55 protein-coding genes, 19 tRNA genes, 2 rRNA genes, 1 pseudogene, 1 riboswitch and 2 other annotated features (1 of these 80 running past the window's edge) are annotated in these 57,671 nt (G+C 31.4%); of the genes and pseudogenes, 6 read left to right on the top strand and 71 right to left on the bottom strand.

The window, feature by feature from the left end:
• The 30 genes and pseudogenes from SOR60_RS06590 to srtB all read right to left on the bottom strand — a co-directional run.
• Nucleotides 1-555, bottom strand: partial view of an NAD(P)/FAD-dependent oxidoreductase gene (locus SOR60_RS06590; protein ID WP_154540926.1) — the start only. The gene continues 867 nt to the left of window position 1, outside the view; only the first 555 of its 1,422 coding nucleotides appear in the window; it begins with the start codon at nucleotides 553-555; its stop codon lies off the left edge, out of view.
• A gap of 117 nt (nucleotides 556-672) precedes the next feature.
• Nucleotides 673-2,178 (bottom strand): glycerol kinase GlpK, encoded by a 1,506-nt coding sequence (glpK, locus tag SOR60_RS06585; RefSeq protein ID WP_154540924.1) that lies wholly within the window; start codon nucleotides 2,176-2,178, stop codon nucleotides 673-675.
• Between the two features lie 11 nt (nucleotides 2,179-2,189).
• Nucleotides 2,190-2,762 (bottom strand): glycerol-3-phosphate responsive antiterminator, encoded by a 573-nt coding sequence (locus tag SOR60_RS06580; RefSeq protein ID WP_154540922.1) that lies wholly within the window; start codon nucleotides 2,760-2,762, stop codon nucleotides 2,190-2,192.
• A gap of 243 nt (nucleotides 2,763-3,005) precedes the next feature.
• The gene (locus SOR60_RS06575) at nucleotides 3,006-3,614 is read right to left on the bottom strand and encodes a sugar transferase (RefSeq protein WP_154540920.1); all 609 of its coding nucleotides are present in this window, start codon (nucleotides 3,612-3,614) and stop codon (nucleotides 3,006-3,008) included.
• A 94-nt stretch (nucleotides 3,615-3,708) separates the two neighbouring features.
• Nucleotides 3,709-4,410, bottom strand: coding sequence for a pseudouridine synthase (locus SOR60_RS06570; RefSeq protein ID WP_154540918.1), 702 nt, complete (start codon nucleotides 4,408-4,410; stop codon nucleotides 3,709-3,711).
• Between the two features lies 1 nt (nucleotide 4,411).
• Nucleotides 4,412-4,726 (bottom strand): PadR family transcriptional regulator, encoded by a 315-nt coding sequence (locus SOR60_RS06565; RefSeq protein ID WP_154540916.1) that lies wholly within the window; start codon nucleotides 4,724-4,726, stop codon nucleotides 4,412-4,414.
• A 40-nt stretch (nucleotides 4,727-4,766) separates the two neighbouring features.
• Complete coding sequence (locus SOR60_RS06560) at nucleotides 4,767-7,349, bottom strand: ATP-dependent DNA helicase (RefSeq protein WP_154540914.1); 2,583 nt, start codon at nucleotides 7,347-7,349, stop codon at nucleotides 4,767-4,769.
• On the bottom strand, nucleotides 7,346-7,849 hold the full coding sequence (locus SOR60_RS06555) for a GNAT family N-acetyltransferase (protein ID WP_154540912.1): 504 nt from the start codon (nucleotides 7,847-7,849) through the stop codon (nucleotides 7,346-7,348). The genes SOR60_RS06560 and SOR60_RS06555 overlap by 4 nt, the downstream gene beginning before the upstream one ends.
• 410 nt (nucleotides 7,850-8,259) lie before the next feature.
• Complete coding sequence (locus SOR60_RS10505; protein ID WP_407654225.1) at nucleotides 8,260-8,406, bottom strand: hypothetical protein; 147 nt, start codon at nucleotides 8,404-8,406, stop codon at nucleotides 8,260-8,262.
• A 14-nt stretch (nucleotides 8,407-8,420) separates the two neighbouring features.
• Complete coding sequence (locus SOR60_RS06550; RefSeq protein ID WP_154540910.1) at nucleotides 8,421-8,633, bottom strand: hypothetical protein; 213 nt, start codon at nucleotides 8,631-8,633, stop codon at nucleotides 8,421-8,423.
• A 615-nt stretch (nucleotides 8,634-9,248) separates the two neighbouring features.
• Complete coding sequence (locus SOR60_RS06545; RefSeq protein ID WP_154540908.1) at nucleotides 9,249-10,049, bottom strand: class I SAM-dependent methyltransferase; 801 nt, start codon at nucleotides 10,047-10,049, stop codon at nucleotides 9,249-9,251.
• A gap of 165 nt (nucleotides 10,050-10,214) precedes the next feature.
• Nucleotides 10,215-11,061: pseudogene (locus SOR60_RS06540) on the bottom strand (KilA-N domain-containing protein).
• Nucleotides 11,062-11,235: 174 nt separating this feature from the next.
• Nucleotides 11,236-12,090 (bottom strand): hypothetical protein, encoded by an 855-nt coding sequence (locus tag SOR60_RS06535; RefSeq protein ID WP_154540906.1) that lies wholly within the window; start codon nucleotides 12,088-12,090, stop codon nucleotides 11,236-11,238.
• Between the two features lie 127 nt (nucleotides 12,091-12,217).
• Complete coding sequence (locus SOR60_RS06530) at nucleotides 12,218-12,478, bottom strand: Fic family protein (RefSeq protein ID WP_229771222.1); 261 nt, start codon at nucleotides 12,476-12,478, stop codon at nucleotides 12,218-12,220.
• A 739-nt stretch (nucleotides 12,479-13,217) separates the two neighbouring features.
• On the bottom strand, nucleotides 13,218-13,694 hold the full coding sequence (locus tag SOR60_RS06525) for an NUDIX hydrolase (RefSeq protein WP_154540904.1): 477 nt from the start codon (nucleotides 13,692-13,694) through the stop codon (nucleotides 13,218-13,220).
• A gap of 290 nt (nucleotides 13,695-13,984) precedes the next feature.
• Complete coding sequence (locus SOR60_RS06520) at nucleotides 13,985-14,146, bottom strand: hypothetical protein (protein ID WP_154540902.1); 162 nt, start codon at nucleotides 14,144-14,146, stop codon at nucleotides 13,985-13,987.
• A 149-nt stretch (nucleotides 14,147-14,295) separates the two neighbouring features.
• A complete protein-coding gene (locus SOR60_RS06515; RefSeq protein WP_154540901.1) occupies nucleotides 14,296-15,162 on the bottom strand; it encodes a MetQ/NlpA family ABC transporter substrate-binding protein in 867 nt (288 codons plus the stop codon).
• A gap of 15 nt (nucleotides 15,163-15,177) precedes the next feature.
• Complete coding sequence (locus SOR60_RS06510) at nucleotides 15,178-16,050, bottom strand: MetQ/NlpA family ABC transporter substrate-binding protein (RefSeq protein WP_154540899.1); 873 nt, start codon at nucleotides 16,048-16,050, stop codon at nucleotides 15,178-15,180.
• An 18-nt stretch (nucleotides 16,051-16,068) separates the two neighbouring features.
• A complete protein-coding gene (locus SOR60_RS06505; protein WP_154540897.1) occupies nucleotides 16,069-16,734 on the bottom strand; it encodes a methionine ABC transporter permease in 666 nt (221 codons plus the stop codon).
• Nucleotides 16,721-17,749, bottom strand: coding sequence for a methionine ABC transporter ATP-binding protein (locus SOR60_RS06500; protein ID WP_154540895.1), 1,029 nt, complete (start codon nucleotides 17,747-17,749; stop codon nucleotides 16,721-16,723). The genes SOR60_RS06505 and SOR60_RS06500 overlap by 14 nt, the downstream gene beginning before the upstream one ends.
• Nucleotides 17,750-17,761: 12 nt before the next feature.
• Nucleotides 17,762-18,976, bottom strand: a complete 1,215-nt coding sequence (locus SOR60_RS06495) for an amidohydrolase (protein ID WP_229771221.1) — start codon at nucleotides 18,974-18,976, stop codon at nucleotides 17,762-17,764.
• Nucleotides 18,977-19,039: 63 nt separating this feature from the next.
• Nucleotides 19,040-19,263: a binding site (T-box leader), on the bottom strand.
• Between the two features lie 498 nt (nucleotides 19,264-19,761).
• A complete protein-coding gene (glmS, locus tag SOR60_RS06490) occupies nucleotides 19,762-21,582 on the bottom strand; it encodes a glutamine--fructose-6-phosphate transaminase (isomerizing) (protein ID WP_320595518.1) in 1,821 nt (606 codons plus the stop codon).
• Between the two features lie 356 nt (nucleotides 21,583-21,938).
• On the bottom strand, nucleotides 21,939-23,282 hold the full coding sequence (locus SOR60_RS06485) for an alanine/glycine:cation symporter family protein (protein ID WP_154540891.1): 1,344 nt from the start codon (nucleotides 23,280-23,282) through the stop codon (nucleotides 21,939-21,941).
• Nucleotides 23,283-23,292: 10 nt separating this feature from the next.
• The gene (locus SOR60_RS06480) at nucleotides 23,293-24,009 is read right to left on the bottom strand and encodes a glycerophosphodiester phosphodiesterase (RefSeq protein WP_154540889.1); all 717 of its coding nucleotides are present in this window, start codon (nucleotides 24,007-24,009) and stop codon (nucleotides 23,293-23,295) included.
• 335 nt (nucleotides 24,010-24,344) lie between these two features.
• Entirely contained in the window at nucleotides 24,345-27,875 is a 3,531-nt protein-coding gene (nifJ, locus tag SOR60_RS06475) for a pyruvate:ferredoxin (flavodoxin) oxidoreductase (protein WP_154540887.1), read from the bottom strand.
• Between the two features lie 77 nt (nucleotides 27,876-27,952).
• Entirely contained in the window at nucleotides 27,953-29,161 is a 1,209-nt protein-coding gene (locus SOR60_RS06470; RefSeq protein WP_154540885.1) for a dicarboxylate/amino acid:cation symporter, read from the bottom strand.
• Between the two features lie 580 nt (nucleotides 29,162-29,741).
• Complete coding sequence (gene groL, locus SOR60_RS06465; protein ID WP_154540883.1) at nucleotides 29,742-31,355, bottom strand: chaperonin GroEL; 1,614 nt, start codon at nucleotides 31,353-31,355, stop codon at nucleotides 29,742-29,744.
• 10 nt (nucleotides 31,356-31,365) lie between these two features.
• Nucleotides 31,366-31,647 (bottom strand): co-chaperone GroES, encoded by a 282-nt coding sequence (locus SOR60_RS06460; RefSeq protein ID WP_154540881.1) that lies wholly within the window; start codon nucleotides 31,645-31,647, stop codon nucleotides 31,366-31,368.
• An 84-nt stretch (nucleotides 31,648-31,731) separates the two neighbouring features.
• Nucleotides 31,732-32,637: a DNA-3-methyladenine glycosylase family protein gene (locus tag SOR60_RS06455; protein WP_154540879.1), complete on the bottom strand. Its 906-nt coding sequence runs from the start codon at nucleotides 32,635-32,637 to the stop codon at nucleotides 31,732-31,734.
• Nucleotides 32,638-32,647: 10 nt separating this feature from the next.
• Nucleotides 32,648-33,412, bottom strand: a complete 765-nt coding sequence (gene srtB / locus SOR60_RS06450; RefSeq protein ID WP_154540877.1) for a class B sortase — start codon at nucleotides 33,410-33,412, stop codon at nucleotides 32,648-32,650.
• An 82-nt stretch (nucleotides 33,413-33,494) separates the two neighbouring features.
• Here srtB and SOR60_RS06445 point away from each other — a divergent pair, with 82 nt between their 5' ends.
• Both SOR60_RS06445 and SOR60_RS06440 read left to right on the top strand, forming a co-directional pair.
• Entirely contained in the window at nucleotides 33,495-33,728 is a 234-nt protein-coding gene (locus SOR60_RS06445) for a glutaredoxin family protein (protein ID WP_320595517.1), read from the top strand.
• 139 nt (nucleotides 33,729-33,867) lie between these two features.
• Complete coding sequence (locus tag SOR60_RS06440) at nucleotides 33,868-34,695, top strand: Cof-type HAD-IIB family hydrolase (protein ID WP_320595516.1); 828 nt, start codon at nucleotides 33,868-33,870, stop codon at nucleotides 34,693-34,695.
• Nucleotides 34,696-34,731: 36 nt separating this feature from the next.
• Here the strand turns inward: SOR60_RS06440 and SOR60_RS06435 are convergent, their stop codons facing one another.
• The 13 genes from SOR60_RS06435 to thiD form a co-directional block, all read right to left on the bottom strand.
• Nucleotides 34,732-34,962: a hypothetical protein gene (locus tag SOR60_RS06435; protein ID WP_320595515.1), complete on the bottom strand. Its 231-nt coding sequence runs from the start codon at nucleotides 34,960-34,962 to the stop codon at nucleotides 34,732-34,734.
• Nucleotides 34,963-34,969: 7 nt separating this feature from the next.
• Nucleotides 34,970-35,143, bottom strand: coding sequence for a hypothetical protein (locus SOR60_RS06430; RefSeq protein WP_176270025.1), 174 nt, complete (start codon nucleotides 35,141-35,143; stop codon nucleotides 34,970-34,972).
• Between the two features lie 124 nt (nucleotides 35,144-35,267).
• Entirely contained in the window at nucleotides 35,268-35,966 is a 699-nt protein-coding gene (locus SOR60_RS06425) for an aldose epimerase family protein (protein WP_154540869.1), read from the bottom strand.
• Nucleotides 35,967-36,142: 176 nt separating this feature from the next.
• Nucleotides 36,143-36,628 (bottom strand): ferritin, encoded by a 486-nt coding sequence (locus tag SOR60_RS06420; protein WP_154540867.1) that lies wholly within the window; start codon nucleotides 36,626-36,628, stop codon nucleotides 36,143-36,145.
• Entirely contained in the window at nucleotides 36,621-36,923 is a 303-nt protein-coding gene (locus SOR60_RS06415) for a UDP-N-acetylmuramoyl-tripeptide--D-alanyl-D-alanine ligase (protein WP_154540865.1), read from the bottom strand. Before SOR60_RS06415 ends, SOR60_RS06420 begins: the two co-directional genes overlap by 8 nt.
• A 52-nt stretch (nucleotides 36,924-36,975) precedes the next feature.
• The gene (locus SOR60_RS06410; protein WP_320595514.1) at nucleotides 36,976-37,605 is read right to left on the bottom strand and encodes an epoxyqueuosine reductase QueH; all 630 of its coding nucleotides are present in this window, start codon (nucleotides 37,603-37,605) and stop codon (nucleotides 36,976-36,978) included.
• A gap of 8 nt (nucleotides 37,606-37,613) precedes the next feature.
• Entirely contained in the window at nucleotides 37,614-38,171 is a 558-nt protein-coding gene (locus tag SOR60_RS06405) for a chromate transporter (RefSeq protein ID WP_154540861.1), read from the bottom strand.
• A complete protein-coding gene (locus SOR60_RS06400; protein WP_154540859.1) occupies nucleotides 38,161-38,724 on the bottom strand; it encodes a chromate transporter in 564 nt (187 codons plus the stop codon). The genes SOR60_RS06405 and SOR60_RS06400 overlap by 11 nt, the downstream gene beginning before the upstream one ends.
• A 124-nt stretch (nucleotides 38,725-38,848) precedes the next feature.
• The gene (gene rpsI / locus SOR60_RS06395) at nucleotides 38,849-39,241 is read right to left on the bottom strand and encodes a 30S ribosomal protein S9 (RefSeq protein WP_154540857.1); all 393 of its coding nucleotides are present in this window, start codon (nucleotides 39,239-39,241) and stop codon (nucleotides 38,849-38,851) included.
• An 11-nt stretch (nucleotides 39,242-39,252) separates the two neighbouring features.
• Nucleotides 39,253-39,693, bottom strand: coding sequence for a 50S ribosomal protein L13 (gene rplM / locus SOR60_RS06390; RefSeq protein WP_154540855.1), 441 nt, complete (start codon nucleotides 39,691-39,693; stop codon nucleotides 39,253-39,255).
• Between the two features lie 174 nt (nucleotides 39,694-39,867).
• Nucleotides 39,868-40,611: a sirohydrochlorin cobaltochelatase gene (locus tag SOR60_RS06385; RefSeq protein WP_154540853.1), complete on the bottom strand. Its 744-nt coding sequence runs from the start codon at nucleotides 40,609-40,611 to the stop codon at nucleotides 39,868-39,870.
• A gap of 20 nt (nucleotides 40,612-40,631) precedes the next feature.
• Nucleotides 40,632-41,801 (bottom strand): putative hydroxymethylpyrimidine transporter CytX, encoded by a 1,170-nt coding sequence (gene cytX, locus SOR60_RS06380; protein WP_320595513.1) that lies wholly within the window; start codon nucleotides 41,799-41,801, stop codon nucleotides 40,632-40,634.
• Nucleotides 41,798-42,610 carry a bifunctional hydroxymethylpyrimidine kinase/phosphomethylpyrimidine kinase gene (gene thiD, locus SOR60_RS06375; RefSeq protein WP_154540849.1) on the bottom strand — a complete coding sequence of 271 codons (813 nt, stop codon included), beginning with the start codon at nucleotides 42,608-42,610 and terminating at the stop codon, nucleotides 41,798-41,800. The genes cytX and thiD overlap by 4 nt, the downstream gene beginning before the upstream one ends.
• 150 nt (nucleotides 42,611-42,760) lie before the next feature.
• Nucleotides 42,761-42,863: riboswitch (TPP riboswitch) on the bottom strand.
• A gap of 231 nt (nucleotides 42,864-43,094) precedes the next feature.
• Nucleotides 43,095-43,321, top strand: a binding site (T-box leader).
• Between the two features lie 85 nt (nucleotides 43,322-43,406).
• On the opposite strand from thiD, the gene ilvB reads away from it, so the two are divergent.
• The 4 genes from ilvB to ilvD are packed head-to-tail and all read left to right on the top strand — an operon-like array spanning nucleotide 43,407 to nucleotide 48,236.
• Nucleotides 43,407-45,068, top strand: coding sequence for a biosynthetic-type acetolactate synthase large subunit (gene ilvB / locus SOR60_RS06370; RefSeq protein WP_320595512.1), 1,662 nt, complete (start codon nucleotides 43,407-43,409; stop codon nucleotides 45,066-45,068).
• Between the two features lie 3 nt (nucleotides 45,069-45,071).
• The gene (gene ilvN / locus SOR60_RS06365) at nucleotides 45,072-45,551 is read left to right on the top strand and encodes an acetolactate synthase small subunit (RefSeq protein WP_176270030.1); all 480 of its coding nucleotides are present in this window, start codon (nucleotides 45,072-45,074) and stop codon (nucleotides 45,549-45,551) included.
• A gap of 16 nt (nucleotides 45,552-45,567) precedes the next feature.
• Nucleotides 45,568-46,572, top strand: a complete 1,005-nt coding sequence (gene ilvC / locus SOR60_RS06360) for a ketol-acid reductoisomerase (protein ID WP_320595511.1) — start codon at nucleotides 45,568-45,570, stop codon at nucleotides 46,570-46,572.
• A complete protein-coding gene (gene ilvD, locus SOR60_RS06355; RefSeq protein WP_320595510.1) occupies nucleotides 46,572-48,236 on the top strand; it encodes a dihydroxy-acid dehydratase in 1,665 nt (554 codons plus the stop codon). The genes ilvC and ilvD overlap by 1 nt, the downstream gene beginning before the upstream one ends.
• Before the next feature lie 165 nt (nucleotides 48,237-48,401).
• Here ilvD and SOR60_RS06350 read toward each other — a convergent pair whose 3' ends face one another.
• The 28 genes from SOR60_RS06350 to rrf (SOR60_RS06215) all read right to left on the bottom strand — a co-directional run bounded on the left by SOR60_RS06350 (nucleotide 48,402) and on the right by rrf (SOR60_RS06215) (nucleotide 57,627).
• A complete protein-coding gene (locus SOR60_RS06350; protein ID WP_320595509.1) occupies nucleotides 48,402-49,862 on the bottom strand; it encodes a TrkH family potassium uptake protein in 1,461 nt (486 codons plus the stop codon).
• 2 nt (nucleotides 49,863-49,864) lie between these two features.
• A complete protein-coding gene (trkA, locus tag SOR60_RS06345; protein ID WP_320595508.1) occupies nucleotides 49,865-51,232 on the bottom strand; it encodes a Trk system potassium transporter TrkA in 1,368 nt (455 codons plus the stop codon).
• 187 nt (nucleotides 51,233-51,419) lie between these two features.
• Complete coding sequence (locus SOR60_RS06340) at nucleotides 51,420-52,322, bottom strand: helix-turn-helix domain-containing protein (RefSeq protein ID WP_154540837.1); 903 nt, start codon at nucleotides 52,320-52,322, stop codon at nucleotides 51,420-51,422.
• Nucleotides 52,323-52,403: 81 nt separating this feature from the next.
• Complete coding sequence (locus tag SOR60_RS06335; protein WP_154540835.1) at nucleotides 52,404-53,027, bottom strand: hypothetical protein; 624 nt, start codon at nucleotides 53,025-53,027, stop codon at nucleotides 52,404-52,406.
• A 9-nt stretch (nucleotides 53,028-53,036) separates the two neighbouring features.
• Nucleotides 53,037-53,324 (bottom strand): hypothetical protein, encoded by a 288-nt coding sequence (locus SOR60_RS06330; RefSeq protein ID WP_176270033.1) that lies wholly within the window; start codon nucleotides 53,322-53,324, stop codon nucleotides 53,037-53,039.
• A gap of 212 nt (nucleotides 53,325-53,536) precedes the next feature.
• Nucleotides 53,537-54,547, bottom strand: a complete 1,011-nt coding sequence (locus SOR60_RS06325) for an alanine/glycine:cation symporter family protein (protein WP_320595507.1) — start codon at nucleotides 54,545-54,547, stop codon at nucleotides 53,537-53,539.
• Nucleotides 54,547-54,849: an alanine:cation symporter family protein gene (locus SOR60_RS06320; protein ID WP_320595506.1), complete on the bottom strand. Its 303-nt coding sequence runs from the start codon at nucleotides 54,847-54,849 to the stop codon at nucleotides 54,547-54,549. The genes SOR60_RS06325 and SOR60_RS06320 overlap by 1 nt, the downstream gene beginning before the upstream one ends.
• Nucleotides 54,850-55,279: 430 nt before the next feature.
• Nucleotides 55,280-55,356: transfer RNA gene (locus tag SOR60_RS06315), tRNA-Ile, on the bottom strand.
• Between the two features lie 24 nt (nucleotides 55,357-55,380).
• Nucleotides 55,381-55,457 (bottom strand) — tRNA-Ile (locus tag SOR60_RS06310).
• A 16-nt stretch (nucleotides 55,458-55,473) separates the two neighbouring features.
• Nucleotides 55,474-55,549, bottom strand: a tRNA-Trp gene (locus SOR60_RS06305).
• A gap of 63 nt (nucleotides 55,550-55,612) precedes the next feature.
• Nucleotides 55,613-55,688: transfer RNA gene (locus tag SOR60_RS06300), tRNA-Phe, on the bottom strand.
• Between the two features lie 3 nt (nucleotides 55,689-55,691).
• Nucleotides 55,692-55,785: transfer RNA gene (locus SOR60_RS06295), tRNA-Ser, on the bottom strand.
• A 25-nt stretch (nucleotides 55,786-55,810) separates the two neighbouring features.
• Nucleotides 55,811-55,901: transfer RNA gene (locus SOR60_RS06290), tRNA-Ser, on the bottom strand.
• Between the two features lie 6 nt (nucleotides 55,902-55,907).
• A tRNA-Lys gene (locus tag SOR60_RS06285) sits at nucleotides 55,908-55,983 on the bottom strand.
• Between the two features lie 95 nt (nucleotides 55,984-56,078).
• A tRNA-Lys gene (locus tag SOR60_RS06280) sits at nucleotides 56,079-56,154 on the bottom strand.
• Nucleotides 56,155-56,157: 3 nt separating this feature from the next.
• Nucleotides 56,158-56,233 (bottom strand) — tRNA-Gln (locus tag SOR60_RS06275).
• Nucleotides 56,234-56,329: 96 nt separating this feature from the next.
• Nucleotides 56,330-56,406, bottom strand: a tRNA-Arg gene (locus tag SOR60_RS06270).
• Between the two features lies 1 nt (nucleotide 56,407).
• Nucleotides 56,408-56,481: transfer RNA gene (locus SOR60_RS06265), tRNA-Gly, on the bottom strand.
• Nucleotides 56,482-56,496: 15 nt separating this feature from the next.
• Nucleotides 56,497-56,582 (bottom strand) — tRNA-Tyr (locus tag SOR60_RS06260).
• Nucleotides 56,583-56,608: 26 nt separating this feature from the next.
• Nucleotides 56,609-56,684, bottom strand: a tRNA-Thr gene (locus SOR60_RS06255).
• Nucleotides 56,685-56,710: 26 nt separating this feature from the next.
• A tRNA-Asp gene (locus tag SOR60_RS06250) sits at nucleotides 56,711-56,787 on the bottom strand.
• A gap of 60 nt (nucleotides 56,788-56,847) precedes the next feature.
• Nucleotides 56,848-56,923, bottom strand: a tRNA-Val gene (locus SOR60_RS06245).
• Nucleotides 56,924-56,926: 3 nt separating this feature from the next.
• Nucleotides 56,927-57,001: transfer RNA gene (locus SOR60_RS06240), tRNA-Glu, on the bottom strand.
• A gap of 43 nt (nucleotides 57,002-57,044) precedes the next feature.
• Nucleotides 57,045-57,121, bottom strand: a tRNA-Met gene (locus tag SOR60_RS06235).
• A gap of 22 nt (nucleotides 57,122-57,143) precedes the next feature.
• Nucleotides 57,144-57,232: transfer RNA gene (locus SOR60_RS06230), tRNA-Leu, on the bottom strand.
• 11 nt (nucleotides 57,233-57,243) lie between these two features.
• Nucleotides 57,244-57,318, bottom strand: a tRNA-Asn gene (locus SOR60_RS06225).
• Between the two features lie 73 nt (nucleotides 57,319-57,391).
• Nucleotides 57,392-57,508, bottom strand: a 5S ribosomal RNA gene (gene rrf / locus SOR60_RS06220).
• Between the two features lie 2 nt (nucleotides 57,509-57,510).
• Nucleotides 57,511-57,627 (bottom strand): 5S ribosomal RNA (gene rrf / locus SOR60_RS06215).
• Nucleotides 57,628-57,671: the final 44 nt, after the last annotated feature.

The raw sequence follows: 57,671 nt of genomic DNA, 5'->3' as shown, positions 1-57,671 counted from the left end.
TTTAACTATCCAATAATCATCTTCTCTTATTGTGTCTATAACTTTTTCATTGAAAACATAATCAACACCATTTATATTTGAAACTTCACCAAAAGCTATAGTCATCAAAAATGGATCTAAAATTCCTGCTTCCTCACAAAATAAGGCTGCTACTACATCATCTGTTACATTTGGCTCAAGCTCTAAAACTTCTTGCCTATTTAAAATCTTCATACCAGAAACACCATTTTCTATACCTTGGTCATAAAGTTTTTGAAGCTTATCCATATCAGCTTCACTGTGGCATAAAACTAGAGTTCCTATTTTTTTATAAGGAAAGGATAGTTTCTTACTAATCTCTTCCATCATATGATTTCCTAAAACATTCATTTTAGCTTTCATAGAACCAGGCTTCGCATCATATCCACCATGGCAGATACCAGAATTTGCCTTTGATGTTTCTGTACATAAGTCCTCATTTTTTTCTATTAATAGAAACTTTCCCTTTTTCTTTGATAAATTGTAGGCTATGGATGTACCTGTAACTCCACCACCAATAATTATTGCATCAAACATTTATTTCTCCTTTTAAGTAATAAAAAAAGCAAGTTAAAGTAAGGCTAACTTTAACTCGCTTTCTCTTTCGTATATTATTCTTATTTGTAGTATACTCTAAATTTTAGATTTTGTAAACTATTCTTCAAAATGATTAGCCCATCCAAAAGCTCTTTGCATAGCTCTTTGCCAGTTTCTATCCTTCTTATCCCTTTCTTCTTTGGATATTTCTGGAATAAATTCTTTATCTACTAATCTATTTTCTTTTATCTCATCTAGATTTTTATAAAATCCTACAGCGAGTCCTGCCAAGTAGCATGCACCTAGAGCTGTTGTTTCAAGTGTTTCTGGTCTTTCTACCTTGGTTTGAATCATATCTGCTTGAAATTGCATTAAGAAATTATTAGCACTTGCTCCACCATCTACTTTTAATTCTTTTAGACTTTCTCCTGAATCTTTCGCCATAGCTGTTAAGACATCATTTGTAAGATAGGCTAGAGATTCAAGTGTTGCCCTAACTATATGGTACTTACTCGTTCCCCTTGATATACCCACAATTGTTCCTCTTGCATAAGGATCCCAGTATGGAGCACCAAGTCCTGTAAAGGCTGGAACTACATAACATCCGTTGGTATCATCTACTTTTGTAGCCATATATTCTGTATCATCAGCAGCATCAACTATCCTAAGTTGATCTCTTAACCATTGGATAGCAGAACCAGCCACGAAGATTGAACCTTCTAGGGCATAGCTTACTTTTCCTTCTTCAAGCCCCCAAGCTATAGTTGTAACTAAGCCATTGTCACTTTTTACTGCTTCTTTTCCCGTATTCATAAGTAAGAAAGCACCTGTTCCATAAGTATTTTTGGCATCTCCAGGGTTAAAGCATGTTTGTCCAAATAAAGCTGCTTGTTGGTCACCTGCAATTCCTGCTATAGGAATTTCACCATTGAAATATCCTGGGAAAGTATTACCATATACAAAGCTTGATGGTTTTACTTCTGGAAGTATGCACCTAGGTATATTTAGCATTTCTAAAAGTTCATCATCCCATTCTAGGGTATGGATATTAAATAACATTGTTCTTGAAGCATTGGTATAGTCTGTTACATGAACTTTTCCACGAGTTAGGTTATAGATTAGCCATGTGTCAACTGTCCCAAACAAAAGCTCTCCATTTTCAGCTCTTTCTTGCCCATTTTCTATATGATCGAGTATCCATCTTATCTTTGTTGCTGAAAAATATGGATCCACTACAAGGCCTGTCTTATTTTGAATCATTTCACGATAGCCATCTTCTACAAGTTTGTCTGCCATATCAGCTGTTCTTCTGCATTGCCAAACGATTGCATTATAGACTGGCTTTCCAGTTTTTTTATCCCAAATTATAGTTGTTTCTCTTTGGTTTGTTATACCAATTGCCTCTATATCTTTAGAATCGATACCAAGCTTTGCTATAGCTTCTGTACAAACCCCTAATTGAGTTGACCAAATTTCTGTAGCATCATGTTCAACCCAGCCTGGGTGTGGGAAAAATTGGGTAAATTCTTTTTGGGCAACTGACTTAATTTCACCTTTCTTGTTAAAAAGAATCGCTCTATTACTTGTTGTTCCAGCATCTAGCGCCATTATGTACTTAGTCATACTAATCTCCTTTACATTTTCCAAACGTTGTAATTTGACGATGATACAGCTACAGCATCAACATTTAAGGCCTCGATAACATCATTTTTATCTCTAATAAGGCCACCTGCAATTATTGGAATAGCAGTTCTTTTCCCTATATCATCTAAGATTTTTGGCATAATACCAGGAAGTATTTCTATAAGGTCACAATTAGCCTTTTTTATGGTTTCTTTGACATTCTCATAAGAAAGAGAGTCTAGGACAAAAAACCTAAGAACAGATATAAGACCGATTTTTCTAGCATATGATGCATTTTGTGATCTTGTAGTAATAATTCCATCGGCATTTGTGTATTTTTTAATAAAGGATGATGAAAGGTAAGATGAAGAAAGTCCTTCTACAAGGTCTTCGTGAACAAGGACTATTTTTCCCTTATCCTTAAGTTTTTCTACTATAAGTGATATAGTTTCAATATTTCCATATAGAACAAAAACTATTTTGTTGCCATTATTTTCTTTTTTTAGGCACTCTCTTAAATCCTTATTATCTTTAATAGCCATAATCACAGGATTTTCATAAAGCAAATCAACTATATCAATCATTTATCCTCCATAAATACACAAAGCGAGCCGGTTATTAATCCTGCTCGCTTCTCCATAATATTCTTATATTTTAATAATATCACAATGTAAAAATAAATGCAATCAATTTCATGAAAAGAATCCAATATTTTCCGAAAAAAAGTGAAGTCCTATAATATTAAAATCTTTTTATTATTTTCTTTATAATAATTTATCTTTACTTTATGAAAACATTTTATTTGTATCTAAAAGCCAAAAGGCTAATTATTTGAAATCTTCATCATTTATTTTTCCCTCTCTTATGCCTTCTCCAAATATAACAGCAGGAATAGTCTTTAAAAATAGCTTCATATCATCAATAAAGTTTACATTTCCAGCATAAAGTCCATCCATCTTAGCCTTTTGCCTAGGTGGAAGATTATCCCTTCCAGATATTTGAGAAAGTCCTGTTATACCTGGTTTTACCTTGCATGCTCCATACTTTTCTCTTAAGTCTAATAATTCAGTTTCTTTTAGGATAACTGGTCTAGGCCCTACAAAGGACATATCCCCCTTTAGGATATTGAAAAGTTGAGGAAGCTCATCAAGGGAAGTCTTTCTCATAAAAGCACCAAATGGTGTTATATAATTTTCTGGATTTTCAAGCTCCCATGTAGATGCATTCTTAGGGGCTGAAGTTGACATAGACCTAAATTTATAGCACTTAAAAGGCTTTCTATAAATTCCTGACCTTTCTTGGATAAAAAGGACAGGGGAATCCCACTCTTTTATTTTTATAATTAAGGCTGTAATCAAAATTATTGGACTAAGTAGTATTAGAGCAATTATTGCCAGTATCTTGTCCAAAATAAATTTTATGTAGTTTTCGTACATATACCCTCCACTTTTACAAGGTAAAGGCACTACTCAAGAGCGCCACTTATTTATTCCTATTTTAATCTAAACTTATTTTTTATGGAATTTTTGTTTAGATAAATAAATTCAATTCTTCTTTACTAAGTTCTCTATATTGTCCAGGATTAAGACTAGAATCAAGTTCTAAATCCCCTATAGCAAGTCTTCTAAGCTTTATTACCTCATTGTTGTTGTTGGAAAATAACCTTTTAACTAAGTGAAATCTACCTTCTGTTACATATACATAGGCTTTTCTTTCATCAAGGATTTCAAGTTTAGCACTTCTTGCTGTATAGTCATCTTCTTTAATATATACTCCATTTCTAAAAATTTCAACTAAAGAAGGATCTATTTTTTTAGAAGTTTCAACCTCATATTTTTTCCAAATATTTGAATTTGGACTTATAAGCTTATGGACAAATTTCCCATCAGTTGACATTAATAAAAGTCCTGTTGTATCCTTATCGAGTCTTCCGACTATTGATATATCAAGATTTAGGTAAAAATCATCCAAGTCTTGCATTACAGTTCCATCAAGTTCATTTGATTGACAAATAAGACCTTCTCGCTTATTCATCATAATATAAATATTGTCAAAATAGTCTACTAACTCTCCCATATAAACTACCTCATCTACATTAGGATCAACCTTTGTTGATGAATCCTTTATGATTTCTCCATTTATAAGAAGAGCTCCCTTTTTGGCGTTTCTTTTTATATTTTTTCTTGTATCAAGATTGGCATTTCCAATCATTTTATCTACTCTCATTATCATCTTAATCTCCTATAATATTTCCAACTAGTCTTTCAAGCTCTCTAAAACTTTCTTTAAATTCCTCTAAGTATTCTTCCCCTTTGGGGGTTATATAATGATATTTTCTCTTAGGTCCAAGCTTAGACTTCTCCTTTGATGAAAGGATAAGACCCTTATTGGATAATCTTTGTAGGATTGGATAAACTGTTGACTCTGTCATATTATAAAAACCATTTAGCCTTAGATTTTCTACAATCTCATAACCATATGTTTCTTTATTTTTAATTATTTGAAGAATTACCCCTTCGATAACTCCTTTTAACATTTGAGATTCCATATTATCACCTAAGAATATTGTATTACATAGTAGTCCTTTTTCAAGCTCTATCACAAAAGTAAGCCATAGGACAAAACTTGCACTCATCTCTATTACTTGTTTTTACTTCAATATTTCTCTTAACTATATTTTTAGCAAGATTATCAATCATACTTATATTAAAGTTATCTCTCTTAACTTTAATAAGCTTATCACTTTCTATAAAATAAAGGTATAAGTCTTTTATCTTTTTGTTATTATACACAAACAAGTTGTAGTAAGTAAGGAGTTGGTTTTTATATCTTTCTAAATAATTCTCATTTACTTTTCCCGTCTTTATATCAACAATCGAACCATCTTCTAAAACCACATCAATATTTCCTTGAAGTAAATAAAATCCTCTGTCAAGCTTTAGGTTAAGCTCTGATTCTTTTATATTAAAATCTCTATTTACAAAATTTTCTATTGGCTTTTGATATATTTTATTATTTTTTATAAATTCATTTACTAAATCTAATGACTTGCCCTCCTTTTGAAGATTAGTCAAAAACTCAGCTATAGCATGGACATTTGAACCAAAGATTAAAGACTTGCTTTTTTCTTTTCTAAAAGATAAAAGCCTTATGAATTTGTATTTTAAAGGACAAGACTTATAAACTTCAATGTCAGTTGTGTATGCTAATATTTCTTTTTTTACTTCTTCTTTTTCAAATTTAAGGTCAAGAGTCGATAAATTTGATGAATTATTCAGACCTTTTTGGAAATTTTTGATTTGAAAATTCTCTGAGTTATCTAAAATTACTAAAAGTTTTTTAGCTCTGGTCATAGCTGTATAGTACTTTCTGAAAAAATTTTTATACTCATTATTTCCATTTTTATCTCTTATGTTTTTAGAAAAACCCATCTTAGGACTTGATGGATTCTCATAAAGACCAGATACAAAAACTACATCATACTCAAGTCCTTTTGATTGGTGGATAGTTAAAAAATTTATAGCATTTTTTGGTGTATCAAAATCTTCAAATTCAGGAACCAGCTCATTTTTAAAGAGATAAAAAATATATCCATAAAAAAGCTCTACTGACTTTTGGTAAAAGTTAATATCAGGTCCATTTATATCAATGAAATCAGTTATAATCTCAGTAAATTTTCCTATATTTGAAAGATTACGAATAGCCTTTAGTCCTTTAAGTTCTTGGTCAAGGTAGGATTTCACTATAGGTAGTTTAAAAGATTCATAGATTATATCAGTATAAGATAAATTTTCTTTGATTTTTTCTTTTTTATTACTTATAAAACAATTTAAATCCTTATCTTTTTTGAAATTCACATCATCAAAGATAGATATAAGATAGGTCTTAAAACGCGTCTCCTGTGCTCTTTTATAATTATTTTCATTAGAACCTTCTTTTGATTTTGGCTTTCTTGAATATATGGAAAGAAGGATAAAAAGCAAAATCCTTACCTCATCTCTTCTAAAAAAAAGCTTAGATGACTTGTTTAAGACTCCTATTTTATTAAATTCAAAAAATGACTGAAGATCTTTTGGATACTTGTGTTTTAAGCTTGGAAAAAGAAAGGCTATTTGATTTAAATTAATATCCTTATTTAACTCTTTTATAATCTTTAGTATATTATCATAGTTTAAAGCCCTTGCCCTTACCACTGTATTGTGATTATTTTCTTCATCAAAAGCCTTAAGATCTTTAATCTGATCAAAGGCACCACTTTGAGATAAAAAATCCTTGGACTTATCTATAATTTCCTGATTCGATCTGTAGTTTATATTAAGACTATAAAAATTGGCCTTGCACTTAAGCTTTCTCTCGCAAGTCTTATTAAAATCTGTGAGGTTTTCTGGACTTGCTCCCCTAAAAGCATAAAGTGATTGATCATCATCTCCAAAAACCATGATATTCTTACCTTTTAAAAGTTTAAACCCTATCTCTTCTTGGATATGATTAGTATCTTGATACTCATCTATTATTACAAAATCTATCTCATCCCTGATTTTTCTCCCATATTCAAAATCATCTAAAAGATTGTAGAAATTTTTAAGGATAAGCTGATAATTAATAAGCTTATTTTCATCCAAAAAACTCGCCCATTTTAAATAAATTTCAAGACCTAATCTATCTTTTTTATCATTGGACTCCCTTAAAGCATTCAAATCTATAAGGTTGTTGGTAATATAGGAAAATATTCCCATAATTTGACCAACTTCATTATAGGAAATATAAGTGTCAAAATCATCAATATTTTTAAAGATATGAAGATTTTTTTCAAGTAAATAGCCTTCCATAGCTTGGTCAATGACCCTTTTTTCTAAAATATCCCCACTAAAGGATTTGTATTTTCTTAAAAAATTCAAGGCAAGAGAATGGAAATTCCCTATAAGCATATTGGAAGTATCAGCCTTGATATTTTCTTTTTTAAGCTCGGATTCAACCCTTTCTATAAGCTCATTGGCAGCTTTTTTGGTAAAACTTGTAACAAGAATCCTATTGGGAGCAAGACCATCATTTTTGATTAAAGATATAATTTTTCTAACTATAGTAAATGTCTTTCCAGTCCCAGGACCTGCTATAACACAAGCTGGATATTTTGATTCATTCACTATAATTTCTTGACTTTTATTTATCATAATACTAACTCATAGGCAATTCTTTCGCTTCTTCCCTTTCCATCATCTACAAAACATGGCCCAATCTTTTTAAAATCAAACTTTTTTATCAAAGATTTCATCTTAAAGTTATCTCTATGGGTATCAATCCTAACAGATGAAAGCCCTCTATCCTTAGCAAAAGCTATGATTTCGCCCAAAAACTTCTTAGAAATCCCCTTTCCTTTCGAACATTTTTTGATACTTAATCTATGTATAGTAAAAAAATCATCATGTTTTTTGAAGCCTTTTTCAATAGGCTCATAATCCTTTTCATAATCTTCTTTAAGATAAGCAAATGAAACAATTTCACCATCTACTATATAAACATAGCCTTGATTAGATTCTATATTTTTCCTTATATCATCTATTTTAGGAAGACCATTTTGCCATTGGTCTATCCCGTCTTCTTTAAGTGAAAGCTTCCCATCTTCAATTATTTCCATTACATTTTTCAAATCTTTTAATTCTGCTTTTCTCATAGCTTTATTATACTTTAATTTGATGAATTTAATATTTTAAAATACTTATTTAATAAAATAAAAAGTTCAAGGATTAAATTAGTTATACTATTTCTTAATATATAATCATAATAAGTAAACTGAAATTACAAAGTAAAATAAATCTAACTTTTATTTTTATGATATCTATCAATAAAACATTATAACTAAAAAGACTATGAGTTTTCAAACTCGTAGCCTTTCATTTTGCTATATAGAAGCTTTAATATTTAGTTTTGTTCTAATTCCTAGTTCATATATACTTTTATTAATTTTTAGACCACATCTACATATTCATTTAGCTTATTTAGAATATTAAGTAGGCTTCTAATTTCTTTTTTATTATCTTTAAAAATTTTTGTAATAGAGCCTATTGATTTAAAAGACTCTTTTTAGAAGACTTCCATAGATAGGTAGTTATTTTTCTTTAGGTAATTGGTTATGGTTTTTACAAACATTTGTTGCTCATAGTTTAGTTTATTTTCTCTATAAAATTCAGCAAAGGCTTTGTTTATACTATCTTGACTTAATCCTGTTATCGATCTTATAATTATTAATTTATGATACGATCATCCTTTACTTTTGATTTTACATAGTGCTTAGCTTTTTCCCTATATATTTTAAGAGCTTCTTCAAAAAATTCAACATCATTTTCTTTTATACTAATAAATTCATCCTTAAAGTTTGAATAGTAGCTTTTTTGTTCTTTAAGGCCAATTAAAGGCATAAAATCTCTAAGAGCTAGCCTTATTTCTTCAAATTTCATAAGGCCTATATCTTTCCAAAAATTATCGTCTTCTATGTTTTTTAATAGGTAAGATTTTTCTTAATCGCCTTTCTTTATATTTTCCTTTTTTGGATAGGTTTTTGGCAGTCTGCCTTATAGTTTTTATAGCAATTATATTTAAGTTGCCTTGTAATAAACCTAATTCAAGTTGAAGCATGGAATTATGAAATCTTTGGGTAAGTTCGTGACTTTCAGGCAGATTAATAATCCTTCCTATTTTATCAAAATCATTTATATCTTTATTTTCTATCCTAGGCCATAAATTAAAATCAGAAAACTTGGTGACTTCTTCAATAAGATTTTTTATCCTAAATTACTTTCTATCGAGCTTTTTACATCCTTATAAAGCTGCATTATAAAATTGTCCCCTAATTCCTTGTACTTACTATCAAACTTATCATTTTCTAAATATCTATTATTCTAATTTTTGTAAATAAGCTATCTCTTAGCACTTTGTTTTTCATCAAAGATTTTAATAACAAGATGTCACTACAGGGTAAAAAATCTAAAACAATATCAATAAACTTAAAAACTTAATTGTTTTTTATTTTGGTGGTTATTAAACATTATGTCTTTTAGCATTTTATTCTATATTCACTTTTTGCAAACAAAAAGATAATGATTACTTGCTCCTAGTAACTCTTCTTTATCACAATGAGCAAGGTGCCAATCAATATATCTTCCATAAGATAAGTTACTCATATCATTAATCTGATTTTGTAATAATTCAGAATATCCACTTGTGGCAACTTTTCTAATGATTATAAGATTTTCCTTTTCAAGCATTTCAATGCACTCTGATAATGTAAAGAAAATAAAGGGTCTATTTATAAGTCTTTGCTTTGTGGGATTATATCCTTCAGTTTCAAAAAAATTTGAATTATAGACCATTTCTGTCATTGGAATCATGTCATGGTTGATAAAAGATACTAGTATATGTCCTCCAGCTTTAACAACACGCTTTGCTTCACTAAGTGTATGTACTCTGTCTTCTTCGCTTGATAAGTGATACATAGGTCCAAATAGCAGGACTATATCGAAATATTCATCTTTTAGCTCTTCCATATTAAGTGAACTTTTATTTTCAACTGTAATATTCTGCAAATTATTCTTTTTGATTTTTTCTTTTATTTGTATATAGTTATTAGTTGCAGGTTCATAAGCAATAACTTTATTTACTTTTTCAGCCAAAGGGATACTGTAAACCCCAGTTCCTGCTCCAACATCTAGAATTTTTGAATCTTGACTAATATAATTAGAAATTTCTTTTAAGGTAGTAATTTTTTCAATCTGACCTGATTTACTAAATAGTCTTTTTTCTTCGTCAAAAAATTTATACAATTTCTCATTTCTAATAAAATCATTATCTATTTTTGAAATTTCTTTAAAATCCATTTTTTATTCCTCTTATATTTTTCGCAGATAACTCTAAAATCCATTCATCATCTTTACTATATGCCGTTGTCATAATTATGAAATAAGGTCCACTTCTTACATCTTAAATAAAATATTAGTACAATTAATAAATACATTTATTTTCATCAAATCTATTTTTTATACTTAATTTTCTCTATTCTGATAACTCTTTAATTCTAAATTATTTAACCTTTCTAGAGAAATTAGTTGTGCTCTAGCCAAGTTTCTTAGCTCAATCATTCTTTCTTTTTGACAAATTCCCTTTTCAATTAAAATCACATTATATGACTCCATATGGCAAGTACTAAGAGTTCATTAAGGCTTGCATAGTCCTTCATGTTTCTTTTTAGTTTTGGATTTTCTTCTCTCCGCTGTCTGGCTATTTTTTTAAATAATGCCACGTTTAACATATCAGCTTCACTTGCATATTTAAATGACAATTGTTCATTCGTCAAATCTTTTATCAAATATTCTTTGCTTGCATAAGTATGAATTTTATAATTTATCTTTAATATTTCTCTATGAAGATTCCATGATAGAGATAATTTTAAATTTTCATCTTCCTTTAATCTCTGATAATCTTTTATTATATATAGTTCAAACTCAGCTGATATCCAAAATGCAAATTTAAACGCAATATCTTTATGGACGAAAGTTCCTCCGCATCTTCCAAGTTTTGCAAATAATCCAATTACATTTGTTGTTTTTTGCCACTTTTGAGGTGATAGAGTAAAAGCATCGCTACCTGCTTCTTGTAATACCACTCGAATTCGAGGGGGTTAAAATTTGGATTGTTTAACTTACTCTCATATCCCTAAATATTCATAGTATTATAATTTCTCATACAATTGGCTACAACGACATTGAACTCTTGCTTATTTTTATATTTAGCTATATCTGTTAAGCTAATATAATCATTCTTAAAGTCTTCAGTATAAACTTGAATGCTAAATCCCTTAGCAGTAATCTTTTCCTTTCTAATCTTTGTCAACTTACTTCCTCCTTATACTGGTATACTCCTTACAATAATTATATTATTACCCTAAGCAGCACACCAAATATTTATTTTTTGAGTTTTAAACTTTGGTAGAAACTCTAAACTCCTTATATTTACATAACTATTTTCCTCTATCATTATTATGACACAAAAGCCGGGTTTCTTAATCTAATTGTGAAAGTATTCTAAATATGAATCGACTTTGTTTATGATAGTATCTTTAGCATCCTGAGTCCAGGATAGATAAACATTTCTTTCCATTGCAATAATCAATGCAATAAATGGCGCAATTAACTTTTCTAAATTTAACAATTGGTAATCAATGCCACCATACTCATCAATGAATAATTGTTTGTTTTCTTTAGAAAACCAATAAGTAACATTCAAAATATCCGATATATATGAACCTTTGCCAAGCATATTATAATCGAACATAAATGCTTTACTTTCATCTATGCTAACCACCATATTTGTATAATAGAAATCCTGATAGATAAGAGTCTTCTTAGCATTTCTCATTTTTTCACAAATTCTAGGATAAAAGTTCATAAAGTTTATAAACGATTTTTCATTAGATAAATCAAATTTATTAGCCATCTTATATAAATTTAATTCAGACAGATAATCCCATTGAGAATATAAATTGTTATCCTCAGCATATTTCATACCATTTTTATGGAGAAGTTTATACCATCTCGCCAAGGCCTTAATAATATTTTTATTTTCAAAATCTTCCTTCTGACCTAAACGAAATTCAAATGATCCATTAATATTTTCAAGAAGAATTGAAGATTGTGTACTTCCAAACACTTGAATTGTCGGAATATTCAAGGATTTTAGAGTTTGATAATAACTAATTTCTCTACGAAATTCTTTATTGTAGAAATATTTTAATACATATGAATGACCTGGTGTTTCAACACGATATACACCAATTCCATCTTTTTCTCGAATCAAATTGACTTTAGTATTTTCTAATTGGTATTCTATTAATTCTTCTATAATTTTTTTATCATTAGTCATATAAATATCCTTTTCCAATAAATTATGAACCATCTCTTATTAGTTTTCTAGTAGAATGATTGAAAGCCAATGTCCATCTTACTATCTGCCATTATCACAATTATGACAAGAGACCCAGGCGTTAAATCTACTCATCACTTAATATATTAATGTAATATTTAGGCCTTTCAATTAAATAACCAGCAAATAAATTTTCCATATCTGATAAATCTCCTTTAGTATGATGTTCGTTAAAATCTTTATAGTAAGAAACTCTATTAGTAAACTTAATATCAATAGGAGGGTAGCCTGTTTTAATTAGCTCTAAGTTGACCAAGAATCTTCCAGTCCTTACATTTCCATCTATAAATGGATGAATTGCTTCATATTCAATATGGAATTTATTCAAATTTGAAACAATATTTTCTGAAGCTTCTTGATATCAATTTAATAACTCATTCATCTTGGGCTCTCTTAAATAGGGTTGCACTGATTCATACTTAACTCTCATTATACCTTAACTCTCATTATACGAGCAGGAACTGTTCAATAAACTTCTCTATCATCTTTTTTATCTGATAAAATCAAATAATGTATTTGCTTAATAATACTCTCTGTTAATTGTGCTTTCTCTTTTACTAAGGACCTTACAAAATCAAAAGCTTCTTTGTGACCTATTGCTTCGAGGTAATATTTTAAGGGTTTTCTGTCAATCGTCAGCCCCTTAAAACCATATCTTTTTCTCTTAGGGTTAGTGTATTCCTTTCAATAGCATTAGAGTTAAAAGTATATTCAACTTTAAATTCTTCGTTTAGTCCTCTAGCCTTCCCCAAGTTAGTGGACGTTTGTTATCTAATATCTTTTTATTCTTTTCAATTTTAAACAGTAAATCATCAACTTTTTTCAAACATCCATCTTAGATTTTTTTCACTTGAAGGAATCTACCAAAGTTTGCCTCTACGAAAAGCAACTGGAATTTTTTCCTCTTTCAAGAGCACTCATATTCTTCTATCTGAAATTTCCCATTTCTCTGTGGCTTCTTTTATACTAATACATTTTCATCACATAAAGCATATTATAAAAGGCTTTTTCAGAATGAAATAAATCGTTTTTCGGAATAAAGGAATCTATGTAGGTAAATAAAATAACTACTCTATTTCAGTAAGTAGTGTAAATGTCTCAGGAATATTAAATATTTCATCTTTTAAAAACAAAGGATAAAAATATAAATCTGTTAGTGAATCAAAGTATAACCATTCAAAGTCATGGGTATGGTTACCTTCTTGTAAAGTAAATTTATTTCCCTTTTGTGAAATAGATGTATTTTCAATATCCATTAAAAAGTAAATACACAGCTCATGATATTGAAGTTTATCTACATTTTCTCGAAAGAAAGCTTGGTTAAGCCATAGCGGTCTAATAATCGAAGCATCTATTTCAAGCTCTTCCTTTATCTCACGAATGATTGCATCTTCTGCTCGTTCCCCTATCATAACTCGTCCACCTGGCAAATAATAATAAGAGGATCTCTCGTCTTTCATCGCCAAAATTTTATTTTCTTTGATGATTATCCCACATACTCTATAATTAAATTTTTCTTTATTATTTATAAAACTAATATCCATCTTCTCTCCTAATACACGTTATTTCAAGTTGGTTTTTAAATTATCGTTCAAATTCTATTAATTGTTATTTTTATTTTTTTGTAGAGGCTCTAAAACCAAGTATCCATCGTAACTATCTGACGTTGTCATAAGGTGAAACGAAACTCACAAGCTGGATCTATTATTAAATCATCAGCTTTTGTCTAACTAGTTCTACTATCATTTTTATAATATATCTTGGTGTGCGAAGAAGTTTGGATAAAAGGTATTCGTAGATATTTCCTTTTATGTCGTTATCTTCTGTAGGAAGTTCATCTATAGCCTTCTACTATTTTTTGTAAAGTTTTAGCCTTATTTATTTTGACGTTTTCATCTTTTTCGAGGTTTATATCTCTTTCATCAAGACATTTAATAAAAAATAGGTATGTAATTTGCTCTATATTTGTAAGTGGTTGGTTTAACCCTCTATACACAAGGTAGTCCAGATGGAGTCCACCTTATTTCTAATTTCTCCTATTAACATAAATCTCTAATTTTTTATGTCATTATACTATAATTTATGTAAATTTAAGCAATAGAAAAGACCCAGCAAGGGCCTTTCTACGATTATGGTTTGATATTTTTACCAAGCAGGTATCCAAGCTCCACCTGTGAATTTCTCGTAGTCTTTTTTTGTTTCGTCTGTTTGATAGTAGTTTCTAACAAAGTCATTTAATACTTTATCATCTTTTCTATCTTTTTTAGCTACGATTATATTAACATATGGGTTGTCATCTGTTGGTTTTGATTCTTCAAATTTTAGTGCTGGAAACTCTGTTGCAATCTTTGAGTCAAGTGCAAAGGTGTCATTTACTACAGCAAGAGCTGCCGATTCTAGGTTTCTTGCTGTTTGTGAGGCATCTACTTCAATTATTTCAAGTTTTTTAGGGTTTTCTGAAATATCTGTTACAGTTACTGGATCTCCTTTTTTGCCATTTACTTTTATAAGCCCTGCATCTTGAAGTAAGAATAAGGCTCTTGCTCCGTTTGATGCATCATTTGGAATTACTACTTTATCACCGTCTTTTACTTCATCAAGTGACTTGTATTGTTTAGAGTAGATTCCTAAAGGTGCAAGCATTGTATTTCCTATAGATACTAAATCTGTTCCATGGTCTTTGTTAAATCCTTCTAGGAACTTTTTGTGTTGATAGGCATTTAGGTCAATATCACCTGCTTCTAGAGCTTCGTTTGGCTGGTTATAGTCGCCGAATACTACAATTTCAATTTTATTGCCTGTTTTTTCTTCATATCTTTTAGCAACTTCTTTTAATACATCATTAAATTCTCCAACAACACCAATTTTTATGGTTTGTTTTTCACTTGCTTGTGTAGAATTTGATGTATCATTTGAAGCTGCCTTTTTGCTATCATCTTTATTATTATTTCCACACGCTGTTATTCCAATAATTAGTGCAAGACTTAATCCGATTTTTGCTAGTTTTTTCATTATTCTCTCCTTATTTTACCATGCTGGTATTTCTGAACCTTTTGATTCTTTTTCTACTATTTTTTTTGTTTCGTCTGTTTGATAGTAGTTTTTAACTATATTTTCTAAAGTTTTTGAGTCCTTATCTTCTTTTTTAGCTGCTATTATATTTACATAAATTGCTTTTGCCGGATCATTTTTATCTTCAAGATAGATTGCATCTTCTGTTGGAATAAATCCTGCATCTACTGCCATCCCTGAGTTTATTACTGATGCCTTAACTTCTGTTAGGTTTCTTGCTGTTTGTGAGGCATCAAGTTCTATTATCTCAAGGTTTTTAGGGTTATTTTTAATATTGGCAACTGTAATAGCATCTCCTTCTTTTCCATTAAGCTCTATTAGGCCTGCTGATTGAAGTAAGAAAAGTGCACGTGCTCCATTGGTTGGGTCGTTTGGAATAGCGATTTTATCACCAATTTCAATTTCTTTTACATCTTTAATCTTATCTGAGTATATTCCCATTGGTGCAAGTAGGGTGTCTCCTATAGATACTATGTCTGTCTTATGGGATTGATTATAGTCTTCCAAGAATTTCTTGTGTTGGAAAGCATTAATGTCAATATCTCCTGAATTCAATGCCTCGTTTGGTTGATTATAATCTGAAAAAGATATGATTTCAATTCTCTTCCCTGTGTCTTTTTCATATCTTTTGGCTATATCTTGCCATACCTCGTTTTTTTCACCAACTACACCAAGTTTAATAGTATCAGCATTGGCAAATCTGTCTTCTGCTTGACTTTGATTTGAAGAGTTATTACTTTCTACATTTTTATTACTACTATTATTTGAACAAGCTGTAACTGAAAGTATAAGTCCAAATGTAAGTGCTAGTTTTGTAAGTTTTTTCATCATTTCCTCCTATATTTATTAATGTGATGTTTTCTTTATTAATAAATTGGCTATACCCTGTATAGCATATACAATTATTAAAATTACTATTACTGAAATTATTACAACATCATTTTTATATCTGTTATAGCCAACTGCTATGGCAAGATTTCCTATTCCTCCTGCCCCTATAGTTCCAGCCATAGCTGTAAGACCTAGAAGGGAGATAAGAGTTATGGATGACGCCCTTATAAGTGAAGGAAGACCTTCTCTTAAGTAAACTGCTGTTATTATTTCAAAAGGGGAGTTTCCCATAGCTTCTGCAGCCTCTATTACTCCTGGATCTACTTCTGCAAGTGCTTGTTCTACTTGTTTGGCAAAAAATGGCACACATGAGAAAACTAAGGGTACTATTGCAGCTGTTGGCCCTATCCTTGTTCCTACTATTATATTTGTAAGAGGGCTTATTACAGCAAGAAGTATGATAAAGGGTATAGCTCTGAAGAGGTTTGTTATTTTATCAAGGATTGAGTAAACTTTTTTATTTTCTAAAATCCCCCCATCATTTGTTACAACTAAAATAACTCCTATTATAAGTCCAAATATTCCAGAAAATATAGCTGATAAGATAAGCATATAAAATGTTAGGCCTATATCCTCAAATATCCTATCTTTTATTGAAAGTGCATAATCAAAGTATTCCATTACTATCTCCTAAAAAAGTTACATTCGTTCCACCTGATATTAGATACTCAACGGCTTGATCAATTTTTTCTTTATCTCCCTTAAAGGTTACTATTAGGTTTCCTACAGGAGTTCCTGTTATAAACTCGATATTTCCTGCAAGTACATTTGTCTTTATAGAAAATTTCTCATAGATTTCATTTATAACTGGTTCTGTTGTACTCTCTCCTACATAAGAAAGTTTAACTAGGGACTCATCAGGTCCAAGTGCTGATATATTATTTTTGACTTCTTCTATGGTTTGGTTTACATTAGTTGAAGTTTCAACAAAATCCTTAGTGAGTTTGTTTTTTGGATTTGAGAAAATTTCAAGCGTTGTTCCCTCTTCTACAACTTTCCCATCCTGCATTACTGCAACCTTATTACACAAGTCTTTTACAACTTCCATTTGATGAGTGATTATTACTATAGTAAGGCCGATTTTATCTTTTATTTCTTGTAAAAGGGCAAGGATCTGCTTGGTTGTCTTTGGGTCAAGGGCACTTGTTGCCTCATCACAAAGAAGAATCTCAGGATCAGATGCAAGAGCTCTTGCTATGGCACATCTTTGTTTTTGTCCTCCTGAAAGCTCTCTAGGATAAGAGTTTGCCTTATCCCCTATTCCTACAAGCTCTAGCAACTTTTGAGCCTTTTCTAGTTTTTCTTTTTTACTCTTTTGATCTTTTCTTATCGGAAATATCACATTGTCTATTACAGTAAGATTATTAAGTAGGTTAAAATGTTGAAAAATCATTCCGATTTTTTTACGTCTTTTTCTTAATTCTTTATCTGAAAGCTTTAGAAAATCTTCTCCATTTACTATTACTTCGCCTTCTGTTGGTTTTTGTAGAAGATTTATACATCTTACTAGGGTTGACTTTCCAGCCCCCGAAAATCCCACTATGCCAAAGGCATCTGCCTTTTCTATTTTAAGACTTACCTTATCGACTGCCTTAAAGCCATCAAAGTCGACACTTATATCTTTTAATTCTATCATTTATTCCTCTTTCTAATTATTTAAAAAGTCTTTTACAAAATTAACTGCATTAGCTATTGCATAGTATAGTGCATCATTATCAAGATCAAATATATCTGTGTGGACTCCTGCTCCAGCTCCAACATCTTCATTTCTAACTCCAATTTTTACGAAAACTGTAGGACATAGTTTAGCATATCCAAAAAAGCTTTCTCCACCAAAGGATCTTTCTACCTCAACAAGAGAGTCTTCAAATAAGTTTTCTAGAGAATTTCTTGCAAATAGTGCAAGCTTTTTATCATTAAAGACTGGGTAGGCAACAATTCTTGTAAAGTCATTAAATCTTACCTTACAGCCATAAACTGAAGCAGTGGCACTAACCACTTCTTTAAGCTTATCTAGAGCCCTTTCTCCAACCTCATCTTTGAAAAATCTTAGGGTTGCCTTGAGATTTGCCTTATCTGGTATTACATTTGAAGCATGACCTGCATTTATAGCCCCTATACCTAAAGTAATAATCTCCTCAGGATTAAAACCTGTTGCCCAAGTTGTTGTTAGAGCATTTATGATGCTTGTGAGGGCTGTTATAGGAGAAATTAGTAAATCAGGTCTTTTACCATGACCACCACGACCTATAACATCAAAGTCAACTCCTACGCTTCCTGCATAGACTGAATCAAGAGGTATACCTATTTTTCCAACAGCAAGGTCTGTATCAATATGGTTTCCATATATTGCATCAAATCCTACATCCTTTAGATGCTCAATCATTGGATAGATACCAGAACCAGTTTCTTCACCTTCTTCAAAGATAAAGTATATTTTTCCAGAAAGTCTATCTTTAAGGTTTGTTAGAATTTTTGCACTTGTAAGTACTATTGCCATATGAGCATCGTGACCACAAGCGTGCATTACGCCAGGATTTTTAGATACTTTCTCTTTTTTTCTATTTAAGTTAAATTCACTTTCATCTATAGGAAGGGCATCTATATCTGTCCTTATTCCTACAATTTTACCTGGCCTTTTAGTATCAAGAATTGCAACAAAGCCAGTTGAGTTTTGTACTTCTTCAATTTCAAGGCAAAGTTTTCTACACTCACTTATCAGAAATTTTCTTGTTTTAAATTCCTTACTTGATAGTTCAGGAAACTCATGCAGGTAATTTTTGACATTCTTAGCAAAGTCTAGATTTCCTTTAGATAAATCTTTTATTTCTTGACCACTTATTCCTATATCTTTAACTGCCATTTTTATATCCTTTCTCTTGATTTTTATTTGTAATAAAAAAGTCCTTATCATAGCCTAAGCTACAATAAGGACGAAAATTTTCCGCGTTACCACCTTTTTTGCATTAAAAAATGCCACTTCAGATACTAGCATATCCTAACCCTGTAACGGGAGTTCCCGTATAAGTCTAACTATCGACTTATCCCATCTGAGGCCATCTTCATCACATTTCTCATCCACCCTTCTCAGCTAAACAGGGCTCTCTGTAGAATAATCCACGTAATTACTCTTCTCTTTGTCTGGTTTATTTTAGTCTAATTCGATTTGATATTGTAATAATACTATTTTTTCTTGAAGCTGTCAAATATTTTTTTATAATTTATTATTAAACTCGTAATTTATGAAAATAAATGCCTATTTTAAAGGATTTTTTATATAAGGCTAATATATATAGTTCGATGATTATTACAAATTTTTGAAAAATTTTAGCTATACTGTAGGCAAGTTAATAGGAAATCCATATATAATGATAAGTAAAGTATAATACTTGATACTTTTATAAGTTTTATCCTTATTTTTTAAAAAGATAACTAATCTTAAAGATTAATATAGGAAATTTGATTATATATTATAATTAATAAGCAATATATAGTAGTATCATCTTTTAAAATTTCTCATTTATCCAAAGTCTTATAATCTTATATAAAATATAAATTTATACAAAAAAAGAAGTCCTAAAGGACTTCCCCATGGTTTTGGTAAAATAAATTCACTAATAATATACTGTATTTAAACATTTGTGCAAGTTATTCTACAGTAACTGATTTAGCTAAGTTTCTTGGCTTATCTACATCTATCCCCTTAGCATTTGATGTATAGTAGGCAAGTAATTGTTGTGGAATTACTGCAAGTACTGGATAAAGAGCATCAATTGTCTTAGGTAAGATGTAGGCATAATTTGATATTTCTTCAAGATGGTCATCTGGAGTACAGATTGCAAAAATATTTGCTCCTCTTGATATTACCTCTTTTACATTGGATATAGTTTTTTCTATAATATTTGATTGGGTTGCAACAGTTACAACTGGAGTACCTTCTTCTATTAAGGCTATAGTTCCATGTTTAAGCTCTCCTGCAGCAAAGGCTTCTGAATGGATATATGAAACTTCCTTTAGTTTAAGTGCACCCTCTATTACAGATGAATAGTCAAGACCTCGACCTAAATAAAACATTGATTCAAAGTCTTTAATTTCTTGAGCATATTTTTTAATATCTTCAATATTGTTTAGGATTTCTTTTACCTTTTCTGGTATAGCCTTAATCTCTTCTAAGATATTTTTATATTCATCTTCTGAGATTGTTCCTAGTTTTTTGGCAAAATCTAGAGCAAGCATATATAAAGATATAATTTGGGTTGTATAAGCCTTGGTTGATGCTACTGCAATTTCAGGACCTGCATAACAATATATTGTCTTATCAGCTTCCCTATCAAGAGATGATGCTACCACATTTGTTAAGACTAAAGTTTTTGCTCCCTTTTCTCTTGCAAGTCTTAGTGCCGCTAGAGTATCTGCTGTTTCACCTGATTGAGATGGAAGGATTATTAGAGAGTTTTTATCTATAAATGGATCGTTGTATCTAAACTCACTAGCTATATCAGTTATAACTGGAATTTTAGCAAACTTTTCAAAGGCATAAGCTCCAACTATTCCTGCATTGTAGGCAGTACCACAAGCTACCATATAGATTTTATTAAAACCTTCAATCTCCTCTTTAGTAAAGGCATTTTCCCCAAAATCAATATCTCCCTCATGCATCTTATATTTTATAGTATCAGCTATAGCTCTTGGTTGTTCATTGATTTCTTTAATCATGAAATGGTCATAGCCTTCTTTTGTTGCATCTTCAAATGAAAATGTAACCTTTGATATTTCTCTTTCAATTTCTTCATTATCTCTATTATAAATTGTGTACTTATCTCCATTAATATCTACAAGGTCGCCATTGTCAAGATAAATTACATCTTTAGTATATTTTATAATAGATGGAAGGTCGCTTGCTGCAAGGATTCCACTTTCTGTAAGACCTAAAACTAGTGGACTTTCTTCCCTTAACACTATAAGCCTATCATCTTCATTTTCTGAAATAATTCCTAAAGCATAGGAACCTCTTAAGTCAAGTCTCGATTTTTTTACAGCTTCAAGTAGGTCTCCGTCATAGTATTTTTCTATCAAAACTGCGACTACTTCTGTATCTGTATCTGACTTAAACGTATATCCTTCCTTTTTAAGACCTTCTTTTAATTCATTGTAGTTTTCAATAATACCATTGTGGACTACTGCAATCTTACCATCATTTGATAAATGTGGGTGGGAGTTTATGTCTGAAGGACCACCATGAGTTGCCCATCTTATATGGCCAATTCCAAGATTTCCTTCAATAGGGTTTTTTTCAAGTTCATCTTTTAAAACCTTAACTTTACCACTTTTCTTAACAGTAGACAATTTACCGTCCTTAATTAGAGAAATTCCAGCTGAGTCGTATCCTCTATATTCTAGTCTTTCTAAACCTTCTACAATTACATTTCTAGCATTTAAATTTCCCTTATAACATACTATTCCGCACATAGTATCCTCCTTAAATATTTAATTTTAGAGGTCACTTTATTTCTTTTGTGATAGGAATTTCTTCCTACTTTTGTGAAATACTAAGCCTGTGAAAGCCATGGAGCACCCGCCGAATTTTCGATAGCTCCATTCCTCGTCATCCCTTAGGGATCTGGCGCTAATTTATTTTTTTACCTCGTGTTTAATTATACGATAAAATTGTGAATAAATAAAGTATTTGTAAAAGTCATAAATAAAACCTAAAGGTTTTTGTTAAACTTTACACAATTCTACATAAGTATATCGAAATTTTTATACTAAGAAAATTAGACAAAAATACAGAGTTAGTAAAATTAACCCTGTATATTTTCTAATATTTATTTTCCAAAAAAATCTTTAGTTTGGTTTCTTACCTCTTTTACCAAGATTAATAAAGCAATTATATTTGGAATTATAACAAGTCCCATTGCTATATCTTGAATTGTCCAAACCAAATTAATTTTTCCAAGACATCCTACGATACAAAGAAATGGATAAACATATTTTACTTTTGAAGTAAATTTTTCTCCATATGCATAGGTAAATGATTTTGCAGCATTAAACCATTGACCCATAAGTGTTGTAAAACAAAATATTAATAAGGCAAATATAGCTAAATATGATAATGGTTTAAATACAGTAGATATAGCTGTTATTGCCATGTTTGATGCTAATATACTTTCTCCATCTATAGGAATTTGGGAAACACCTATAGTTATAGCTGTAAGTGAACAAATAACTATGGTATCAATGAAAACTTCAGTAACACCAGTAATTCCTTCTTCAACAGGATGATCCACTATAGCTGTACCATGTGCAAATGGTGCAGTACCTTCACCTGCTTCATTTGAATACATACCACGTGCTATACCATATTGCATGGCTCTTGCAATAACCAGTCCACCTACTCCACCACTTGCAGCTTTAAAAGAAAAAGCTTGATTGAATATATTAAAAATAACAATTGGAACATTCTTTATATTTACAATAATCACAAGTAAGCAAAGAATTACATACAAAATTGACATAATAGGTACAAGACTTGTTGCAACTTTGGCTAATCTTTTCAATCCTCCTATAGCAATAATAAAAAGTAATATTGTTAATATAATTCCTGTCATTAAATTATTGAATTTAAAATTGTCATATAGGATTGTTGCTATTGTATTTGATTGAACTAAGTTCGCACCCATCATCTTTATAGTCATGAGAATTGCTATAATTATACCCAAAAATGGCGCTTTAAGCCCATCTCTTATGTAATACATAGGACCGGATAATATATTTTTATCTTTATCCTCTCCTCTATATAGTTGAGATAATACTATTTCACCATATTTTAAAGCCATACCAAAAAAAGCAGCCAACCACATCCAAAATATGGCTCCATAACCACCAGATACTATAGCTGTTGCAACACCAACTACATTTCCTCCACCTATGTTACCAGCCAAAGTAACCATCATAGCTTGAAAAGTTGATAAGGAGCCCTCTCTTTTTTCAATATTTCTTTCCTTAAAACTTTTTATTAATGTGCTTTTTATTATATATTTAAAGTGCCTTACTTGAACAAAATCAGTTGCTATGGTGTATAGAATACCTAATCCTAAAAGAACAAAAACTAACCAATTACCCCATAATACTTTATTTATTTTTTCTAATATCAGTTCTAAATTTTCCATAAAGTTCTCCTTATTTATTTGTTAAATTATAAATTTTTTCAGGATTATCTGTGATAATTCCATCTAGATCATAATCTAGGTACTTTAAGTAATCATATTTTTGCTTAGATGACATCCATGCATTTACCTTTATACCATTATCATGCATCATTTTCACCAAGTCTTTATTAATTGTATTAATTAGTGGGTGAAAATAAGATATTCCATTATCCTTTAGGTATTTTATAGGATTTGCAAGAACTGATTCTTCAAGAAATCCAAGTTTTAAAGTTTCATCAATTTCTTTCATTCTCATAATAGATTCATGATTAAATGATGAAATTATAACCCTATCTTTAAGATCATATTCTTTAATCATATTATAAATTTTTTCTTCAATGCCTTGATAAAAGATTAACCCATTTTTAATCTCAATATTTGTTATTAGATTGCTTGTCTTAATAAAGTCAAAATACTCCCTAAGAGTTGGAATTTCTTCTTTATATTCTTCATAATCAAAAGATGCATTTAATTTCTTTAATTCACTTAAAGTTTTATCTTTAACAAGGCTATCTTCACCACAAGTTCTTAATAAATTTTCATCATGGATTATTACTAGTTCACCATCTTTACTTAAGTGTACATCAAGCTCTATACCATCTGCTTTATATTCAAGAGCCTTCTTGTAAGCTAGCATAGTATTTTCTGGAAACTTTTCTTTGAAACCTCTATGTGCGTAATTTAACATTTTTACCCCCTATAATAAAATAAGCCCAGCAATAATTAACTGGACTATTATTTATATAATAGCATATTTAACATTGCTGTCAATATTTTTTTTATATTCTTAAATAATCATAAATTTACCTGTTAGACATAAAAAAGGGACCGTTACAGAATGAATTAATCATTTCAAAATCATTGCAAGCTCCTCCACGAAAATTTAGCATCCATGAGCCATTAGGATATTTTCAAATTGTCTATGAGTAACTTGTAATAATGAACATTAGAAATTCATATTTTGCAACAGTCCCTTTTATAAAACACTTAGTAATTCATATGATATTTTTAGGATTTATCAGCTTATTTATTTTCCATTTTTAGGTATGATTCGTACCTATCTTTTGCAGCTTCTTCTGCTTCTGCATAGAGTCTGTCAGCATCTTCTGGGAAGGCTTTCTTAAGGGAAGCATATCTTACTTCTCCTTGTAAGAATTCTTGGAATGATTCTGTAGGCTCCTTACTATCTAAAACAAAAGGATTCTTTCCTTCTTCTTTAAGCATTGGATTGAACCTCCATAAGTGCCAATAACCACTTGCTACAGCTTCTTTTTCTCTTCTTTGGGTCTTACCCATACCTGCCTTTATACCATGGTTTATACATGGTGCGTAGGCAATTATGATTGAAGGACCATGGTATGATTCTGCTTCTTTTATAGCCTTAAGAGTTTGGGCTTGATTTGCTCCCATTGCAACTTGTGCTACATATACATATCCATAGCTTGTCATCATAAGTCCTAGGTCTTTTTTCCTTACTTTCTTGCCACTTGCTGCAAATTTAGCTACAGCTGCAAGAGGTGTTGCTTTTGAGCTTTGCCCACCTGTATTTGAGTAAACTTCTGTATCAAATACAATTATATTTATATCTTCCCCACTAGCTAGTACATGGTCTACTCCTGAGAAACCTATATCATAAGCCCAACCATCTCCACCATAAATCCATATGGATTTTTTAACTAGGTAGTCTTTTAGTGATTTAATTCTTTCCAAAATCCCATTTGCTTCGTCATTATCAGTTTTATTTCCTAGAAGTGCTCCAATCTTTATAGCTGCTTTCTTGCTCTCTTCAAAATCATTGTTATTTTCAAGCCATTCGTTAAATACTTCGTTAAGAGCAGATGTTACTTTAAGTCCTATAAACTTCTTCATTAATGTTTCAAGTAAGAACTTGTTAGATTTTGTTGCTAGAAGCATACCGTAGCCATACTCTGCTGCATCTTCAAATAAGGATGATGCCCAAGCTGGGCCTTCACCCTTGCTATTTGTGCAATATGGCATTGATGGAACTGATGAGCCCCAGATTGATGAACATCCTGTTGCATTTGAGATGATTTGATGATCACCATATAGTTGAGTTATAAGTTTTGCATAAGGTGTTTCTCCACAACCTGCACAAGCTCCTGAAAATTCAAGAAGTGGTTGGCTAAATTGTGAATTCTTAACATTTGTTGGTGCTATTTCGTCATTCCTATATCCAACTTGACTATGGGCAAATTCCCAATTATCTGCTTCTTTTTCTATTTGTTCTTCTATTGACTTCATTTCTAAGGCTTTTTTAGGAGCTGGACATACATCAACGCAGTTTCCACATCCCATACAGTCATATGGTGATACTTGGATTCTAAATTCATATCCTTCTAGACCTTTTCCTATAGCTTTTTTAGTTTCAAATCCTTCTGGTGCCTTAGCTTTTTGTTCTTCATCTAATAAAAATGGTCTAATTGTTGCGTGTGGACAAATATAAGAGCATTGATTACATTGGATACAATTGTCTATATTCCATTCTGGAACGAATAAGGCTATACCTCGTTTTTCATATCTTGATGTTCCAGGCATGTATTGACCATCATCGTATGGAAGGTATGTTGAAACTGGAAGTTCATCTTCTTTTAAGTTTATGATTGGCCTAACCATATTTTTGATAAAATCAGGTTCATTTTCATTTACATTTTCTTCATCATCTTTTAGGTCTTTCCATTCTTCTTTTACTTTTATTTTTTGTAATTGTTCACTAGCACGATCTACTGCCTTATTGTTCATATCAACAATATCTTGACCCTTCATACCATAAGATTTTTCTATAGAATCTTTTAGATATTTTATTGCATCATCTATAGGGAGTACTTCTGATAAGATAAAGAAGGCTGTTTGAATAACCATATTTGTCCTATGTCCTAGTCCAACTTCTTGGGCAATCTTTGATGCGTTTACTGTATAGAATTTGATATTTTTCTCAGCTATATCCCTAAGCATTTTGTTTGGTATATGATCTTCAAGTTCATCTTCTGACCAAATTGTGTTAAGTAAGAAGATACCACCTTCTTTAAGATTTTCTACCAAGTCATATTGTCTAACATAGGCTTGAGGTGAGCATGATACAAAGTCTGCTTCATCTATAAAGTATGCTGCATGAATTGGGTTTGGTGAAAATCTTAAGTGACTCATTGTAAGCCCATTAGATTTCTTTGCATCATAATCAAAATAACCTTGAGCAAACATATCTGTATTATCTCCTATAATTTTTATAGCAGATTTGTTTGCACCAACTGTACCATCTCCACCATTACCCCAGAAGATACAACGTCTTGTTTGTCCATCTGAAATTACAAAGCTTTCGTCTGTTTCAAGTGATGTGTTTGTTACATCATCATAAATACCTATAGTAAAGTGATTTTTCATCTCACCTTGTAGGTTGTCAAACACTGATTTAAAGTGAGCAGGTCTTGTATCTTTTTGTCCAAGTCCATATCTACCAGCTATTATTTTTGGATTTCTACTAGAGTCTGAGAATGCTTCTAACACATCTAAGTATAGTGGTTCTCCAGCAGATCCTTTTTCCTTTGTCCTATCTAGTACTGCAATCCTTTCTACTGTTTCTGGAATTGCTTCAAGTAAGTGTTTTGTAGAGAAAGGTCTATAAAGGTGAACTTTTACAAGCCCTACTTTTCTTCCCTCTTTATTTAGCTCATCTACAGTTTGTTGGATAGTATCTGTACCAGAACCCATTGCAACAATTATATCAGTAGCATCTTCAGCTCCTACATAGTTAAATAAAGAATAATCTGTTCCGATTTTTTCATTTATCTTATTCATATATGAAATAACGATTTCTGGTAATCCAATATAAGCCTTATTTTGAGCTTCAGCTCTTTGGAAATATCCACTCTTTTCAAATACTCCACGCATAAATGGTCTATGTGGATTTAAGGAATCGTTTTTAAACTCATCAACAGCTTTCCAATTTACCATATCTTGAAATTGGTCATAATCCCATACATCTATCTTTTGAATTTCATGACTTGTTCTAAATCCATCAAAAAAGTTTACAAATGGAATTCTAGCCTCAATTGCTGAAAGATGCGCTACTGGCGAAAGATCCATTATTTCTTGAACTGAACCACTCGCTAAGAAAGCAAATCCTGTTGCTCTTGCTGCCATAACGTCTTGATGGTCACCATACATATTGATAGTCGATGTTGAGACTGAACGAGCCGCCACATGAAATACTGCAGGAAGTCTTTCTCCAGCAATCTTATACATATCAGGAATCATTAGTAAAAGTCCTTGACTTGCTGTGTATGTAGATGTTAATGCTCCCGCTGCAAGAGATCCATGTACCGCTCCTGCCGCTCCCGCTTCATGTTGCATTTCTGTTACTGAAACTGGGTTTCCAAATAAATTTAATCTGCCATTGGCTGCCCATTTATCAATAAACTCTGGCATTGGTGATGATGGTGTAATAGGATATATGGCAGATACTTCACTAAAAGCATAGGAAACATGAGCCGCCGCAGTGTTACCATCCATGGTAACTTTTCTTCTCTTTATAGTCATTAAATACTCCTTTTAATATTTTTTTGATAATTTTGATCTTAACGATTAAAAATAGAACTCAAAAAAGAGTTCTATTTTTATTGTTTTACTAATTCATCTATATATTCTGCATTTGCTGCAGGATCTAGTTTGAATCCAGAAATCTTGTTTACAATACATGCTATAGCTGCATCTCCTGTAATATTACAAGCTGTTCCAAATGAGTCTTGAGCTACGTATAAAGCTATAATAAGAGCTGTCATAGGTTCTGTAAATCCAAGCATTGATTGAAGAATACCTAATGCTGCCATTACTGCTCCACCTGGAACTCCTGGTGCTGCTACCATTGTCACTCCAAGCATTAAAATGAATGGAAATATGTGTTGGAATCCAACATCTGATCCGTTAAGCATAAGAATTGACATTGAACAAGATGTAAGTGTTATTGTTGATCCAGATAAGTGTATTGTCGCACAAAGTGGAATAACAAAATCTGCTATACCCTTATTTACACCAATCTTATATGTTTGGTTAAGTGTAACTGGTATTGTTGCTGCTGATGATTGTGTACCTATAGCTGTCATATATGCTGGGATCATAGTCTTAATTTTACTAAATGGACTTCCACCACTTGCTGTACTAGCTATTGAAAATTGTGCAGTAATTGTTAACCAGTGAAGGATTATTACCATTATGAATACTTTTGAAAATACAGATAATACTGTTACCACTGTTCCTTGATAAGCCATATTTGCAAAAATACCACAAATATGAACTGGTAATAATGGAATTACTATTGATGATATAAGCTTTGTGATTATATCAGAAAATTCGTGTACTGCTTTTTTAAGAACATCAGCCTTAGCTGCTGCTATACCAACACCTAAAATGAATGAAATAATTAGAGCTGTTGTTACAGAAAATATTGGATCCATTGGTGATTGGAAAAATGGTTCTAGTACCCTTCCTGCATTATCTTCTGGATTAAATGAAATAGCTCCAACCTTGATAAAGTTAGGTAGTATAATTCTTCCTACAAAATATGTAATAGTACCAAACACAATTGTTGATAAGTATGCAATTCCTGCTGTAATTGCTAGTGTCTTTCCTGCTGAATCTCCTAAGTCTGCTATTCCTGGGATTACAAAACCCATAATAATTAATGGAATAACAAAGTTAAGGAAGTTGCCAAATAGACCATTAAAAGTAATTAATATTCTTACTAGGACTGCTGGTCCTACTAAACCTATTATAATACCTAAGATAATTGCAATAATAAGCCTTGGCAATAAACCTAATTTTTTCATTTTTTTCCTCCAAAATGAATTATTAATCTTAAGATCACCTAAATATTATCAAATTTACGTTTTCATGTCAACTTTTTAAGGCTAATTCCAAAGTCTTGTCAATTTTTATACATATTTGCTAAATATAATTTTTAATTCTAGTAATTTAAAAGAATTTAAATCTATTTTTAGTAATATTTTTCATAGAATCTTATGCTTTTTTATAAATTTCTTATTAAATTTTTAAAAATAGTTAGGTTTTCCTATAAGCCATGATAAATTATACTGTTAATTTTAACAATAATATCTTTATAATTTCACTCATTTTTTTAATTGTTTTCCTAAAATATATAATTTTTAACTTATAATCCTTGTCTTATAGTCTTTTTTACAAAATCTTCTATTTAGATATTTATTATTTTATCAAATCTATCTAAACTATCCTTAGTTATTTTGTGAGAGATAATTATAATAGTAGAGTTTAAAGAAAGAATCCTATCAAATACAAGTTTAGCATTTTTATCATCTAAACTTGCTACTGGCTCGTTTTTATTTTAAATATAAAAAAAGCCACAATATCTTGCAGCTTTTTTATAATTTTTTAATATCCCATTGGCATTTGTGGTGCTTCTGGTTTTTCTTTTGGTATATCTCCTATGGCTGCTTCTGTTGTAAGAATCATGCTTGCAATGCTTGTTGCATTTTCAAGGGCTGACCTTGTTACTTTTGTAGGTTCCACAATTCCCTTATCAAACATATTCACATATTCATCATCATAGGCATCATAACCTTCATTTTGTCCAGCTTTTTTAACGTTTTCTAGAACTACTGATCCGTCCATACCAGCATTTTCTACTATTTGTCTAAGTGGTGCTTCAAGAGCCTTGGCAATTATTTTTGCTCCTGTCTTTTCATCATTTTCAAGTGTTTCTTCTATTTCTTCTACCTTTTTGATAGCTTCTATTAGAACTGTACCGCCACCTGCAACAATTCCTTCTTCTACTGCTGCTCTTGTTGCTGATAGAGCATCTTCAATTCTATATTTTTTATCTTGCATTTCTGTTTCTGTTGCAGCTCCAACATTTATAACTGCAACACCACCTGCAAGTTTAGCTACTCTTTCTTGGTATTTTTCTTTATCATATTCAGAATCAGATGCTTCGATTTGACCTTTGATTTTTTCAACTCTTTCAGCTAATTTGGTTTTGTCACCTTTGCCTTCAACTATTACAGTCTTATCTTTATCAACTTTAACCTTTTTAGCAGAACCCAAGTCTTCTATTGTAGCTTCTTTTAACTCCATTGATAAGTCTTCTGAAATTACCTTGCTTCCTGTAAGGATTGCTATATCTTCAAGCATTTCTTTTCTTCTATCACCATAGCCTGGAGCCTTTACTGCAACTACATTAAATGTTCCTCTAAGTTTGTTTAAAACAAGTGTTGTAAGAGCTTCTCCATCAACATCTTCTGCAATTATTAATAGTGGTTTTGATGATTGAACTATTTGTTCAAGTAAAGGTAGGATTTCTTGAATATTTGAAATCTTTTTATCAGTTACTAAAATATATGGGTCATCTAAGTTTGCTACCATTTTTTCATTGTCTGTAGCCATATATGGTGATAAATATCCCTTATCAAATTGCATACCTTCAACTACATCAAGATAGGTATCAGTTGTTTTTGATTCTTCAACTGTTATTACTCCATCATTTCCTACTTTTTCCATAGCATCTGCTATAAATTTACCAATTTCAGGATCTGCTGATGAGATTGTTCCAACTTGTTCAATTGCTTTTTTATCTTCTACTTCTTTTGAAGATTCTTTTATATATTTTACAACTGCTTCACTTGCTTTTTTAAGACCTTTGTTCAATACTACTGGGTTTGCTCCTGCAGCTAAGTTTTTTAGTCCTTCTTTGATGATAGCTTGAGCTAAAACTGTAGCTGTTGTTGTTCCATCTCCTGCTACATCATTGGTTTTTGTTGCAACTTCTTTTACAAGTTGAGCTCCCATATTTTCAAATCTATCCTCAAGTTCAATTTCTTGAGCTATGGTTACACCGTCATTTGTAATAGTTGGTGCTCCATATGATTTGTCAAGTACTACATTCCTTCCCTTTGGTCCAAGTGTAACTTTTACAGCATTTGCTAATTTATCAATTCCTCTTTCAAGACCATCTCTTGCACTCTTACCATATTCTATATTTTTTGCCATTATAAAACTCCTATTCTACTACTGCTAATACGTCTTTGTATGCAATAACTACATAATTGTCTTTTTCGATTTTTACATCTGTACCTGCATATTGTGAACAAATAACCTTATCGCCTACTTTTAATGAATCTTTTTTATCATCATCGTTTAAAATATCATTACTTACAGCCACAACTTCGGCATATTGTGGTTTTTCTTGAGCTGATTCAGGCAAAACTATTCCTGATTCAGTTTTCTTTTCTGCTTCTAATTTTTTTATAACTATTCTTTCACCGATTGGTTTTAATTTCATTTTTCATCCTCCTTTTAGCACTCATTATCTTTGACTGCTAACTCTCAATATTAAGTATACGAGTAATAAAAAAAATTTCAAGTTTTATTTTCCTATAGCATTTTCTCTTCCATAATAGAATAGATATTGTTGGACATAACCTGCATTTTCTCCAAAATACTTATCAGCATATTCTGAAATTTGTTTTTTAGGAACTTCTTTTTTTATAAACAACGCCTCCATTACTCTTTTTATCCAAACGTCAACTGGAAATGTTTCTCTTTTATGAAAGGCAAAAAGCAAAATACAATCAGCTACTTTAGGACCAATGCCTGGAAGCTCTTGTAGTTTCTTTCTTAAATCTGGAGTTTTCATTTTTATATCTTCTTCAAAGTCAAAATATCCGTCATTTATTATATTTGCAGCCTCAACTATTCTTTTATCACGAAAACCAACTCTTGCAAATTCTCTTAAATCTTCTGACTTTGCCTTTGAAAGAGAAGCAGCAGTTGGGAAAGAATAATAATCTCTTCCCCTATATTCTCCAATATAGTCTCCATACATCTTGGAGATTATCCTAACAGACTTTTTAATCCTTGGTATTTGATTATTAGCTGAAATTATAAAAGAGATAAGTGTTTCAAAAAATTCTTGATTTAATATCCTTATTCCAGCTCCATATTCTGTAGCTTTTTTCAAAGTTTCATCTATTGAAATATAGTTTTTTATCTTTTCATAGTTTGTGTTAAGGTCAAAGTAATCATAGAAAATGTCATAAAATTCATCTAAACTAATATTATCTATAATCACCTTATCACCATCACTTTTGAGGTTGATAATTTTGCTCAAAAAAACCGCAGTAAATGAACCATCATCTTCTTCATAAAAGTTAAAACACTGCCCACATGTGAAGATATCCTTTGGGTCAAAGGATTCGTGAATTAGAATCAATTGACCCTTATCTTCTCTAATATTTAATTTCTTTTTACTATCTGTTTTAAATCTTGACATTAATACTTCCTTATCTAATTCTCAGTGCATGAACCGCAAGCCTTTGGTCTGCATAATCATATTGGCAAGTTGATAGGGTTATTATTTTATCATCTTCCCTAAAGTCTGGGCTTTCAAGATTTACTTCGGACTTATCCTTAAGTTTTTTAAAATAATTTAGCTTATATTCACCATCTCCAAAGGCTAAGCTTCTGTAGTCATAATCTGCTGGAGTTCCATATACTGAGAATATCTCATACTCTCTTAAACCCTTATCAGTTGTTATATAAATTGTTCTATTGTTTTGAGCATATTCTTGCTCCCTAAAATCCTTTAAGGCTGTAAACATAGAAGGTATATCTTCTAAAAAGTGACCATATATCACAGTATTGTCATCATTAAACTCTCTATCATTCTGATAGTCCATAAAAAGTGAACCTGCTATGTCATACTCTTTATTAATACCCTTTCTTAGATAAAATTCATTATCATTTGACTTCATAACAGGATAAGCTATATAAGTTCCTGGTATTTCAATAAATCCTGTCACATCGGAATTTTCTTCTTGAAGCTTTTTTAGTATAGCCAAGGACTTTTCTTCCTTTTGCTCAAAAGTTTCTTTGTCTTTTCCCTTTTTCTTATAATCTTTCTCTACACTTTCTACTATATCTGAAATATGTTCGTTATTCTTGTGGTTTGTATAGTAATCATAGCCTCTTTTTCCAAGAATTATTAAGCATACTATAATTATAATTACAAGAATAAATCTAAATACCTTTAGTAATTTATCTTTCATCTCTCCACCTTTATTTTTCTTCTCATATTAGTATAATAATATAAATTGAAGAATTTATGAAATTTAGTTAGGAGATAAATAAATGTCAGATTATAAATTATTTGTCGGATCAATGTGTCCACATTGTAGAAAAGTAGAAAACTTCATGGATGAAGAAGGTATAAATATAGATATAGTTAATATAAATGAAGATAGGGATGCTATGATGGAACTTATTAAAAATGGAGGAAAAAGACAGGTACCATGTCTATATCATGATGGAGAATATATGTATGAATCCAATGATATTATAGAATTTTTGAAAAGTTCAAAATAATAAAATCTAAGGGGACTTGTTTATCTTACATGTCTCCCTTTTTTATTTACCCAAAATTCACCTATACTTAATATAAAATATATTAGATTTTGTAATTATAAAAGAACTGTTTTGGGTATCAAGCAATAAAGGAGTTTATATGATTAAATTAATTGCAACGGATTGTGATGAAACACTCCTATCTTCAGATAGGACAATCCACGAAAGAAATAAAAAAGCCATAAAAAAAGCTCAGGATATGGGAATAAAGGTTATAATTGCAACAGGTAGAGGTCCATACCAACTTTTTAATATATTAGAAGAAATCGACATTGAGAAAGAAGATAGGTATTCTGTTTTATGCAACGGTGGACTTATTATGGATAATATGAGTAAAAAAATAGTCGATTCATCTCCTATAAAATATGATAAGGTTATGGAAATATCTGACTACTGTAAAAATCTTGGCATACATTTTGAAATATATACTGACAAACATTGTATTATAAGTCCGAATGGAAATAAGATTTTTGGAAACTATGATGGAGATATTTATAAATTTGTAGAAGATCCTAAAAAAGAGGATTTCATAAAAGATGAGATAATTATAAAAGTGCTCTTAAAAAACCATAACTTAAACTATCTTATGAGTCTTGAAGAAGATATAGCAAGGATTTGCGATTGGGACGTTTCTATCTCTTATTCATCAGATATATATATGGAAATAAATAGGAAAAATGTAAATAAGGCAAATGCTATTAAAAAGATTTGTAAGCACTATGGTATAAGTATGAATGAAGTCTTAAGTATTGGTGATAATTACAATGATAAAGAAATGTTAGAAGAGGCTGGATATTCTGCTGCTGTTCAAAATGCTCATCTTCTTCTTAAGGATGTATCAAAATATACAACCAAGGCAAACAATAATGAGGGAGCTGTAGGTGAGGCTATAGAAAAATTCGTATTTGATAAAAAACAACAAAAATAGAAGCCCACTTAGCCAAGGCTTCTTTTTTGTTTGCAATCAATTCAAAGAATCTTTTTTAAAGAAATATTTGTAAATACCATATATTAATATAACTGGAATTGCTATACTTAGTCCTAAAAGCATTAATGGAACTAAGATAAAACCTCCACAGAATATAATAGGAAAAGCTAGACCAAAAAAAAGTGATAAGATAAAACCCGCTAATTTAAGACCTATAATAATAACTATTATTCCTAGTATAATTTTAAAAACTTTATTATCCATCATAAACCACCTAATAAAAAATATCTTCTTTCTTTATAATTATCTTGTATAAAACATAAATTACTAGTAGGGGTATTATAACAGACACTATAACATTTATTGCAAATCCCAATAACTTAAGGGCTATAACAGCTATAAGGGCTAAAAATAAAACCCCTAGCACATTTTTTGCTTTATTATTCATAATAACCTCCTAATCTTAAGATTATTATACTTTGTTTTTTAAAAAAATCAAAGTTTGTCTTGATATTTTTAAATATTTTCATATGTTTTTTTAATATATGAATTTCATTTTAAATTTTCTTTATTTAATCCAATATCTTTATGTTTATTTCATCGTTGAATTCATCCCCTGGATTTAGGTATAAGGGATTGTTAATCTCTTTACTAAAAGCTGGTCCATTTAAACTTGGCTCGAGGCAAATATAATCACCATGAAAGTCAGTCCAAATAGCAAACGTATTCATCTTATTAGCCTCAATCCTTATTTTACTAAATTTCGCCTTAAATATAAGATAATCTCTTTTTATAAAAAAAGTATCTTCAAGCTTTACATCTTTTAAAGAAAGATTTTCAACGGTAAAATCATCACCTATACAAAAGTAAGGATGAAATCCTGGTGCTATTGGAAGTCTTTTCTCCGACTTATTTCTTATCTTAAAACTAGTCTTAAAATTCTTATCTGAAATCTCATATTCTATAAAAGTCAAAAGATTTTCAAATTTTTTCTTTCCATTAAGTTTAAACAGGACCCTTTTTTCATCTTTTTCTAGGACTTCCCAAAAAGAAATCCTACCATAACCATGTTGGTCTAAATCTTCAATATCACTTTTTCCAAAATTAGGCAGGCACGGATGCATACCTCCCCTTGTTTTAAGTTCATCTTTAATCTTTATTAAAAGTTTTGGAAAAAATACCGGATTTTTTTTGAAACTAAATTCTTCTACATATGCTCCATAAGAGTTTATAATAAGATTTAGTTTATCATTATTTAATATAATCTTCATATCTGAGTACTAAAAAAGGGGCTATTGCAGAATGAATTAATCGCTCCAAAATCATTACAAACTTCTCCAGACAATTTAACCTCCACAAGCGGAGTACCACCCTCAAATTGTCTATGAGAACTTATAATGATAGAACGTTAGAAATCCATAATTTTACAACAGCTCCTTATATTTGCTTATCCTCTTTTAGCAAGTTGACCATCAAGAATGTAAAGACCACCGTAATTTCCATTGATTCTTTCAAGTCTTGTAACAAGTTTTCCAAAATTATCTTCTTCTTCAACTTGTTCATCAACAAACCACTTTATAAATGAAATTACTCTTTCATCTCCTTCTTCTCTTGCAGCTTTTGCAATTTCGTGGATTCTTCTTGTAACTTCTTTTTCATGATCAAGGGCTACTTTTGCAACATCTAATAAATCTTCAAATTTATTTTCTGGTTGTTCAAGTGCTTTATAAAGTGGTTTATAACCTACTTCTAAAAGAAATCCCTCAATTTTTAAAGCATGTTCCAATTCTTCTTTAACTTGTTTGCCAAACCAATAAGCAAATCCATCAAATTCTATGTCATAAGCAAAGATTTGCATAGCCTTATATTCGTATGCTGATTGTAATTCAAAATTCATTTGTTCATTAAGCATATCTAGTAATTTTTCACTCATTACATTCTCCTTCCAAATAATCATCATATAAGATATATACCCCATATATCATGAAATTATTCTCTATTAATTCTTTTGTGACTTTGGTAATATTTGAAGAGATTATATCTATAGTAAAACTTGAATTTTTGATATAAATCCTATTAGATTTAACAAGATTTTTTTCTTTTAGGTAATTAAAAAAGCCAACAAGCTTACATCTATCACTTGTATCTGTAGTAAATGTTACAGGTATAATATTATTACTATTAAATTGTCCCTTATCTAATTTTTTAATCAATAGCATATCGCCCATATTATCTCTCCTTTTATAAAATTACCCAAAGAAAGATAATTGTAACATTTTTTTATTTATTTTTCTTTTTCTCTTCCATTTCTTTAAAAGAAAAAATACATCCACAATAATCTTGCCTGTATAAATTGTATTTTTTAGAAAAGTCTATTGAGTCCTTATAGCCATTTTTCTTTTTAAAATCAGAATAAAGATAATTTATCCCATATTCTCTTTCTAGAGTCTCCCCTATCTCATTTAACCAGTCACTTCTTTTGTAAGGAGATATAGAAAGGGTAGTAGTAAAATAGTCATAAGAGTTTTTTTTGGCATATTCCGCAGCAGACCTAAGCCTTAATTCATAGCATTTATAACAAGATTTACCACCTTCATGGTCATCCTTACGACTATCTACATAAGAATAAAAATCTTTTGGATTATTTTCTGGAAAAATCACCTTACTATTTAGGTCAATTTCATCTAGCAAAATTCTTACAGTATCAACCCTCTTATTAAGCTCACTTATAGGATATATGTTTGGATTGTAATAATATATATCTATATCAAAATCATTTCTTAAGCGACTTAATACACTTGAAGAACAAGGTGCGCAACAAACTTGGAGTAAAAGCTTGGGTCTATTCCCATTTTTTCTTATTTTTTTAATTATTTCTTCCATTTTTATATTATAATTTATTTTGTTCATAAAGTATTCTACCCCACTAATAAACTTATAAAAAGATATAAAAATCCTGATAAAAGCATTAAAAATATAGGATCTAGCTTTGTCTTTCTTATAATAATTAGAATAAAAACAAATAATAAAAGCATAATAAAATCCAAATTTTCCAATCTTATGCGATTTATATCAAAAAGTGCAGTCTTTAGTATATCAATACCAGCAGCAAAAATCATAGATACAACAGCAGGCCTTAAAAATCCTAGTACATTTTGCATAGTATCAAGATTTTTATATTTCGTATAAAAATAAGAAATAGTTCCTACTATGATAAAAGAAGGCGTAACACATCCTAAAGTTGCAGCAATAGCTCCAGAAAGCCCAAAAACCCTAGTACCTACAAATGATGCCGAGTTTATGGCAATAGGCCCTGGTGTCATCTGACTTATAGTTATAAGATTATTAAATTCACTAATTTTAAGCCAACCATTAGCATTTACAACTTCTTCTTGGATTAAGGGAAGAGCAGCATATCCTCCACCAAAAGAGAAAAGTCCTACCTTAAAAAAACTTATGAATAACTTAAGAAGCATGGTTTCTCCTTTCTATAAAAGAATACAAAAGCCCTGTTATTATAAGTGTAAGTATTATATAGATTATATTTACATTTAAAAATACATTTAATGCAAAAGAGCTTAAGGCTATAACATAGATTAAAAATGATTTTCCAACAATTACCTCTTTTATCATATCTATTACCACACTCATAATAAGAGCGGCAACTCCTGCTTGCATACCTTTTAATACTAAGGCTATATATTTATTTGATATAAAAGCCTCATAGAAAAATGAGATAAGAGATATAATTACAAGAGGAGGAATGACAGTTCCAAGTGTTGAAATTACCGCTCCTAAAATCCCAAAAAGCTTATAACCCACACTAATTGATGCATTAATAGCAACAGCTCCAGGTGATGACTGGGCGATTGCCGTCATATCAAGCATCTCTTCTTTATTAATCCAACCAAGCTTATTTACAAAGGTATTTTCCATCAAAGATAAGATTACATATCCTCCACCAAAAGTAAAAGCCGAAAGTTTGAGGGTATTTATAAAAAGTTTAAATAGTTTGTGTGTTTTTGACATAGCAAAATCCTTTCATATTTACATTTTACTATATTTTTATTAAATAGTTATTTTAAAATTTTCCCACCTATTTTTATACATTAAAAAAACAAGGAATAAAAATCCCTTGTTTGTAATATACTTCTTATCTCTTTGAAAATTGTGAAGATTTTCTTGCTTTCTTTTGACCGTATTTGTATCTTTCTTTCTTTCTTGAGTCTCTTGTAAGAAAACCTGCTCTTTTGAGAGCTTTTCTATATTCAGGATTTACTTCAAGTAGGGCTCTTGCTATAGCGTGTCTTATAGCTCCTGCTTGTCCATTAAATCCACCACCTTTTACATTAACTTTGATATCATAGTTTGATTCATTTTCTGTTAATTTAAGAGGTGCTTTTGCTATAACTTTTAATGTGTCATATGCAAAATAATCATCTAAATCTCTACCATTTACTAAAAGACTTCCACTACCTGGTTTCATTGTAACTCTTGCTACTGAAGTTTTTCTTCTACCTGTAGCTTGATATATAATATCTGCCATCTAAATCCCCCTTACTTTAAATCCAATACTTCTGGGTTTTGAGCTTGGTGTGTATGTTCACTACCTACAAAAACCCTAAGTTTTTTGGCCATTTGTCTACCTAATTTGTTATGTGGAAGCATACCCAACACAGCATGTTCTACAATCCTTTCTGGATGTTTGTCCATCATATCAAGGTATTTTGTAGTCTTAAGTCCACCTGCATAGCCAGAATATCTCTTATATTCTTTTTGGTATTGTTTGTTTCCAGTAAGAATGACTTTTTCAGCATTTACAACTATCACATAATCACCTGTGTCAGTATTTGGAGTAAATGTTGGTTTGTGTTTTCCTCTAATTATAGATGCAACTTGTGTTGCAAGTCTACCTAGTACCATATCTGTAGCATCAACTACATACCATTTTGGTTCGATTGTTGACTTTGTAGGTACATATGTCTTTTGATTTTTCATCAAGTTCCTCCTTAAATATTTTGCCTATCTACTTTGATACCGCTCGGATAGGTGGCGGTTTTACTCGTCCTGGCATTTATAAATCGCCTCCAGGATATGCGATTATGTCAAAAGTTAAGTGAAACTTTTTCATACCCACTTATGATACACTAAATTCCCAGCTTTGTCAATGATTTAAGAAAGTTTTTCTACAATTATATTAAGTATTTCATCATACTCTATGAGTCCCTTTTTAATTATTTCTACAGAGATTGCATTTTCTTTTAGAATACTTTTATAGGAAGCTTTGTCTTCACTTTCTATATCTCTATAAACATGGTTTCCAGCAAGGATTAAGAAAGGTATTATCCTTATCTTTTTTATATCCTTTTTCTTAAACTCACTTATTAAATAATCCTTATTATTGTCTTCAAAAGTTGAAAAATAGAGCTTATCAGACTGATTATCAATCTTTTTTTTGAAGTTTTCAAATTGATTCAAATCTTTTTTTGGACTTCCATGAGCTATTATTAAGCTTTCCTTGTTCTCACTAATTTCTTCAATTAATTTTAAGATTTTTTTATCACAGAAGTCTTCTTCAAGCAGGGCCTTAGTGAAGGTAAAGGTGAAAAATTCATCTTTATTTAGGCTGTGGGCAAGCTTTATTAGCTTTTCATACTCTATACCCCTTACCACATAAAGCATCAAAAACTTAACTTCTCTAATATTTTTTTCCCTTAAATTTTTTAAGATATCTTCTAACTCTATTTTTAAGTCTTTATCTTTTATCTTTTTTCTTATACTATTTCCCGCAAGATAAGCCCCTATATAGCTTTTTGGATAAGTTTTCTTTATTTTCCTACTAACCCTTTCAATAAGCTCATATTGAAGATTTAATCTTGATGTTCCATGATTAACTATAATCGTTGCAAAATCCATAAAATATCTCTTTTCTTTTACTAGATTTTACTCCTCTTTGTTATTTTTTCAACGATTAGTGTAAGAGCTATAGTTATAAGAATACTTAAGAAAGTTGCTCCTATTATAACATCAGTATTTAAAAGTATCCTATAGATTATAAATCCTATTATCCAAATTATAATATTTTTAAGATAAAAGTCCTCATCTGTCCTATCGATTTTTATTATAAAAAAGTCCGCAATTAAAATTGCAATCATAGGTGCAAAAACTGAGTCTATAAAATATAGAAAATCAGTAATATCATCCATTGGAAAGATAATTGCTCCAATAGTTCCTATAATTGTAACAAGGATACCACATTTTTTAATATCTATATTTTTATTTAAGGAGTTTGCAGAAACTCCTGCTGAGTAGGCATCAAGGAAGGTTGTAGTTACTGTTGATAGAACAATTATTAAAAGTCCCAAAACTCCCACACCTGATTTTAACATAATCTCTCCAATATCATTTGTTCCTGCAAAAAGTGATGCAGAAAGTCCTATAGTATACATAAAAAATGAAACTATACCATAGGCGAGGACTGAGGCTAATGATGATTTTTTATAATTGTCATAGTCTTTGGAGTAGTCTGCTATAAGTGGAATCCATGATAGAGGCATAGCTATAGAAAGCTCGACCCCATTTCCAAATGATAGTTCATTTCCACTTATACCAAGACTTGCGCCTCTATTTTTAAAGATTACAAAGGCAAGTACAAGACTTAGAACAAATAAAAGTGTCATAGATATCTTATTTACAGGTCCAAGATTTTTAATACCTATGAATATCCAAAAGATAATTAAAAACCCTATTACTAAAGACCATATCCAATTTCCTATATTAAAAATATTTCCAGCTGCTATAGCTCCATCATAGATCATAATTCCAGTCCATGCTACAAGCTGGATTATATTTATTATTGCAAATATAGCAAAACCCTTACTTCCAAAAGAGTATTTCACACTCTCCATAGCAGACATATTTAATCTTGCTCCAATTATTGCAGCCAGATAAAGCAAAAAACAGCCAAAAATGTGGCCAATAATAATAGCCGCCATAGCTTTAGTAAAGCCTAAGGAAGAAAAATATGTTCCCGTGATAATTTCAGCAATTGATACTGCAGCCCCAAACCATATTAGGCTATCTTCTAAAACTCCTTGTTTTTTCATCTATTTTCTCCCAGCTTTTTATACTTGTCTTTTATATCAAAAGCATGGTTCATAGGACCAGACCCTTTTCCCAGATTGAGACCATCTTTTAAGGCAGCTGATAAAAAGTCCTTAGCCATTTTTATAGCTTCCTCCATAGAAAAACCCTTTGAAAGATTTGCTGCAATTGCAGATGATAGGGTACAACCTGTTCCGTGGGTATTGGGATTGTCTATTCTTTCTCCCTTAAACCAAACACCTTTTCCCTCACTATATAAATAATCATTGGCATCATTTAGCTTATGCCCTCCCTTAATAAGAGTTTTACATGAAAACTTTTCAGAGATAATTTTTGCCGCCTCCTCCATATCATCTATAGACTTAATTTCTATACCTGATAAAATCTCGGCTTCTGGAATATTGGGTGTAAGCAAATCTGCCAATGGTAAGAGCTTTTGCATCAATGTTTCAATTGAATCATCTAATAAAAGCTTTGAACCACTAGTTGCAACCATTACAGGATCCACAACTATGTTTTTGGTCTTTCTTTCTTTTAGGCAATCTGCTATAACCTCAATCAAAGCCTTGCTTGATACCATGCCTATCTTTACGCTATCTGGATATATATCATCGAAGATTGCATCAAGTTGGGCTTTTAAAAATTCAGGACTTGATTCTAATATATCATATACTCCTGTTGTGTTTTGAGCAGTCAAGGCTGTTATGGCACTTTCTGCATACACTCCATTTAATGTCATTGTCTTAATATCCGCTTGGATACCAGCGCCTGCCGACGAGTCACTACCCGCTATGGTTAATGCTATTTTCATTAAAAACTTCCTTTCTTAGCACTTTTCTTAAGCGATATAAAGTGGTCTGCCCGATATACCGCTATCGTTACAAATACTCAAAGGAAGTTACAAACTCAGAATAAAAAAGGTAAATAAAAAAGGAAATAGCAAAAGGCCATTTCCTTATAAATTCAATAAATGAAATATTCCCTACGCCAGCATTACCTGGATCAGGTAAGGTCGAAGATTTATCTTCCTCTCAGATCTTTTTAGAACTCCCTTTGTCACTTTTATAATAAATTAAAATGAAGTTCTTGTCAATTTTGAAAGTTTATAGTCTTTTAGAAAAAAACTTGTCTTTCTTATTATAAGATTGCTATAATAGATTAAAATTACATTCTTTATATAAAACATTATTATGTCAATGTTTCCAAGTATAAACTTACCCAATTATAAAAAAATATACAAAAAAACTTGACATTTTTAAACATAGATATTATTATATGTATTAACATTTGAATTTAAAAATTATCAGAAAAAACGAGTAGGATTATAAAGATTTAAAGAGAGTAAGCGGCTGGTGTGAGCTTATAGTTGATATAATTTGAATATCCTTTTTCTTATGCAAGTCTGAAAATAAGTAAGATTTGTCGCTATGGTTGGCGTTATCTAAACCCGGCATTGTTAGATGCTTGAGAGCTTATTTTTGTATAAGAAAAAAGGTGGTACCGCGATAATTTCGTCCTTTGTCAATAAGACAAAGGACTTTTTTTATTGAAAATTTTATAAATGTTAAAGAATAATGAGAATTAAGTAATTAAAAAGAGGTGATTAAATGAAGGTGAAGGGTGCTGAAATAATTGTAAAAACACTTATAGACGAAGGAGTTGATATTATCTTCGGCTATCCTGGTGGGGCTGTAATTCAAATCTTTGATGCACTTTACGACTATGAAGATAAACTCAGGCTTATAAGGACAAGTCATGAACAAGGTGCAGTCCATGCAGCCGATGGATATGCAAGATCTAGCGGAAAAACTGGAGTAGTTATTGCGACATCTGGGCCTGGTGCAACCAATATTGTGACAGGTCTTGCGACTGCCTTTATGGATTCCATTCCCTTAGTTTGTATAACAGGCAACGCAAATAGAAAACTTATTGGAAAAGACTCTTTTCAAGAAATTGACATAATGGGTATAACTATGCCCATTACCAAGCACAATTTCGTAGTAAGGGATATAAGAGATCTTCAAAATACTCTAAAAAGAGCTTTTTTAATAGCCCAATCTGGAAGAAAGGGACCAGTTCTTGTTGATATACCTAGTGATATTACAGGAGATTTTATTGAATATGTAAAAAAAGATATCTTTAGAAAAGAGAGAAATTTTGAAGTTTCAGATAATGATATAAAAAAAATCGCATCCTACATTAATAACGCAAAAAGACCAATTATATATTCAGGAGGAGGAGTCACTTCGTCAGAAAGCTTTAAAGAGTTAAGACAGTTAATCCATAAGTCTCAAATTCCAGCTTGTAATACTATCATGGGTATAGGAGTTTTAGGATATGAAGATGAACTAAATCTTGGAATGGTTGGTATGCATGGAAAATATTCCACAAATAACGCTATAGACGAATGTGACCTTTTGATAGCTTGTGGAGTAAGATTTTCTGACAGAGTCGCTCTAAATACAAAGAAGTTTGCCAAAGATGCTAAAATTATTCATATTGATATAGATAAGTCAGAAATTGATAAGAATATCTTTGTTGATTTTGGTCTAGTAGGAGATGTAAAAGAAATTTTAAATAAACTTTTACCTTGTGTAGAAAAAAGAGAAAGAAAGGATTGGATTTCAAGGATAAATGATTTGAGAAAAAAAGACTTTAAAGCAGAAGATTCAAAAGAATTATTAAAACCACATCAAGTTATAAAACACATATCTAACACTTTGGGTGATGACTTAATCTTTGTTACAGATGTTGGTCAGCATCAAATGTGGACAGCCCAATATTGTGGAAGAACAAAGCCTAGATCATTTTTAACGAGTGGAGGACTTGGAACTATGGGATTTGGTTATGGAGCCGCCATGGGAGCAAAACTAGCCAATCCTAACAGACCTGTAGTTTTAATTACAGGTGATGGATCCTTTAATATGAACTTTAATGAAGTTTTAACGGCAGTCAATGAAAATATAAAGGTCATAACTGTAGTCATGAATAACAAGACCCTAGGAATGGTAAGGCAATGGCAACACCTTCTTTATAAGGATAGGTTCTCAAAAACCAATATTGAAAGTAAACTTAACTATGTGATTCTTGCCCAAGCCATGGGCGCAAAAGGATTTAGTGCTTGTACTATAAAGGAATTTAAGGATTGCTTTGATAAGGCCATAAAAATAGATGGCCCATCTATCATAGAGGTAAAGATTGACACAAATGAATTAGTCCTACCTATGATACCAGCTGGAGGATCAGTTGATGATGTAATAATGGAGTAAAAAGTGAAAAAATTAAGTACTATAAATGTTTTAGTGGAAAACAATGCTGGTATACTTACGAGAATTTCTTCGATTTTTTCAAGAAGAGGATACAATATAGAAAGCATAAATGCAGCTGTAAATGGTAAAGGTAACAAGACAAGGATTATCGCGACCATATCTGAAGAAGAAGAGCTTGTAAGGCAGGTTGTAAAGCAAATTGAGAAGCTTGAAGATGTAATAAATCTTGAGATAATGGATGATAAAAACTTTATTTCAAGAGAAATGCTAATTGTTAGGCTAAAGATACATAAAAAAGACTATTTGGAATTAAATGCCCTAACAAATCTATATAAGGCAAATATAATTGACTATTCTAAAGAAGACCTCTATTTAGAGCTTACTGGAGATAGGGATAAGGTTAATGATTTTTTAGCAATAGTTTCAAAATACCAAATAGAAGATGTAACTAGAACTGGAATAACAGGGATAAAAAAATATTAAATTTAAGGAGTAAAAAATGATAAAAAAATACTATGACAAGGATTGTAATATAAACCTACTTAAGGAAAAAACTGTAGCTGTAATAGGATTTGGTTCACAAGGTCATGCCCACGCCCTCAACTTAAAAGAATCTGGTATAGATGTCCTTGTAGGACTTAGAAAGGGCTCAAAATCTTGGATAAAAGCAGAAGGCTTGGGACTTAGAGTTTATGAAGTAAGTGAAGCTAGCCAAAAAGCAAATGTGGTAATGATGCTTGTACCAGATGAAGTATCTGCAGACATATACAACAGTGAAGTTGCCCCTTACATGAAAAAAGGTGACACTTTGATGTATGCTCATGGATTTAATATCCACTACTGCCTAGTAAAACCTGCTGAAGGTATTGATGTAGCAATGGTCGCTCCAAAAGGACCAGGTCACACTGTAAGAAGTCAATTTGTTAAAGGTAATGGTGTTCCTTCTCTTGTAGCAGTCTATAAAGATTATTCTGGTAAGGCAAAGGATCTTGCCCTAGCCTATGCCTCTGCTATAGGTGCAGGTAGAGCAGGTATTCTTGAAACAACTTTCAAAGAAGAAACTGAAACCGACCTTTTTGGAGAACAAGCAGTTTTGTGTGGTGGTATCTGTGAACTTATGACAGCAGGTTTTGAAACCTTGGTTGAAGCAGGATATGAAGCAGAAATGGCATACTTTGAATGTATTCACGAAATGAAACTTATAGTTGATATGATTGTTGAAGGTGGTTTTTCAAATATGAGAAACTCCATCTCAAACACTGCAGAATATGGTGACTACTATGCTGGCAAGAAAATAATAGGAAAAGAAACAAGAGATGCTATGAAAAATATCCTAGAAGATATCCAGTCAGGTGCCTTTGCAAGTCAATTCATGCAAGAATTCTCATCAGGAAGAAAGATAGAATTTCTTACAACTAGAAGAAGAAAAAAAGAACATCAATTAGAAGAAGTCGGAAAAGATCTGAGATCTATGATGACTTGGCTTAATAAAAAGGAGAACTAATGAAATTAAATAGTGATAAAGTACTAAGGGGTAGTGAAAGAGCTCCAAATAGATCGCTTTTTTATGCCCTAGGCTATAGCAAAGAACAGCTTAATAGACCTTTGGTTGGAATAATATCAGCCTATAGTGAAATTGTTCCAGGTCATATGTACCTAGATAAGGTAGCTGACTCCGTAAAAACTGGAGTTTTAATGAATGGAGGAACACCTATAACTATTCCTTCAATTGGAGTTTGTGATGGTATTGCAATGGGTCATATAGGTATGAAATATTCCCTTCCAAGTAGGGAAATTATAGCGGATAGCGTTGAAACTATGGCAATAGCCCATGGACTTGATGCTCTAGTGCTTGTTCCAAATTGTGATAAGATTGTTCCTGGCATGATAATGGGAGCTTTAAGGCTTAACCTACCTACAATTCTTGTAAGTGGTGGTCCTATGCTAAGTGGAAAAAATAAAGGTAAGGAACTTTCCCTATCATCAGTTTTTGAAGCTGTAGGAGCAAATAAGGCTAATCTAATAAATGATGAACAACTTTATGAGATTGAAAAGTCAGTATGCCCTACTTGTGGATCTTGTGCTGGAATGTATACTGCAAATTCTATGAACTGCCTATCAGAAGCCATAGGTCTAGCCTTGCCTGGAAATGGAACAACTCCTGCTGTTTATTCTGAAAGATATAGGCTTGCTAAAGAATCTGGCTTTCAAATAATGGAACTTTTAAAAAATGACATTAGGATAAATGATATAATAACAGAAAAGTCAGTTAAAAATGCCATAGCATGTGATATGGCTTTGGGTTGTTCTACAAACACAGTTCTTCATCTATTAGCCATAGCTAGTGAAAGAGGACTTGATGTAGACCTAGATATATTCAATAAAATAAGCGAGAAAGTGCCTAATCTTTGCCACCTTGCTCCAGCAGGTCCTCACCACATGGAAGACTTATATCTAAGTGGTGGAATAGGAGCTGTTGAAAAAGAACTTTCTAAAAAAGGATTAATCGATTTAAGTCTTATTACTGTAAGTGGGAAAAGTGTAGGAGAAAATATCAAAAATATTGAAAATAAAAATAATGAAGTTATAAGAGATATTGAAAACCCGTACTCTAAAGTTGGAGGACTTGCAATTCTTTTTGGAAATATATCCAATAAGGGTGCAGTTGTTAAAAGATCTGCTGTAGATGAGTCTATGCTCAAACACACTGGTCCTGCAAGAGTATATAATTCAGAAGATGATGCCATAAAAGCAATTTATAACTCTCAAATAAAGCCTGGAGATATTGTTATTATAAGGTATGAAGGTCCAAAAGGTGGCCCTGGTATGAGAGAGATGCTTAACCCTACATCTGCCCTTGCTGGAATGGGACTTGATAAAAGTGTCGCGCTTATAACTGACGGAAGATTCTCTGGAGCATCTAGAGGTGCCTCCATAGGTCATGTATCACCAGAAGCAGCACTAGGTGGACCTATAGGCATTATAGAAGATGGTGATATTATAGAGATAGATATACCATCTTATTCTATAAATTTAAAAATAAGTGATGAAGAATTTAAAGAAAGAATTGATAAATTCATACCTCTTGAAATAAACAAAGTAAATGGTTGGTTAAATAGGTATAGAAGACTTGTAACAAGCTCAGATAAGGGAGCTATTTTAAAATAATTTTATCAAATTTTTCCTTTATTAAGTCCATTTTAAATTTTTATTTAAAATAATAAATTAAATCTACGACTAATGTATAAATGAATTTTGCCTTATAAAAATCATCTAATCTATACCAATAAAACCCACATTAAGCGAAAATTTCCTTATTGTGGGTTTATTTTCTTATTTATCCTTCAAATACCTGTAAGTAGATGGATATAAAAGTAAAAGCACTGGGAATATTTCAAGTCTTCCCAAAAGCATAGCTAAGGTTAAGACAAATTTTGAAAGTTGTGACATTTGTGCAAATGTTTCAATTGGCCCAAAAGCTCCAAGACCTGGACCTACGTTATTAAAAGTTGTAGCAACCGCTGCAAAGGCCGTTTCAAAGTCATTCATATCTATAGACACAATCATAAAAAGAATTATAAAAATTAAAATATATATAACTAAATACTTTGATACTGATTTTTCAGTCTTTTCATCAACTCTCTTTCCATCAAGTCTATTTATGGTTATTTTCTTAGGATTCATTGCTTCTCTTATTTGGTTTATACCACCTTTTATTAGGATAACAAATCTAGATACCTTAAGTCCACCTGCAGTTGAACCTGCACATCCTCCTATAAACATTAGAAGAATTAAAATAGACTTAGAAAAAAGTGGCCATTTTCCAAAGTCTGCTGATACATAACCTGTTGTGGTTATTATAGATGAAACTGAGAAAAATGAATTTACCAAAGAATATATTACATCCTTGTACATAGATAGGATATTTATAAATACAAGCACACTTGATATTAGGATTATACCTACATACCATTTTAATTCCTCACTATCAATAGCAACTCTTAGGTCTTTTGTTATGGCATAAAAATAAATATTGAAGTTTACACCAAATACTGCCATCATAATTCCTAAAATAAATTCTATATATCTAGAATTATAGGCTCCTATTGATATACCCTTACTCGAAAATCCACCAGTCCCAGCTGTCCCAAAAGCGTGAACAATAGAGTCAAAAAGATTCATTCTTCCCAACATAAGTAAGATAATAGTAAGTATGGTTAAGATTATATACATAAGGTAGAGGTTTCTTGCTGTGTCTGAAAGTCTTGGTGTAATCTTTCCAAAGCTTGGACCAGGAACCTCACTTTTCATTAGTAGAGATGATTCCTTGTTGGAGTTTGGAAGAATTGCTATGGTAAATACAAGTATACCCATACCCCCTATAAAGTGAGAAAATGACCTCCAAAATATTATAGAATGAGGTAAATCTTCTACATTAAAGGCAACCGATGCTCCTGATGTTGTAAAACCTGATACCATTTCAAAAAATGCATCTATATATGATGGGTAATTTGACTTTGTAAGAAATAAGGGAATTGCCCCTATAAGTGAAAATATAAGCCAAGTTGATGCTGTTATAAACATAGCCTCTTTTGTATAGATGTGACTTTTATTATCTCCAAGTTTTGATAGTAACATACCTAGTATTATAGATATTATAATTGGTAGTATAAAATTTATCTTATCAGCTATTGATTCTTTATAAATAAAAGAAACTATTAATGGGAATACCAACAAGCCTGCCAAAACCAAAAGAAGCTTTCCTATAGAATATTTGACAATTTTTAAGTTCATAATTACTCCAATATATCGTCTATTTCTGTAAAGTCCTTGTGCTTTGTTATAACCATAACTCTATCACCAAGTTTTATTACAGATTCTCCATTTGCAACCTCGATTTTTCCACCCAAATCTTTTCTAGATATGCATACTATGAGGGTATTAGACTTAAGGTTTAAATCTTTAAGTCTAATACCTGTTAGCTTAGAATTTTCTATAACTGTAAAATCAATTGCTTCAACCCTATCATCAGATAGCCTATAAAGATTTGATATAGACTCTCCCCTTGAATTTTCCTTACTTCTTAGGAGTCTTGATACATAAAAAGAAGCAGATTTTTTAGGTGTTACTGTAGTATCTACATCGAGTATCCCAGTTATCCTCAATAGTTGGGTTCTATTAACCTTAGCTATAGTTTTTTCTATACCACATTTTTTGGCAAGTAAGGAGATAAGAATATTCTCCTCATCAATGCCTGTAAGAGAAACCACTGCATCATAGTTTTCAACCCCTACCTCATCTAGGATTTCTGGATCTGTTCCATCTGCATTTATAACATCGCAATCAGGAACAGACTCAGAAAATTCAATAGCCTTTTTCTTATTATTTTCAAGAACTGTTACAGCAAAGTTTCTCTTTAGTAGAAGTTTTGTAAGATAAATGGCAATAGAGCCTCCACCTACTATTAGAACATCCTTTATAGTTTTTTTAGAGTCAACTTGACTTTTATAAAACTTATCTATATCCTCCCTAGGACCTGCTACATAGATTTTCTCTCCAACCTCTAATATATGGCTACCATTTGGTATAACAACTTGATCATCTTTTTCCCCAATAGCTATTATAATATTTCCCAAAAGTCCTTCTTTATTCAAGTCCATTAAAGACTTATTGATAAGTTTGGAATTTCTATCTAATTCAAGCTCTATAAGTATGACTTTTGAATTAAGGAAATTTTCGACATTTACCGCATAGGTATATTTTAAGGTTCTTTGAATCTCTTTTGCTGCAAAAAACTCAGGATTTACTAACCTATCAACTTCCATTGCCTTTCTCATAAATTCTTGATCTTTTATATATCTTGGATCACGGAGTCTTACAATAGTAGACCTTGCTCCTTTTCTCTTAGCCATAATTGATGATATAAGGTTTACATCATCATCAAATGTCATAGCTATAAAGACATCACATTTATCGACATTAGCCTCATCTAATACATCAAGGTCTCTACAATCTCCCAGAATTCCCATAACATCATTTTGAGAAAGAAGTCTTTCTAGTACATCTTGATCTTTATCTATAACTAAAATATTGTGTCCTTCATCAGATAATTGACTTGTAAGGTAAGAACCTACCTTACCAGCACCCACAATAATAATATTCATAATTCCTCCTAAAGATACTATCTTTATATGTTCTTATTGTATAATATCTTAAGTAAAAATCAAAGTAATAAAGTCTGATCAGATATATGATACAGGTTGGGCAAAATATTTTTTAAATATAATAAGTTACTTTAAAAAACTTTTTCAAAAAAACTATTTTAGTATATGATTGTCTTTTTTTAAAAATTTAATTACTTTCCAGATGTTTGTCTAAGTAATCTAACCTATCTCTTGAATCACAAATCACCTTAGATAGTATATCTGCTTTTTCTTCATAATGTTTGGCTAAACCATATTTATCAATCTTATAATATATTTTAGATAATATATGAAACAAAAGATCTAAATATTTCATATCAAACAATCTTTTAGAATTATCAATTCCCTTTATTGTATATTCTAAGGATTTTTCATAATTTTTACTCATGTAATTATTAATAGCTAAAATATACATTAAATAATTTGATGTAACAGAATCATCTCCTAAAATATCATATACAAAACATAAAATCTCATTAGATTTGTTAATATTATAATTCATTTTTGTCATTAAATCTGCTATCTTAATTAGAACATGCAGTGATCTTTGATTATAATTAAAACTTTCAAACTTATTTATATCGTAATTCTTAATATATATTTCAATAGATTCTTCATATTTAACTAAAGCAAGTTTATATTCTTTTTCACACAACTCTAAAAATAAGGCTTCATAAAATTTTAAATTAGCATTAATCTCTACTTGTATATAAGGTGCAAACTTATCAAGGTCAATAGATTTCACATTTTCATAGATATCTGATACTTTTTTTAAATAGTTACAATTTAAATTATAGTTTAATTCAATAAAAAGATTATTTATTTCATGCAATTTGGAGCCATTTGTATCTAAAAACAATTTTCTAACACTGATATTTAAGGCATCTAGTATATTTGCTAGGGTAGTTAATTTAGTATCTATTTTACCTTGCTCACATCTTCTTAAAGTTTGTTCACTAATATTTGAACTATCTGCTAATTCTTTTTGAGTCATATTTTGATATTTTCTAATATTTTTAATTTCTTTACCTATAAAACTATAATCGTTCATGATAATCTCCTTGTATTAAAAAAGAACTGCTATAAATATAACAGCTCTAATTATTAAAATATGGAAGCTTAAAATAGTGTATTATTCTACACCATCACAAGCATATCCAAATGCAGGTCCACATATTATTGAACATGCTACACCGAATACTGGAAACGCCGCTCCTACTCCTCCACAGAAGGTTGCACATGCTACGGCTCCTCCCAAATCACATACAAATTTTGGAAGAGAATATCTTATTTCTCTGAAATAAGATATATTATTATATGCAAAAAATTCATTTAGTTCTTCATTTTCATCTAGCTCAGCAGAAGCTACTGATAAAACGATTTTTTGATCAGGAATATATACTACTTGTGTAAATAATTTAGAATTGTTATTTTCATAGTAAATTGGTAATATGATAGCCTTATCATATTCTTTAGATTCAACTTTTACTGGTACTAATTTTGAATTATTAAATTCTTTGTAGTTATTCTTATCTATTTTATTAAGGTATCCACTATAAGATAACTCTTTATTTATTATTTCCCAATCATCATTACTCAAATCGTACTTTTCTGATTTATAATCTAAATTATTATCTTTTAATGTAGATTCAACTATTTCATCAAAAGTTTTACTCTCTTCACTAGCTAATGAAGGTCTAATACCACTTAAGATCATTAATATTGAAATTGAAACTGCTATCACTTTTTTTAACATATTGTTCTCCTATATACTTTTTAAGTAAGCTAATACTTGAATTATCAAAAATACTATTATGAGTATAATAATAAGATTTTTATTTTTAACCAGTATTTCATCTTCTAAATACTTTGTCCCAAACAAACCAATTACTGTAAATATAGCAAAGTAGATTATAGGTTTTATTAAATATTCGGTTTGAAATTTTTTTCCCATCAATACATAAAATAAAACGCTAATAAGTACAGCAACTATAGAACCAGCTAGCGGCAAGTAAGAAAAGTATTTTGATAAATTAGTATTTTTCTTATCCATCTTATCCTCCTTAAGCTTCCATAGAATAACCTAACTATCTTATGTTTAGTTTATAACACAATTCATTTTCATACAACTATCATTTGTGTATGTTTTTTCTAAGTTTATAATATTTACTAAGTAGATTTATAGAATATTATAAACTTAGCATTAATATTAGAAAAATTTGATAAAATTATTTAAGTTATTATTAAAGTAAAAAAAATGAATTCTTATACCCTATCCCTTAATAGGAATAAGGCTATAATATTTGGTATTACCATAAGGGAGTTAAAAAGGTCTGATAAATTCCATACAAGGTTAATTTTAAGAAAAGAACCTGTAATTATAAAGGATATGAATATAGCCCTAAATATATTGATGTTTTTTTCACCAAATAAAAATTTATAGTTACTCTCTGCGAAATAATACCAAGCTACAATTGTTGTAAAGGCAAAAAATGTAAGTGCTATGGCAAGCATTACCTTTCCAAAGGGTCCAAAACTCAATTCAAAAGCCCTTTGAGTAAGGACAGCTCCATTTAAATCTTCTTTATATACTCCTGTAACTAATATTATTAAAGCAGTTGCTGAACAGATTATTATAGTATCAACAAAAACACCAAACATAGCGATATAACCTTGACTATAAGCGTTTTTTGCATTGGCAGATCCATGAGCATGGGCTGTAGTTCCCATACCAGCTTCATTTGAAAAAAGTCCCCTAGCAACCCCAATAGAGATTGCCTTTTTCATAGAAATTCCCATAAGTCCACCCAAAGCTTGTTTATATCCAAAAGCTGAGGTAAAAATAAGCTTAAATGAAGGTAGGATATTTTCCTTATACTTAAAGAGTATTATGATAGAAAATACTATATACAAAATAGCCATAAAAGGAACTAAAAGTTGGGCAAAATTTGATATTCTATTAATTCCACCTATAAGGACAACAAAAGAGACTATGGCTATAAGAATCCCAATTAAAATCAAAGGGATATTATTATTTATAGCATGGATAGATGAAGCTATAGAATTTGCTTGTGTCATATTTCCAAAAAATCCTAAGGCTATTATTAATAAAATTGAAAAAGACCTTGATAGTAACTTAGCCAATCTCTTATTTTTTATACCTTTCATTATATAATATGAAGGACCGCCAATTAAGCTTCCATCTGGAAGTTTTTCATTAAACTTTTGGGATAGGACACTTTCAGCATAAATCGTAGCCATACCAAAAATAGACATTACCCCATCCAAAATATAGACCCAGGCCCTCCTGTTACAATGCAAGTTGCAACACCTGCTATATTTCCTGTCCCAACCTGACCTGCTATAGCAACCGAAAGGGCCTTAACAGGTGAAATTCCTTCATCATTTTGTCGAAACATTCCACCAAAAGCTTCGATAAAAGCTGTCTTAAATTTTCTAAATTGAACAAATCTTGTTTTGAAAGTGAAGTAAATTCCTATAGAAGATAGAAATAAAACCAAAATCCAATCTCTTACAAAGGAATTTAAAATTCCAACAATATTATTTAAGTTTTCCATTATTTTCTCCTAATATTAAATATGTTTAAATTTTATCATAAATAGTATGTCATGTTAAATTAATTTAATTATTAACGTTTAAAATTAAAAATAACTTAAATAATGTTAAATATTAGTAATATTTTTAAAATTACAAAGATAAAATATATTAGCAAAAGATAATAAGCTAATATAAAATTTATATTGATTCAGTTATTCATCTAAATCTTATTTTCCTAAAATCTATATCATGATTTTTAGTAAAATTTCTAATCTTTTCATCTAAGAGAAATTATTCATTGCAAATTTTATATATTTGCCATTATAAAAAATATAAAATATTTCATTAAGTTGCAAAGTACTGATTTTAAATACTTATATATTCAAAACTATTGTAGAATTTGAATTATTACATATAAAAAACACCAATCAAAAATGATTGGTGTTAGTATGGTGGGCCTCCAGGGACTCGAACCCTGGACCTACCGGTTATGAGCCGGGCGCTCTAACCGACTGAGCTAGAGGCCCAAATAAATCTATAAGATTCATTTATGGTGGACCTGAGTAGACTCGAACTACCGACCTCACGCTTATCAGGCGTGCGCTCTAACCTGCTGAGCTACAGGTCCATATTAAAATATAAAATGGCAGGGGTTACAGGACTTGAACCCGTGACATCCGGTTTTGGAGACCGACGTTCTACCAACTGAACTAAACCCCTACTTAAACTCCCATTATCCTTAAGATTACATAAAGAGTTTTCCAGAAGCCGAGTAGGCTTGTTTGGTGCCCAGAGGCGGAATCGAACCACCGACACGGGGATTTTCAGTCCCCTGCTCTACCGACTGAGCTATCTGGGCATATGGCGGAGAAGGAGGGATTTGAACCCTCGCATCCCTTTTGAAAGGATCTACTCCCTTAGCAGGGGAGCCTCTTCAGCCACTTGAGTACTTCTCCAAAAGCCAATTAAGGCTTAAAATATTGGCGGAGAGGAAGGGATTCGAACCCTTGTGAGCCGTAAGACTCTAACGGTTTTCAAGACCGCCCCGTTATGACCGCTTCGGTACCTCTCCATATTTTGGTGACCCATCGGAGATTCGAACTCCGGACACCTTGATTAAAAGTCAAGTGCTCTACCGACTGAGCTAATGGATCAATCTAGAAATACAGTGGCTAAAGATTGCCTTTATCGCCTATTTAGCTTTGCCAGTATAACCACTAAACTAATTACATATTATAAAAAATGTTAATGGTGACCCATCGGAGATTCGAACTCCGGACACCTTGATTAAAAGTCAAGTGCTCTACCGACTGAGCTAATGGATCATATGGCTGGGATAGCAGGACTCGAACCTACGCATACCAGAGTCAAAGTCTGGTGCCTTACCGACTTGGCTATATCCCAACGTTCAAAGTACGGTATAATTATATCATAACTTAAATCTGCTGTCAAGCTTTTTTTATAATTAAGTTCTTACCTTTTCATATTAGAAATTGTCTTTGGCGCGCCCTCCAGGATTCGAACCTGGGACACACGGATTAGAAGTCCGATGCTCTATCCAGCTGAGCTAAGGGCGCATGGAGCGGGTGAAGGGAATCGAACCCTCGCAACCAGCTTGGAAGGCTGGGGCTCTACCACTGAGCTACACCCGCAAAGATGTAAAAGGTTGGTGGGGATGAGCGGATTCGAACCACTGAAAGCAAAGCTAACGGATTTACAGTCCGTCCCATTTGGCCAACTCTGGAACATCCCCACATATTAATTTATCCAAATTCTTATTGGAGCTGATGATAGGACTTGAACCTACAACCTATTGATTACAAATCAATTGCTCTACCAATTGAGCTACATCAGCATATTGGATCACTATTGCAATCCAAATGGCGACCTGGATGAGATTCGAACTCACGACCTCCGCCGTGACAGGGCGGCATTCTAACCAGCTGAACTACCAGGCCATAAACAAACTACTTATTGATAAGTAATTTATAGTGATATCTAATATTTATTAAATATATTGGTGGAAGTAACAGGGCTCGAACCTGTGACCCCCTGCTTGTAAGGCAGATGCTCTCCCAACTGAGCTATACTTCCATATGGTGACCCTACCGAGATTCGAACTCGGGATACCACCGTGAAAGGGTGGTGTCTTAACCGCTTGACCATAGGGCCATAATTGTTATAGATTATGTAATAATATAATATATAGTTTAAATGGTTGCGGGAGTAGGATTTGAACCTACGACCTTCGGGTTATGAGCCCGACGAGCTACCAAACTGCTCCATCCCGCGTTAATTATAGAGTAGTGGTATATGGTGCCGAGAATCGGAATCGAACCGATACGGTGTTTAACCACCGCAGGATTTTAAGTCCTGTGCGTCTGCCAGTTCCGCCACCCCGGCGCATCAATAATTGGCGCTCAGGGTGGGACTCGAACCCACAACCTACCGGTTAACAGCCGGGTGCTCCACCATTGAGCTACCTAAGCATCGCAGTGATTTAATTATAACACCAATCTAAATCACTGTCAATGTTTTTTTATCTAACTTGCTTAGATATTTGTTTAGCTACTTCCTAGTCTCCCGGGAGGTTGCCCTCCGAGTACCATCGGCGTTATGAGGCTTAACTTCTGTGTTCGGTATGGAAACAGGTGTATCCCTCATGCTATCGTAACTATATTGTTTAGCGGCTTCCTAGTCTCCCGGGAGGTTGCCCTCCGAGTACCATCGGCGTTGTTAGGCTTAACTTCTGTGTTCGGTATGGGAACAGGTGTATCCCTAGCGCTATCGCCACTATACTTTTTGAACCTTCTAAATAGCAATAAATATTTCCAGTCAAGAT

Origin of the sequence: Anaerococcus porci (assembly GCF_034090325.1) — a bacterium.
In the GTDB taxonomy this organism is placed as follows: domain Bacteria; phylum Bacillota; class Clostridia; order Tissierellales; family Peptoniphilaceae; genus Anaerococcus; species Anaerococcus porci.
This window is presented reverse-complemented; position numbering and strand designations above follow the sequence as displayed.

Bases quoted from the DNA above. Each gene is read 5' to 3' on its own strand.
- glpK (WP_154540924.1), bottom strand. From the start codon at position 2,178: ATGACTAAGTACATAATGGCGCTAGATGCTGGAACAACAAGTAATAGA.
- SOR60_RS06580 (WP_154540922.1), bottom strand. From the start codon at position 2,762: ATGATTGATATAGTTGATTTGCTTTATGAAAATCCTGTGATTATGGCT.
- SOR60_RS06575 (WP_154540920.1), bottom strand. From the start codon at position 3,614: ATGTACGAAAACTACATAAAATTTATTTTGGACAAGATACTGGCAATA.
- SOR60_RS06570 (WP_154540918.1), bottom strand. From the start codon at position 4,410: ATGATAATGAGAGTAGATAAAATGATTGGAAATGCCAATCTTGATACA.
- SOR60_RS06565 (WP_154540916.1), bottom strand. From the start codon at position 4,726: ATGGAATCTCAAATGTTAAAAGGAGTTATCGAAGGGGTAATTCTTCAA.
- SOR60_RS06560 (WP_154540914.1), bottom strand. From the start codon at position 7,349: ATGATAAATAAAAGTCAAGAAATTATAGTGAATGAATCAAAATATCCA.
- SOR60_RS06555 (WP_154540912.1), bottom strand. From the start codon at position 7,849: ATGAGAAAAGCAGAATTAAAAGATTTGAAAAATGTAATGGAAATAATT.
- SOR60_RS06550 (WP_154540910.1), bottom strand. From the start codon at position 8,633: ATGAAATTTGAAGAAATAAGGCTAGCTCTTAGAGATTTTATGCCTTTA.
- SOR60_RS06545 (WP_154540908.1), bottom strand. From the start codon at position 10,049: ATGGATTTTAAAGAAATTTCAAAAATAGATAATGATTTTATTAGAAAT.
- SOR60_RS06535 (WP_154540906.1), bottom strand. From the start codon at position 12,090: ATGACTAATGATAAAAAAATTATAGAAGAATTAATAGAATACCAATTA.
- SOR60_RS06525 (WP_154540904.1), bottom strand. From the start codon at position 13,694: ATGGATATTAGTTTTATAAATAATAAAGAAAAATTTAATTATAGAGTA.
- SOR60_RS06515 (WP_154540901.1), bottom strand. From the start codon at position 15,162: ATGAAAAAACTAGCAAAAATCGGATTAAGTCTTGCACTAATTATTGGA.
- SOR60_RS06510 (WP_154540899.1), bottom strand. From the start codon at position 16,050: ATGAAAAAACTTACAAAACTAGCACTTACATTTGGACTTATACTTTCA.
- SOR60_RS06505 (WP_154540897.1), bottom strand. From the start codon at position 16,734: ATGGAATACTTTGATTATGCACTTTCAATAAAAGATAGGATATTTGAG.
- SOR60_RS06500 (WP_154540895.1), bottom strand. From the start codon at position 17,749: ATGATAGAATTAAAAGATATAAGTGTCGACTTTGATGGCTTTAAGGCA.
- SOR60_RS06495 (WP_229771221.1), bottom strand. From the start codon at position 18,976: ATGGCAGTTAAAGATATAGGAATAAGTGGTCAAGAAATAAAAGATTTA.
- glmS (WP_320595518.1), bottom strand. From the start codon at position 21,582: ATGTGCGGAATAGTATGTTATAAGGGAAATTTAAATGCTAGAAATGTA.
- SOR60_RS06485 (WP_154540891.1), bottom strand. From the start codon at position 23,282: ATGGAAAATTTAGAACTGATATTAGAAAAAATAAATAAAGTATTATGG.
- SOR60_RS06480 (WP_154540889.1), bottom strand. From the start codon at position 24,009: ATGTTAAATTACGCACATAGAGGTTTCAAAGAAAAGTTTCCAGAAAAT.
- nifJ (WP_154540887.1), bottom strand. From the start codon at position 27,875: ATGACTATAAAGAGAAGAAAAGTTACCATGGATGGTAACACTGCGGCG.
- SOR60_RS06470 (WP_154540885.1), bottom strand. From the start codon at position 29,161: ATGAAAAAATTAGGTTTATTGCCAAGGCTTATTATTGCAATTATCTTA.
- groL (WP_154540883.1), bottom strand. From the start codon at position 31,355: ATGGCAAAAAATATAGAATATGGTAAGAGTGCAAGAGATGGTCTTGAA.
- SOR60_RS06460 (WP_154540881.1), bottom strand. From the start codon at position 31,647: ATGAAATTAAAACCAATCGGTGAAAGAATAGTTATAAAAAAATTAGAA.
- SOR60_RS06455 (WP_154540879.1), bottom strand. From the start codon at position 32,637: ATGTCAAGATTTAAAACAGATAGTAAAAAGAAATTAAATATTAGAGAA.
- srtB (WP_154540877.1), bottom strand. From the start codon at position 33,412: ATGAAAGATAAATTACTAAAGGTATTTAGATTTATTCTTGTAATTATA.
- SOR60_RS06445 (WP_320595517.1), top strand. From the start codon at position 33,495: ATGTCAGATTATAAATTATTTGTCGGATCAATGTGTCCACATTGTAGA.
- SOR60_RS06440 (WP_320595516.1), top strand. From the start codon at position 33,868: ATGATTAAATTAATTGCAACGGATTGTGATGAAACACTCCTATCTTCA.
- SOR60_RS06435 (WP_320595515.1), bottom strand. From the start codon at position 34,962: ATGATGGATAATAAAGTTTTTAAAATTATACTAGGAATAATAGTTATT.
- SOR60_RS06430 (WP_176270025.1), bottom strand. From the start codon at position 35,143: ATGAATAATAAAGCAAAAAATGTGCTAGGGGTTTTATTTTTAGCCCTT.
- SOR60_RS06425 (WP_154540869.1), bottom strand. From the start codon at position 35,966: ATGAAGATTATATTAAATAATGATAAACTAAATCTTATTATAAACTCT.
- SOR60_RS06420 (WP_154540867.1), bottom strand. From the start codon at position 36,628: ATGAGTGAAAAATTACTAGATATGCTTAATGAACAAATGAATTTTGAA.
- SOR60_RS06415 (WP_154540865.1), bottom strand. From the start codon at position 36,923: ATGGGCGATATGCTATTGATTAAAAAATTAGATAAGGGACAATTTAAT.
- SOR60_RS06410 (WP_320595514.1), bottom strand. From the start codon at position 37,605: ATGAACAAAATAAATTATAATATAAAAATGGAAGAAATAATTAAAAAA.
- SOR60_RS06405 (WP_154540861.1), bottom strand. From the start codon at position 38,171: ATGCTTCTTAAGTTATTCATAAGTTTTTTTAAGGTAGGACTTTTCTCT.
- SOR60_RS06400 (WP_154540859.1), bottom strand. From the start codon at position 38,724: ATGTCAAAAACACACAAACTATTTAAACTTTTTATAAATACCCTCAAA.
- rpsI (WP_154540857.1), bottom strand. From the start codon at position 39,241: ATGGCAGATATTATATATCAAGCTACAGGTAGAAGAAAAACTTCAGTA.
- rplM (WP_154540855.1), bottom strand. From the start codon at position 39,693: ATGAAAAATCAAAAGACATATGTACCTACAAAGTCAACAATCGAACCA.
- SOR60_RS06385 (WP_154540853.1), bottom strand. From the start codon at position 40,611: ATGGATTTTGCAACGATTATAGTTAATCATGGAACATCAAGATTAAAT.
- cytX (WP_320595513.1), bottom strand. From the start codon at position 41,801: ATGAAAAAACAAGGAGTTTTAGAAGATAGCCTAATATGGTTTGGGGCT.
- thiD (WP_154540849.1), bottom strand. From the start codon at position 42,610: ATGAAAATAGCATTAACCATAGCGGGTAGTGACTCGTCGGCAGGCGCT.
- ilvB (WP_320595512.1), top strand. From the start codon at position 43,407: ATGAAGGTGAAGGGTGCTGAAATAATTGTAAAAACACTTATAGACGAA.
- ilvC (WP_320595511.1), top strand. From the start codon at position 45,568: ATGATAAAAAAATACTATGACAAGGATTGTAATATAAACCTACTTAAG.
- ilvD (WP_320595510.1), top strand. From the start codon at position 46,572: ATGAAATTAAATAGTGATAAAGTACTAAGGGGTAGTGAAAGAGCTCCA.
- SOR60_RS06350 (WP_320595509.1), bottom strand. From the start codon at position 49,862: ATGAACTTAAAAATTGTCAAATATTCTATAGGAAAGCTTCTTTTGGTT.
- trkA (WP_320595508.1), bottom strand. From the start codon at position 51,232: ATGAATATTATTATTGTGGGTGCTGGTAAGGTAGGTTCTTACCTTACA.
- SOR60_RS06340 (WP_154540837.1), bottom strand. From the start codon at position 52,322: ATGAACGATTATAGTTTTATAGGTAAAGAAATTAAAAATATTAGAAAA.
- SOR60_RS06335 (WP_154540835.1), bottom strand. From the start codon at position 53,027: ATGTTAAAAAAAGTGATAGCAGTTTCAATTTCAATATTAATGATCTTA.
- SOR60_RS06330 (WP_176270033.1), bottom strand. From the start codon at position 53,324: ATGGATAAGAAAAATACTAATTTATCAAAATACTTTTCTTACTTGCCG.
- SOR60_RS06325 (WP_320595507.1), bottom strand. From the start codon at position 54,547: ATGTCTATTTTTGGTATGGCTACGATTTATGCTGAAAGTGTCCTATCC.
- SOR60_RS06320 (WP_320595506.1), bottom strand. From the start codon at position 54,849: ATGGAAAACTTAAATAATATTGTTGGAATTTTAAATTCCTTTGTAAGA.